Genomic DNA, 57,671 nt, shown 5'->3' on the forward strand with positions numbered 1-57,671 from the left:
CGCGAAAGCGGTGTGTCAGTTAACATCAATGTCGCCTGACACACCGCTTTCGCGAGCAAGCCCGCTCCCACATTTGTTATGCGGTGTTATTGAAAGCCGTTCTGCCGCCACGCCTCATAAACCGCCACCGCCACGGTATTGGACAGGTTCAGGCTGCGGCAGCCTTCGCGCATCGGCAGGCGCAGGCGCTGCTCGGCGGGCAGGGCGTCCAACACGTCAGCCGGCAGGCCACGGCTTTCCGGGCCGAACAGGAACGCATCACCGGCAACGAAGCTGGCGTCATGGAACGGCCGCGAACCCTTGGTGGTAAAGGCGAACAGACGCGGATGCCCGAGGCTCTCCAGGCAACTGGCGAGGTCGGCGTGACGCTGCAAGGTGGCATACTCGTGGTAGTCGAGGCCGGCCCGGCGCAAGCGCTTGTCGTCCATGTCGAAGCCCAGCGGTTCGATCAAATGCAGGTGGCAGCCGCTGTTGGCGCACAGCCTGATGACGTTGCCGGTATTGGGCGGTATTTCCGGTTGAAAAAGGATGACGTGAAACATGCACGGCTCCGCAGATAAAGATGAGCGGCATTCTACGCCGCAAACCGACCGACGTTCGAAGCTAATGCCTCGGGTGATGGGTTCGTTGGCGATCGTCGGCATGATGGTGGGGCTGATGATCGGGCGCCTGACCACGCCCGACCCGAGCGCGTTGCAACAGGTCGAAGTGACAGACGGGGTGCTGGTGGCCTGGTTCAACAATGAACCCAAGCTCCATGGGGAAATCGTCGACGGCTCGGTGGCGCTGCTGTTCCAGGCAGAAGGCCGGCCGCAGAAGGGCCAGTTGAAAGTCAACGGCAAGGACGTGAACTGGCGGGTGCGTTTGAGTGACAAGGGGTTGTTGCTGACGCTGGTGGCGGCGCGTCCGTTGCGAGGGGAGTGGACCGGCAGCGAAGTCGATGATCGCTGGCGGCTGGAGGTCCGTCTCCAGGAGCAATAAAAGAGGGAATCCCCGGCCTGCCTGTACCAAGGTCCCCGAAACTGGGTAGTGATCTAGCTATTGCAGGGGGCGTGCCAGTTTTAAATGGTTTGTCACAAAAAGACCGCTGGTGATGCGAAAAGCCCCGTATTCCGGGGCTTTTGTTTTTATTTGTGCGGTTTTTTTCGAACGGGGTCGATGGGGTTTGGCTCGTTGTGTATGCGCAATTGCGGTTCGCAGTGCATTGATGCGGTGCACAAAGATCCAATGTGGGAGCGGGCTTGCTCGCGAAAGCGGTGTTTCAGGCGACATTGATGTCAACTGACACACCGCTTTCGCGAGCAAGCCCGCTCCCACAGGGTTAAAGGCCGATCAGCCCTCATCCCCATCATCATCATCCCCTCCATCGACCTTCATCCCCAATTCCTTGATCTTGCGGGTCAAGGTATTGCGGCCCCAGCCCAGTAGCACGGCGGCGTCGCGGCGGCGGCCGGCGGTGTGCTTGAGGGCGGTTTCGATCATGATCCGCTCGAAGCTGGGCACGGCACTGTCCAACAGGCTCGACTGGCCACGGGCGAGGGCCTGGTCGGCCCACTGGCGCAGGGCTTGTTCCCAGTTGGTCACCGGGGCCGAATCCTGCGGCAGGCTCAACAGCTCCGGCGGCAGGTCGCTGATGTGCACTTCGCGACCCGAAGCCATCACCGTGATCCAGCGGCAGGTGTTCTCCAACTGGCGCACGTTGCCCGGCCACGGCAGGTTCTTGAGGTATTCCTCGGTTTCGCTCTTGAGCAGCTTGGGCTCGACCGCCAGTTCCTGGGCCGCGCGGCTGAGGAAGTGCCGGGCCAGGGTCGGGATGTCTTCACGACGGTCCGCCAGGCGCGGGATATGGATGCGGATCACGTTCAGGCGATGGAACAAGTCCTCACGGAATTTGCCGGCGTGTACCAGGGTTTCCAGGTTCTGGTGGGTCGCGGCTATGATGCGCACATCGACTTTGACCGGCGTATGGCCGCCGACCCGATAGAACTCGCCATCGGCCAATACGCGCAGCAGGCGGGTCTGGGTGTCAGCCGGCATGTCGCCGATTTCATCGAGGAACAGCGTGCCGCCGTCGGCTTGCTCGAAGCGCCCGCGGCGCAGGTTGGCCGCGCCGGTGAACGCGCCTTTCTCATGGCCGAACAGTTCGGACTCCATCAGGTCCTTGGGAATCGCCGCCATGTTCAACGCGATGAACGGCGACGCCGCCCGTGGGCTGTGGCGGTGCAGGGCGTGGGCCACCAGTTCTTTACCAGTGCCCGACTCGCCGTTGATCAGCACGGTGATGTTGGAGTGGCTCAAGCGCCCGATGGCGCGAAACACTTCCTGCATCGCCGGCGCTTCGCCGATGATTTCCGGGGTGCGGGCCAAGGCCGGCACTTCTTCCAGGCCCTGTTGCTCCTGGGCGTGCTGGTTGGCGCGCTTGACCAGCGACACCGCTTCGTCGACGTCGAATGGCTTGGGCAGGTATTCAAAAGCGCCGCCCTGGTAGGACGCCACGGCGCTGTCCAGGTCGGAATGGGCGGTCATGATGATCACCGGCAGGCGCGGATGCTGTTCGCGAATCCGCGCCAACAGATCGAGGCCGCTGGCGCCCGGCATGCGGATGTCGGAAATGATGACGTCCGGTTGCTGACGCGCCAGGCGACTCATCACCCCATCGGCGCTGTCGAAGCTCTGGGTGGTCATGCCTTCCTGTTGCAAGGCTTTCTCCAGGACCCAACGGATAGAACGGTCGTCATCGACGATCCACACGGTTTCACTACGGCTCATGTCGATGTGGCTCCTTGTTCCAGTGGCAGGAAGATCGAGAAGGTGGTGTGGCCGGGGTGGCTCTCACATTCGATCAAGCCCTGATGCTGACTGATGATGTTCTGGGTAATGGCCAGGCCCAGCCCGGTACCGTCCGGACGGCCGCTGACCATGGGGAAAAAGATGGTTTCCTGCAGCTCGGCTGGGATGCCCGGGCCGTTGTCGATGATTTCGATCTTGGTCACCAGGCGATGGCGCACATGGCCGATGGTGAACTGGCGCATGGCGCGGGTCCGCAGGCTGATGCGGCCCAGGCGCAGTTCGTTCTGGCTGCTGATGGCCTGCATCGCGTTACGCACGATGTTCAGTACGGCCTGGATCATTTGTTCGCGGTCGATCAAGACATCGGGAATGCTCGGGTCATAGTCGCGCACCAAGGTGATGCAGCCCTGGCTTTCGGCTTCCACCAGGCTGCCGACGCGCTCCAGCACTTCATGGACGTTGCACAGCGCCAGGGATGGCAGCTTGTTCGAACCCAGCATGCGGTCCACCAGGTTCCGCAGGCGGTCGGCTTCCTCGATGATGACGTTGGTGTAGTCCTTGAGGCTTTCTTCCGGCAGTTCGCGGGCGAGCAACTGCGCCGCGCCACGTATCCCGCCGAGGGGGTTCTTGATTTCATGGGCGAGACCGCGCACCAGCATCTTGCTGGTTTCCTGCTTGGACAATTGCGCCTCTTCCTTGGTGATGCGCAGCAGTCGATCACGGGGATGGACTTCCAGCAGCAGCAAAGTGGCACCGTTGTTCAGGATCGGCGTGACGGCGTAATCCACGGTCAGGGTCTGGCCGGTCAGGGCGGTGAGCATTGCTTCACGCTTGGTGAACGGGTGGGCCTGCTCCACCGCTTGGCGCAGGGAGTTGAGCGCTTCGGCGGATTCGGTGAATAACTCGCTGATGAACTGCCCGTGACTGCGCTGGCCGCTGACGGCCAGGAGCATCTCCGCCGCCGGGTTCATATACTCGAGGCGCAATTCGGCGTCGAGCAGGATGGTCGCGGTGGTGAGGTTGTCGAGCAGCAAGCGGTGTAGTGCGTCGCTAATGGTCATCAGGACCTCTTTTGGAGCGTAGCAACTGGGGACCGATCCCAAATTGCGCGCGCGATTAATGCGCTGTTGCGAGGAAAATGCAAAAACCAAACCAAGGCTCCGAAAAGAAGCGTTTAGAGCCTCAAAAGGGTGTTTTTCGGTCGGTTGCGTGGCGTTCTGCCAGCTTTTTCGGGTACTTTCGAACCAAAATGGGTTTTGGAACTGGGTATCGTGCAAGCTGTTGCACCAATATAGTGCGTCGGTGTGGGCGGTGTTAGAAGAACGGCAAGATGCTGCTTTTTTCTTCTTCAGGTTTTTCGGCGAGAGGGCACTCGGGCCGTTGACCGTAGTCGGCCGTGGCGCAGGGCTTGATGCGGCGCTTTTGCGCCAGGGACATGCGCTGCATGTGGAAGGGCTGGTTGGCGGTGCGCTCGACGATGCGGTCCTGCTCGTCGAGGATTTCGACCGCCAGGTGATGAGTGCCTCGATCGATATTACTCAAGGCGAATACCGGGCTCGGCCCCGGCGCGCCCGTCGGCTGGCCGTCGAGCAACAGCCGGTAGCGGTGGCCTTTTTTCAGGCCGGGCTCGCTGGTGACGCTGACGATCAGTTCGCCTGCGGTGCTGCGTATCGTCGCGTCCGGCTCGGGTATCAACAGCCGGAGCATTTCGTAATGGAACAGCGGCTCGGGCCGGGCTTCGGCCGCAGGCGCCGAGGGTGTGCTCGCGGGCGGCGTCGGCATCCGGTTGCCGGGTGACACTTGGACTTTCTTTGCGTTGCCAGGGCGCGGCTGATCGGTGAACACGCGATTACCCTGGGCATCGATGTAGGTGTAGACCTGCGCCACCCCGGGCAGCGCCGCCAATGCCAGGCCAAGGGCGAGCCACCAGCGGATCATGGTCGGTGCACCCGTTGCACGGTGAACGTGACGGTTTCGCTTTGCTGCACAAGGTTCTCTCCGTCGATGACCTGAACCGCCAGGCTGTGTTCGCCCCGATCGATATTCATCAATTGCAGGCGCGGCACGTTGCTCGGCTGGCCGTAGGGCTGCCCGTCCAGCAGCAAACGGAACAGATGGGGGCTGCGCAGGCGCGGTTGGGTACGCACGCCCACGGTGAAGGTGCCGTTGTTGGCTCGCAGGGCCTCCTCGGTGGGGATGTCGATCAGTTCCAGGATCTCATAGGCATTGCGCGGCTCGTCGCTGTTCGCGGGGGCTGGTGGCGTGTCCGGGCTGGTCGGGGATTGACGTTCGATGCTGTTGAGCGGCGGCAACTCCACCGTCTGCGCCGGTACGCCTTGGGGTGGCTGGTTGCTGTAGGCGGTGTTGCCCTCGGCGTCGGTGTACTTGTAGATCTGCGCGGCGGCGGGCAGTGCCAGCAGCAACAGGATGATTGAAAAACCGCGACCCATGGGAAATCGACCGAAAACCAAAGTGATGGATGCAGCATAGGCCAGGGCGGATGGTTGGCCCAGTGTTGTGTTCACAGCAAATCCCCTGTGGGAGCGGGCTTGCTCGCGAAGGCGGTGTGTCAGTCGCTGAGATATTGAATGTGCCGTCCCCTTCGCGAGCAAGCCCGCTCCCACAGGAATCAGTTGTGAGCACACCTCTTGTACTCAATGCAAAACCCCTGTGGGAGCTCGCTCCCATAGGGGAAGGGAGGTGGCTCAGGATTTCGGGGAGATACACAGTCCGCCGGTTGCCCGGATCAAGGCGAGCCTGTGTATGGGGTGCTGTTTGTTGTGGTGGGTGGCTTGGGCCAGCCATTGCGGGCAGTGCGGGTCGGTGCGGTAGGGGGCGAAATCGGCCAGTTGTTGCAGCAGGCGTTTTTGCAGTCGATCAAGTTGTGGGCGGATCTCGCCTACCAAGTCCGGGCGTGGCAGGTCCGGGGCCTTGCCGTCCAGGGCCCAGTCGGACAAGTTGATGTATTGCACCATCTTGTTGGCTTCTATCTGGGCGGCGAAAAACGCTTCCACGGTTTCACCACTCAGCTTGTAGGCCGGCGCCTGGGCAACGGCGGCGGCAATGACTTCACGCTCGCGCTGACGGTCCTCTACAGGTTTGCCACTGTCCCATTTGCTCAACGCTACCTGGTCGGCGATGGCCAGGCGTTCGCCAATGGCGTTGAGCAGCGGGGTGAGGTCGTCAGGGGCGGGGGTCGAGGCGGCTTCGGCGGTGGTAGCCAGCAGCGCGGCAGACAGGGCAAGGCAGAGCTTGAAGCGCAACGTCATGGTCAGTCTCGTCTTCTGTGGGGAGCGACGAGGCATCATGCACTTAACCTGCACCCATAAAAAAGGCCTCCCGAAGGAGGCCTCTCTTTAGTTCACGCCGTGCGTGGCGGCGCTTACTGGATCAGCAGCTGTAGTACAGCTCATATTCCAGTGGGTGTACGAAGGTGCGAACCTTGATTTCTTCTTCGCTTTTCAGCGCGATGTAAGCGTCGATGAAGTCATCGCTGAATACGCCGCCCTTGGTCAGGAATGCACGGCCCTTGTCCAGCTCTTCCAGGGCTTCTTTCAGGCTGCCACAGACCTGTGGGATTTCCTTGGCCTCTTCAGGCGGCAGGTCATACAGGTTTTTGTCAGCGGCATCGCCAGGGTGGATCTTGTTCTGGATACCATCCAGGCCGGCCATCATCAGTGCAGCGAAGGCCAGGTACGGGTTGGCAGCCGGATCCGGGAAGCGTGCTTCGATACGGCGGGCTTTAGGGCTGTTCACGTAAGGAATACGGATCGAGGCGGAACGGTTGCGAGCCGAGTAGGCCAGCATGACCGGAGCTTCGAAGCCTGGGACCAGACGCTTGTAGGAGTTGGTCGACGGGTTGGTGAAGCCGTTCAGGGCCTTACCGTGCTTGATGATACCGCCGATGAAGTACAGGGCAGTGTCCGACAGGCCGGCATAGCCTTCGCCTGCGAAGGTGTTCTTGCCGTCCTTGGAGATCGACATGTGGACGTGCATGCCCGAACCGTTGTCGCCGTACAGAGGCTTCGGCATGAAGGTCGCGGTGCGGCCGTAGGCGTCAGCCACGTTGTGCACGCAGTACTTGAGGGTCTGAACTTCGTCAGCCTTCTTGACCAGCGTGTTGAATTTCACGCCGATTTCGTTCTGGCCGGCAGTCGCCACTTCGTGGTGGTGAACTTCGACGGTCTGGCCCATTTCTTCCAGTGCGTTGCACATGGAGGTACGGATCTCGTGGTCGAAGTCGAACGGTGGAACCGGGAAGTAACCGCCCTTGATACCTGGGCGGTGGCCTTTGTTGCCGCCTTCCACGTCCTGGTCGGACATCCACGAACCTTGTTCGGAGAAGATCTTGAACATCGAGCCGGAGATGTCGGACTTGAACTTGACCGAGTCGAAGATGAAGAACTCAGGCTCAGGACCGAAGAAAGCGGTGTCGCCGATACCGGTGGACTTCAGGTATTCCTCGGCACGGTGGGCGATGGCGCGTGGGTCGCGGTCATAGCCTTGCATGGTCGAAGGTTCGATGATGTCGCAGACCAGGATCAGGGTCGGCTCTTCGGTGAACGGGTCCAGGACGGCGGTTTCGTCGTCCGGCATCAGGATCATGTCGGAGGCTTCGATGCCTTTCCAGCCAGAGATGGAGGAACCGTCGAACATCTTGCCGATTTCGAAGAATTCGTCGTCCAGCGCATCACGGGCCGGCATGGTCACGTGATGTTGAGTGCCTTTGGTGTCAGTGAAGCGCAGATCAATCCACTTGACGTCATGATCTTTGATGAGTTGAACCGACTTCGACATATGTCCTCCGGGTGGCTTCGGGCGGGTAGTGGAGTGCCCTTAGATATGGGTGATGCCGGCGCGAATACTCTGCCAAGGCAACCTGCCTCACAAGGGAGCAAATTGCATGCCAGTGCCCCACCATGGGTTTTTTGCACCAAATCCACGCTTTTAAAGGCGTAAATCACAGATTGTCAGACAATAACGCACTGCAATGTGGCGCCGTCAATCGATAACGACCTGTTTTGGTGCATGCAAAACCATCTGCACAGAAACTGGTTAAACCTTGAGCAATTTCCGCTATAATCCGCGCCCCCCTTTTTCGGCTGGCCGTTCGCGCGCTGTTTTCATGAAACTAATCGTAAAAGTCTTCCCCGAGATCACCATCAAGAGCCGCCCGGTACGGATGCGTTTCATCCGCCAGTTGGCCAAGAACATCCGTGCCGTGCTCCGAGACCTGGACCCGGCTGTGGTGGTGAATGGCGTGTGGGACAACCTCGAGCTGGAAACCCGTGTCAGCGAACCCAAGGTCCTCAAGGAAATGACCGAGCGCCTGAGCTGCATGCCGGGCATCGCGCATTTCCTGCAAGTCGATGAATACCCGTTGGGTGATTTCGACGACATCCTTGCCAAGTGCATGCTTCATTATGGTGACGCACTGACCGGCAAGATCTTTTCGGTGCGTTGCAAGCGTGCGGGCAAGCATGCGTTCAGCTCGATGGATGTGGAGAAGTACGTCGGCAGCCAGTTGCGCCGGCAGTGCGGCGCGGCCGGTATTTCGTTGAAAGACCCGGAAATCGAAGTCCGCATCGAAATTCGCGACCAGCGGCTGTTCGTGATCCACAGCCAGCACAACAGCATCGGCGGTTATCCGCTGGGTTCGCTGGAGCAGACCCTGGTGCTGATGTCCGGTGGCTTCGACTCCACGGTAGCCGCCTACCAGATCATGCGTCGCGGATTGATGAGCCATTTCTGCTTCTTCAACCTGGGCGGGCGCGCCCATGAATTGGGCGTAATGGAAGTGGCGCACTTCATCTGGAAGAAGTACGGCAGCTCCCAACGCGTGTTATTTGTGAGTGTGCCGTTCGAGGAAGTCCTGGGCGAGATTCTCGGCAAAGTCGATAACAGTCATATGGGCGTCATTTTGAAGCGTATGATGTTGCGTGCCGCGTCGAGCATTGCCGACCGCCTGCAAATCGATGCACTGGTGACCGGCGAGGCGATTTCCCAGGTGTCGAGCCAGACGTTGCCGAACCTGTCGGTGATCGACTGCGTGACCGAGAAGCTGGTCTTGCGGCCGCTGATCGCCAGCCACAAGCAGGACATCATCGACCAGGCCAACGAAATCGGCACCGCCGAGTTTGCCCGGCATATGCCTGAGTACTGCGGCGTCATCTCGGTCAATCCGAAGACGGCGGCCAAGCGCGGGCGGGTAGAGCACGAAGAGAAAGAATTCGACATGGCGGTGCTCGAGCGAGCGCTCGAAAACGCCAGGCTGGTGCCGATCGATCGAGTCATCGATGAGTTGGGCCAGGATGTTCAAATTGAAGAAGTCGGCGAAGCACTGGCCGGTCAGATCATCATCGACATCCGCCACCCGGATGACGCTGAAGACGACCCGCTGAGTGTCGCCGGCATCGAGGTAAAAACGATGCCGTTCTATGCAGTGAACGCGCGTTTCAAGGAACTGGACCCTACTCGCCAGTACCTGCTCTATTGCGACAAAGGCGTGATGAGTCGCCTGCATGCCCACCATTTGCTCAGTGAGGGGCATGCCAATGTGCGCGTTTATCGACCGAGCTAAGTGCCCGGGGCTGTTTGCCTGTGGCCTGCGTCACCGGCCCCCCGACGCCGCCGACACGCTGTAACTGTCGGACTCTACTGTAAATCGCTGCCACGACCTGTCAGCACACCGAATCCTCTGATCGAGATACACAAGTGATCGAAAATCTACGCAACATCGCCATCATTGCTCACGTTGACCATGGTAAGACCACCCTGGTAGACAAACTCTTGCGTCAATCCGGCACCCTGGAGCGCAACGAGCTCAACGACGAGCGCGTGATGGACTCCAACGACCAGGAAAAAGAGCGCGGTATTACCATCCTGGCAAAAAACACCGCCATCAACTGGAACGGCTACCACATCAACATCGTGGACACCCCGGGCCACGCCGACTTCGGTGGTGAAGTAGAGCGCGTGATGTCGATGGTTGACTCCGTACTGCTGCTGGTTGACGCTCAAGACGGCCCTATGCCGCAAACCCGTTTCGTGACCAAGAAGGCGTTCGAAGCCGGCCTGCGTCCGATCGTGTGCATCAACAAGGTTGACCGTCCAGGCGCGCGTCCAGACTGGGTTCTGGACCAGATCTTCGACCTGTTCGACAACCTGGGTGCCACCGAAGAACAGCTGGACTTCAAAGTCGTCTACGCCTCGGCCCTGAACGGCATTGCCGGTCTGGACCACACCGAAATGGCCGAAGACATGACCCCGCTGTACCAGTCGATCGTCGACAACGTACCTGCGCCGAAAGTCGACCGTGACGGTCCGTTCCAGATGCAAATCTCGGCACTGGACTACAACAGCTTCCTGGGTGTTATCGGTGTTGGCCGTATCGCTCGTGGTCGCGTCAAGCCGAACACTCCGGTCGTGGCTGTCGGCGCCGACGGCAAGCGCCGCAACGGTCGTATCCTGAAGCTGATGGGTCACCACGGCCTGCACCGTGTAGACGTTGAAGAAGCAGCCGCCGGTGACATCGTCTGCATCAGCGGCATGGACTCGCTGTTCATCTCCGACACCCTGTGCCACCCGGACACCGTTGAAGCGATGAAGCCGTTGACCGTCGACGAGCCAACCGTTTCCATGACCTTCCAGGTCAACGACTCGCCGTTCTGCGGTAAAGAAGGCAAGTTCGTGACGTCCCGTAACATCAAGGAACGTCTGGACAAAGAGCTGCTGTACAACGTTGCACTGCGCGTTGAAGAAGGCGACTCGGCTGACAAGTTCAAGGTCTCCGGCCGTGGCGAGCTGCACCTCTCGGTGCTGATCGAAACCATGCGTCGCGAAGGCTTCGAAATGGCTGTAGGCCGTCCGGAAGTGATCATCCGTCTGGTTGACGGCGTGAAGCACGAACCGTTCGAAAACGTCACCATCGACCTGCCGGAAGAATCCCAAGGCAAGGTGATGGAAGAGATGGGCCTGCGTAAGGGCGACCTGACCAACATGGTGCCGGATGGCAAAGGCCGTGTACGTCTGGAATACAACATCCCTGCTCGTGGTCTGATCGGTTTCCGTAACCAGTTCCTGACCCTGACCAACGGTGCTGGCATCCTGACCTCGATCTTCGACCGTTACGACGTGATGAAGTCGGGCGACATGTCCGGCCGTCAGAACGGCGTTCTGGTTTCGGTTGAAACCGGCAAGGCGCTGACCTACTCCCTGGAAACCCTCCAGGCGCGTGGCAAGCTGTTCGTCGAGCACGGCCAGGAAATCTACGGCGGTCAGATCGTTGGTCTGAACAGCCGTGACAACGACCTGGGCGTGAACCCTACCAAGGGCAAGAAGCTCGACAACATGCGTGCTTCGGGTAAAGACGAAACCATCGCCCTGGTTCCACCTGTTCGCTTCACTTTGGAACAGGCCCTGGAATTCATCCAGGATGACGAGCTGTGCGAAGTGACGCCTAAGTCGATCCGCCTGCGCAAGAAGATCCTGGACGAAAGCGAGCGTACCCGCGCCGCCAAGAAAGCCAAGAACTGATTGCCTTAGCCTCGGCTGAATGAAAACGCCCCCGGTTGTGAGACCGGGGGCGTTTTTTTGTGCCTGGAAATTATTGGGTGTCTGATAGGGCCCCTTCGCGAGCAAGCCCGCTCCCACAGTGGATCTTCAGTGGACACAGATTTTGTATCCGCCGTAGATCCATTGTGGGAGCGGGCTTGCTCGCGAAAGCGATCTGCAAAACGCCGCAGAAACTAGCAGTCGATCAGAATTTGTCCAACGTCCGCGGATTGCGCTCGCGCTCCACTTCCTTGGGCTTGTAGGCGCAATAGCCTGGCCGTGGCCCGACCCGAGGATGGTTGCGGCAGGTGTCCGGGCGCTTCTCGTAAATGGTGCACAGCCGGCTCTTGCGGTCCAGATAAAGGCAATCGTTGTTGCTCATGCGCTGGAGCGTGAAGATTTCCGACTTCTGGTTGTAGCGCTCGACGATCCCTTCCTTTTGCAGGCGCTTGGCGATGTTCTTCGGTGGGTCGCCCAGTTCGAACTCATCGACGATGCCAATGCGGATCAGGTCCTTGATCTTGACCTCCACCGGCAGCGTGCAGCAGCTCGACACGCAGGAACCGCACATCGGGGCGGAGTACTTGGCCCAGGTATCGAGTCGGTCGATCTCCGCGGCGGCGATCAGGTTGGGCTTCATCATCACGGTTTACCAGCATGCATCAGGGCGCGCGATCATACCGGGACTGGTGAAATTTTGAACGACCATCTGCCGGTTTTTTTTGCATCCCGGCAAAACCTGTCCGGACCGGCACGGCCCCTGCATTCATTCGGCCATCCGGCAATTCCATGGCGGCGATTCTCCGACACTCGGGGAAATCCACCGAACCAAGAGCCTGTACCGTCTGTCAGACCGTCTAGGCTCAGACAATTCCATGCTCGTTCGAGGTCTTATCAATGACTCAAGAACCACTTGTTCGCGAAGCTGAAGTTGCGGCATTTCGCGACGCCGTGTTGACCAAACTCACTTATGCCGTCGGCAAGGACCCCGATCATGCGTTTGATCACGATTGGTTCGAAGCCATTGCCCTCGCCGCCCGCGACCACATGGTCGAACACTGGATGGACCACACGCGGCAGATCTACCGCAAGGGCCAGAAGCGGGTCTATTACCTTTCCCTGGAATTTCTCATCGGTCGCTTGCTCTACGACAGCCTGAGCAACCTCGGCTTGCTGGACACCGCCCGTGAGGCCTTGACTGAGCTGGGCGTGGACCTGGAGCGCATCCGCCTGCTCGAGCCCGACGCGGCGCTGGGCAACGGTGGCCTTGGCCGCTTGGCGGCGTGCTTCATGGAAAGCATGTCCACACTGGGTATCGCCGGCCATGGCTACGGTATTCGTTACGAACACGGCTTGTTCCGCCAGGCTATCGTCGACGGCTGGCAGCAGGAGCAGACCGAGCACTGGCTGGATTTCGGCAACCCGTGGGAGTTCGAACGTCCGGAAGTGGTCTACCCGATCGGCTTTGGCGGCAGCGTCGAGACCGTCACCGATGACACCGGCAAGACCCGCCAGGTCTGGTCTCCGGCCGAAACCGTGCGGGCCATTGCCTATGACACGCCAGTGGTGGGCTGGCGCGGCGCGAGCGTCAACACCCTGCGCCTGTGGCGTGCCCGGGCCATGGAAGAGCTGCACCTGGAGCGCTTCAATGCCGGCGACCACCTCGGCGCCGTAGCCGAAGTGGCTCGCGCCGAAAGTATTTCCCGCGTGCTGTACCCGGCCGACAGCACCGAAGCCGGCCAGGAGCTGCGCCTGCGCCAGGAGTATTTCTTCGTTGCCGCCTCGTTGCAGGACTTGCTGCGCCGGCATCGCAACATGCACACCTCGGTGCTGACCCTGGGCGATCACGCGGCCATCCAGCTCAACGACACGCACCCGTCCATTGCCGTGGCCGAGTTGATGCGGCAATTGGTGGATGTCTACGACGTGGCCTGGGACGCGGCTTGGCAGGTCACCCAGGACACGCTGTCGTATACCAATCACACGCTGTTGCCCGAAGCCTTGGAAACCTGGCCGGTGGGGCTGATGGAGCGCATGTTGCCCCGGCACATGCAGATCATCTACCTGATCAACGCCCAGCACATCGATTCGCTGCGGGCCAAGGGTGTGCACGATTTCGACGTCCTGCGCGCGGTGTCGCTGATCGAGGAAGACAACGGTCGCCGGGTGCGCATGGGCAACCTGGCGTTCCTCGGTTCCCACAGCGTCAATGGCGTGTCCGGGCTGCATACCCAGTTGATGCGCAGCACGGTGTTCTCCGAACTGCACAAACTCTATCCGGAGCGGATCAACAACAAGACCAACGGCATCACCTTCCGCCGCTGGCTGTTCCAGGCCAACGCTGAATTGACGTCGATGATGGTCGACGCCCTCGGCCCGAGCGTGCTTGACAACCCAGAGGAGCGCTTGATCGAACTGGAACCGTTTGCCGACAAGCCGGCGTTTCGCAAGCAGTTCGCCGAGCAGCGCCTGCACAGCAAGAAGGCCCTGGCTTACTTGATTCATGAACGATTGGGCATCGCCGTCAACCCGGCGGCGATGTTCGACGTGCAGGTCAAGCGGATCCACGAGTACAAGCGCCAATTGCTCAACCTGATGCACACCGTGGCGTTGTACCAGGCGATTCGTGCCGAGCCGGAAGTGGACTGGGTGCCGCGGGTGAAGATCTTCGCCGGCAAGGCCGCCGCCAGTTATCACCAGGCCAAGCTGATCATCAAATTGACCAACGACATCGCCCGGGTGGTGAACAACGACCCGACCGTGCGCGGCTTGCTCAAGGTGGTGTTCCTGCCCAACTACAACGTCAGCCTGGCCGAAAGCATCATCCCGGCGGCGGACTTGTCGGAGCAGATTTCTACCGCCGGTTTCGAAGCCTCGGGCACCAGCAACATGAAGTTCGGCCTCAACGGCGCGCTGACCATCGGCACCATGGACGGCGCCAACGTGGAAATGCATGACCGCGTCGGTGGCGAGCACATGTTCATCTTCGGCCTGACCGCCGAGCAGGTGGAGGCGCGCAAGCGCAATGGCGAATTCAGCGCCGCGCCGGACATCGCCGCCTCCCATCGCCTCAACGATGTGTTGCAGGCGATTCGGGGCGGGGTGTTCTCGCCGGATGACCCGATGCGCTACGCCGGTCTCGTCGACTCGCTGGTGGACTACGACCGCTTCCTGGTGTGCGCCGATTTCGACGCCTACTGGAACGCCCAGGCCAAGGTCGAAGAGAAGTGGCACGACTCCAAGCAATGGTGGCGCTCGGCGGTGCTCAACACCGCGCGCATGGGCTGGTTCTCCTCTGACCGGACTATCCGGGAATACGCCACCGACATCTGGAAAGCCCTGGAATAGCCTTTACTGCAAGAAATGTGAGCGAAGCCCAACGGCGGTTGGGCTTCGTCGATATACTAGGCGCCAGTTTCGCCGGGCTGTGGTGTCATAGGCTCAGTCAGATAGGGCCATTGTGGGAGCGAGCCTGCTCGCGAAAGCGGTCTGTCAGCCAACATTGATGTTCGGTTTGAAGGCCCTTTCGCGAGCAGGCTCGCTCCCACAGGGTTTGGGGGTTTCCACTAGACTGATCCAGGCACCGCATCACCCCGGTTACGCCCGCAACGGGCCGCTTAGGGATATCGACCATGCAATGGATCTTGACGTTGTTGGGCCTGGCACTCGGCTGGGTGGTGGACGAGTCGTTCGCCGATGCGCTGATAGGCGCACTGGTGGGGCTTGGCATCGCCCAGTCGTTTCGACTGGGGCGCCTGGCTATCCAGGCGGCCAAGCAACAGATCTTGTTGCAAGAGGCCCAGCAGAGCGTGCTCACGTTGGAAGCCCGCCTGGCGGTTCTCGAACGCGGCAATGTGGCCGAACCGCCTGATCCGGCGCCAGCGCCCGAGGTAGTCGAGCCCCAGGCCTCGCGCCCTGCAACGCGCACCGAGCCGCAGCTCGTCTGGGAGTTGCCGCCAGACCTCGAACCCGTTTCCGCGATGGCCAGCCAGGCCAGCCAGCCGTTGCCCGATGACATTTGGACGCCCGCGCCAGAGACGTCCAGTCGACGTGCCAACCGCGACTTTGCCCCTTTGCCCCTGGAGCCGATCGCTGCGGAGCCGGCGGCCCCGCGCGGCCCGAATCTGTTCGACCGCGCCGTGACGGGCGCGCGCAACTGGCTGTTTGGCGGCAATACCGTGCTGCGAGTCGGTGTGCTGCTGTTGTTCCTCGGCCTGGCGTTCCTGCTGCGCTACGCCACCGAAGGCATGGTGGTGCCGATCGAAGTGCGTTACGCCGGTGTCGCGGCCAGTGCGTTGGGCCTGCTGGGCCTGGGCTGGTGGTTGCGCCAACGCAACAGCAGTTATGCGCTGATGCTCCAGGGGACCGGGATCGCCGTGCTGTACCTGACGGTGTTCGCCGCCATGCGCCTGCATCCGTTGCTCGATTCCAAGGCGGCCCTGGGTTTGCTGGTGGCGGTCACGGTGTTCTCGGCGATCCTCGCGGTTACGCAGAACGCCATGGGCCTGGCTGCTGCTGCGGCGCTGGGTGGGTTTGCCGCCCCGATCCTGACCTCCACCGGCAGCGGCAACCACGTTGCCCTGTTCAGCTATTTCATCCTGCTCAATGCCGGCATCCTCGCGATTGCCTGGTTCAAGGCCTGGCGCCTGCTCAACCTGATCGGTTTTGTCGGTACCTTCGGCATCGGTTTCGCCTGGGGCCTGCGTTCCTACGCACCGGAACTGCTGTGGAGCACCGAGCCGTTCCTGATCCTGTTCTTCCTCATCTACCTGGCGATTGGCTTGCTGTTCACGCGGCGCAAATTGTTGGAAATGAGCGACGCTCCCGAGGACGCTAGCCGCGAGGCGTTGCTGCGCTGGTCGGCGCGCAAGGGCGATTACGTGGACGGCAGCATGCTCTTCGGCCCGCCGCTGGTGGGCTTCGGCTTGCAGTTCGCGTTGGTGCAGCACCTTGAATTCGCCGCCGCCTTCAGCGCCCTGGCCCTGGGCATGATCTACATGGGCCTGGCTCGGCTATTGATGGGTGGGCGCGCCCTGCTGTTGGCGGAAACCTGCCTGGCCCTGGGGGTGATTTTTGCCAGCCTGGCGATTCCGTTGGGGCTCGACGCCCGTTGGACCGCGGCGGCGTGGGCCGTGGAAGGCGCGGGGATCTTCTGGCTGGGCCTGCGCCAGCAACGTCCATTGGCCCGGGCTTTTGCCTTGTTGCTGCAAGTGGGCTCGGCACTGGCGTTCCTCAGCGAGTTGCGCACTGGCGACGGCAGCCTGCTCGATGGTTCACCGCTGGGGGCATTGATGCTCGGCGGCGCCTTGCTGTTCACCTTCTACCAGTTGCTCAAGGCTGAACCCGGACACTGTTCGCATTGGGAACGCCAAGGCCGGCCTATGCTGGCGGTGCTGGGGCTGAGTTTCCTCTATCTGCTGGCACCGCTGTTCTTCCTCACCCACGGCACCGCCATTGCCTGGGCCCTCGCCGGTTTGGCGACGCTGTTTGTCGGCCTGCGCCTGCAATCGCGTAGCTTCCTGTTCACGGCGTTTGCGGTGCAATTGCTCGGCGGCGCGCTGTTCCTGTTGCGCTTGCAAGGTGCGGAGGGCGATGCGTCAGCGGTGTTCAGCGCGGGTTGGAGCGGTTTGCTCAGTGCTTCGCTGATCGGCCTGGCGTTGATCGGCGGCATGTTGCTGGCGGCGCGCGACGACATGGTGCGCAACGATGTCCGGCTGCTGCGCGGCTTGTCGGTGGTATTGCTGGCGGGGCTGGTGCTGATCAATCTCGCGGTGCTGTTCGTCCTGCCGTGGCAAACGGCGAGCGGCGTATGGGCGGCCAGCGGCCTGTTGATCATCTGGCTGAGCCTGTACCTGAAACAACGGGTGAGCTTTGTCTTCGGCCTGCTGCTGCAACTGCTGGGCGGTGCGGCGTTCCTGACGGCGGGGCCGGCGCTGTTGGGGCCGCTCAATGCCGAGGACCTGCGGCCCCTGGCCCATAGCGGCTTCTGGACGCCGTTGGTGCTGGGGCTGGCAGCGCTGGTAGGGGCATGGCGCCTGCAGCGGGCGCATGTGGCGCAGGAACTCGATGCCTTGAGCTTGCAGCGCCTGTCCGAGCTGTTGCTGATCTGGGGCGCCGGTTGGTGGGCGCTGGCGTGGGTCAGCGAAGTGCTGCGCTTCGCCCCGGCGAATCTGCAAGGCAGCTTGTTGTTGGCGGTCGCGGCGCTCAGCGTGGCGGTGTGGAGCGTATTGTCGCTGCGCTTGAAATGGCCGGCGCTGGGGCTGCTGTGCACCTTGTTGATCCCGGCGGCGGGTTGTGTGCTGGTGGCAACGGGGCACAGCCATTACCACCCGGCGGCGAACTTTGGTTGGCTGGCCTGGCTGGCGGTATTCGCCGTGCATTTCCTCTCGCTCAAGCGCTTGGCCGAGACGCTGCCGGCGCAGGCGCGCAGCACGGCCCACGTCCTCGGTTGCTGGTTGCTGATGGCGGTGTTGATGCTGGAGTTGCGTTACGGCCTGCTGTTGCTGTCCGAGCAGTACAATGCCTGGCGCTGGCTGGCCTGGGCGATCCTGCCTGGCTTGTACCTGGTGCTGATGGCCACGCCGCGTACCTTGCCATGGCCGGTCTCGGCCCAGCCGCGCGAATACCGTGTCTATGCGGCGGCGCCCATGGCGCTGTTGATGCTCGGTTGGTTCTGGCTGACCAACACCTTCAGTGATGGCAACTCAGAGCCACTGCCTTATGTGCCGTTGCTCAATCCCCTGGAGCTGGGCCTGCTGTTCGCCTTGTTCGGTATCTATGTGTGGGCCCGCAACGCCGTGGCGCAATCGACGAACCGCTGGAGTCGCGTCGGGCACATCGCCCAGTTGATCGCCGGTGTGTCGCTGTTCGCGTTCTTCACTGCCCTGGTGATGCGCACTGCCCACCAGTGGATGGGCGTGCCGTACGAGCTGGATGCGTTGCTCGAGTCAATGTTCGTGCAGGCCGGCTTGTCCATTGTCTGGACCCTGATCGCCCTGGGCCTGATGATCGGGGGGCACCTGCGCCATCGCCGGGAAGTGTGGCTGGTGGGCGCGGCGTTGATCGCCGTGGTCGTGGCGAAGCTGTTCTTTGTCGAATTGAGTAACCGTGGCGGTCTGGCGCGGATCGTGTCGTTTATCGGCGTGGGCGTGTTGTTGCTGGTGGTGGGCTACTTCGCGCCGCTGCCGCCAAAACGCCCGGAAACGGCCTCACCGGTCGAGCCGCCGATGCCTGTCAGTGAGGGAGTGTCATCTTGAGTCGCACGTTGAATCGGATCGGGCTGGGTATGGTCGGCTTGTGGGTGGTCTTGTCGGCTACGGCCCAGGAGCAACCGGCGGATTTCGCCCATCAGGTGCCGTTGGCCTTGAGCGGCGAAGGGCCGTGGTATCGCCTGCCATTGCCATTGGATGTTCAATTGCAAGCGCGGCAGACCGACCTGAGTGACCTGCGGGTCTTCAACGCCGCCGGCCAGGCCCAGGCCTACGCCTTGGTGCGCGAGTCGGCCCAGAGCCGGGAAAACCGCACCCTCACCGACGTGAAGTGGTTCCCGCTGTACAACGCCGCCGATGATAACGAGCGTGCGCCTAGTGTGCGGGTGCAATCGAACGCCAATGGCACCCTGGTGGAAGTGCAACCCGCCAGCCGGCTCGAAGCCGGGGAAGAGGCGTTGCGTGGCTGGTTGTTGGATGCCAGTGCGATCAAGGCACCGCTGCAGCAGTTGATCCTCGACTGGACCAGCGAGCGCGACGGCTTCCAGCGATTCACCATTGAGGCCAGCGACGATTTGCAGCACTGGCAGTCATGGGGCGAAGGCCAGGTGGCGCGCCTGACCTTTGCCGACGAGCAGGTCGAACAGCATGAAGTGAACCTGCCGGGGCAGCCGGCGCGCTACCTGCGGCTGCTGTGGGATTCGCCATCCTCGGCGCCGGTGCTGACCTCGGCCCAGTTGCAAAGCGCCAGCCGCGAAAACCTGCCGTTGCCACTGGCCTGGTCGCAGCCGTTGGCCGGCAGCACGACGAAGACCGGTGAATACACCTGGCAGCTGCCCATGGGGCTGAACATCGAACAGGTGGAGGTCGAACTGAGCCAGGCCAACAGCCTGGCGCCGGTGACCCTGGCCGGCCGCCGCGAAAGCAGCCATCCGTGGCAGCCGCTGGGCGCTGGTTTGCTTTATCGCCTGACCCAGAACGGCCAGGACGTGCTGCAAAACCGTTTGCAACTGTCCGGCCAGACCGTGCAGCAACTGAAATTGACCGTGGACGAGCGCGGCGGTGGCCTGGGAACCGAAGCCCCAGCATTGCGCTTTGCCGTGCGTCCGACCCAAGTGGTGTTCCTGGCGCGGGGCGAAGGCCCCTACCGCCTGGCGCTGGGCAGCGCGACAGCCAAGACGGCCAGCCTGCCATTGACCACGCTGGTGCCCGATTACAAACCGTCGCGCCTGGCGACGCTGGGGACGGCGACAGTGAACGGCTCGGCCACTTCGACGCCGACTGTAGCCCCTGCATCTGCGCCTGCGGCGGTGGGTAGTGACTGGAAGAAAATCGGCTTGTGGGCAGTGTTGCTGCTTAGTGTGCTGTTCCTCGCGGCGATGGCCTTCAGCCTGCTGCGCAAGCCGCCGGTCAAATCCTGAGTTTGGGACAACCGATAAACCGAGTCGCCTGTTTCGCGAGCAAGCCCGCTCCCACAGGAGTCCGCATTCCAATGTGGGAGCGGGCTTGCTCGCGAAAGCGGTCTTCCATCCACCCAAAATCCACGAGCAACCGCCGGCCTGTGAACTCAATCCTCCATATCCCGTCTCATAGGAGGAATTAAGTCCCGACTCGCGCTAAACTGCGCGGGTTTTCCGCCCCCTATTCTTCGGAGCCGTCCATGTCCCGCGTTACCTTGAGTCGCTATTTGATTGAGCAGACCCGCAGCAACAATACCCCTGCCGATCTGCGCTTTTTGATCGAAGTGGTGGCGCGTGCGTGCAAGGAGATCAGCCACGCCGTCTCCAAAGGCGCCTTGGGTGGTGTCCTGGGCAGCATGGGCACCGAAAACGTGCAGGGCGAAGTGCAGAAGAAGCTGGACGTGCTGTCCAACGAAATCCTGCTCGAAGCCAACGAATGGGGTGGTCACCTGGCGGGCATGGCGTCCGAGGAAATGGACAATGCCTACCAGATCCCGGGCAAATATCCCAAGGGTGCCTACCTGCTGGTGTTCGACCCACTGGACGGTTCGTCGAACATCGACATCAACGCGCCGGTCGGCACCATCTTTTCGGTACTGCGTTGCCCGAACGAGTACCTGAGCCAGAACGAAGCCCTGAATGAAAAGGCCTTCTTGCAGCCAGGCACCGAGCAGGTTGCCGCCGGTTATGCCATCTACGGCCCGCAGACCATGCTGGTGCTGACCTTGGGCGACGGCGTCAAGGGCTTCACCCTGGACCGCGAGATGGGCAGCTTCGTCCTGACCCACGAAGACATCACCATTCCTGAAACCACCCAGGAATTCGCCATCAACATGTCCAACCAGCGTCACTGGGAAGCTCCGGTTCAACGCTACGTCAGTGAGTTGCTGGCCGGTGAAGAAGGCCCGCTGAAGAAGAACTACAACATGCGCTGGGTCGCCGCGATGGTTGCCGATGTGCACCGGATCCTGACCCGTGGTGGCCTGTTCATGTACCCGCGCGACAGCCGCGAGCCCTCCAAGCCAGGCAAGCTGCGCCTGATGTACGAAGCCAACCCGATGTCGTTCCTGGTGGAGCAGGCCGGTGGCGCTTCCACCGATGGCCACCAGCGCATTCTCGATATCAAGCCTGAAGGCCTGCACCAGCGTGTGGCCGTGTTCCTCGGTTCGAAGGAAGAAGTGGCCCGCGCCACGGCTTACCACAAGGAGTAAATCATGGCCGAGCCCTGGCAGCCGTTGCTCGATTGGTGGTTTGGCACAGCCGAAAAACCAGATGAGATCGCGGCTGACAGGGGCAAGCTATGGTTTGGCAAAGGCCATGATCGCCAGGCGCAAGAGCGCTTCGGTGATCAGGTCGAGCAGGCACTGGCCGGCGGATTGACCGATTGGGCGCAACGCCCGGAAGGTTGGCTGGCCTTGGTGCTGCTATTGGATCAACTCCCGCGGATGATCTATCGCAACACCCCCGAAGGTTTTTCCGGCGACCTGCGTGCCCAAGCGCTGGTGGCTCAAGGACTGGCGGCGGGCTTCGATCAGCAACTCAAACCCATCCAGCGCGTATTCATCTACCTCGTACTCGAGCACTGCGAAAATCTCGCGGTGCAGAACGAAGCCGTGTCGCGGTTTATCGACCTGGTGCGAGAGCAGCCGGAGGCGCAGCGGGCGGTGTTTGAAGATAACCTGGACTATGCCGAGCGGCATCAGAAGATCATTGCGCGGTTTGGCCGCTTTCCCCATCGCAATGCGGTGTTGGGGCGCGAGTCCACGGCTGAGGAAGTGGAGTTCTTGAGTAGGCCTGGGTCCAGGTTCTAAATAGTGTTGTGGCCGCTATCGCCATCGCGAGCAGGCTCGCTCCCACAGTTGATCTTCCACGGACGCACCTTTTGCTGCTCAACAGAAACCCAGTGTGGGAGCGAGCCTGCTCGCGATGGGGCCAGATGCTTCAACCGCGATGCTTGCTGCTTAAGAGCGGGGCAAGTCTGTAAATTCTCCATGTACGCTCATTGAAGATCCATCTCATCCAATTCGGTGACACCGCAAGTCCATTGTGGGAGCGAGCTTGCTCGCGATAGGGGTGCCACAGTCGACGAAAATGTTGGATGTGCCGGCCTCTTCGCGAGCAAGCCCGCTCCCACAGCTGATCAGGTTTCCCTGACGGAACGCGGTCAACTGTGGGAGCGGGCTTGCTCGCGAAAGGGCCCTTGAAAGCACTAGATCCGGAAACTGCCCACCAACTGCTTAAGCCGCGCCGCCTGTTGTTCGAGGTCGGCACAGGCCCGCAAGGTGGCTTGCAGGTTTTCCACGCCTTCCTGGTTCAGCGTATTGATCTCGGTGATGTCGACGTTGATCGATTCCACCACGGCGGTCTGTTCTTCGGTGGCGGTCGCCACGGATTGATTCATGCCGTCGATTTCACCGATGCGTTGGGTCACGCTGCCCAGTCGTTCGCCAGCCTGGTTGGCGATGCTGACGCTGCCTTCGCTCTGGCGCTGGCTGTCGGTCATGGTCAGTACCGCTTCCCGTGCGCCGACTTGCAGTTCTTCGATCATCTTCTGCACTTGTTGCGCCGAGTCCTGGGTGCGGTGGGCCAGGTTGCGCACTTCATCGGCCACCACCGCGAAGCCGCGCCCGGCTTCACCGGCCCGTGCCGCTTCGATGGCGGCGTTGAGGGCGAGCAGGTTGGTTTGCTGGGAGATGCTGGTGATCACCTCGAGGATCTGGCCGATGTTCACCGTGTTGCTGTTCAAGGTTTCGATGTTGCCGCACGAATCGCTGATCTTGGCTGACAACTGCTGCATGGCCGCGATGGTTTTATCCACCACTTGCTGGCCATCTTCGGCCAGGTTGCGGGCCTCGCTGGAATGTTGCGAGGCGAGGGCGGCATTCTGGGCGATTTCCTGGGCGGCGGCGCCGAGCTGGTTGATGGCCGCGGCCACGCTGCTGGTGCGCGACGCCTGTTGGTCGGAGTTGAACATCGACGAGTTGGATGCACTGACCACGCGCAGGGCGACTTCGTTGACCTGGCCGGTGGCCGAGGCCACTTCGCGGATCGAGGTGTGAATGCGCTCGACAAAACGGTTGAACGACGTGCCCAGGGCGCCGAATTCGTCCTGGCCGTGGATCACCAGGCGCCGAGTCAGGTCGCCTTCGCCTTCGGCGATGTCATGCATGGCGCGGCCCATGGTCAGCAGCGGTTGCATCAACACGCGGATCAACATGCCCAGCAAAGCGATGATGAACACCACGGCGATGAACATGGCGATCAGTGCCGAAGTGCGGAACTCACTGAGCATCGCCAGGGCGGTGTCCTTGTCGAGCACCAGCGCCACGTACCAATCGGCGCCCGGCACACCATTGACTCGGGTGAAGGAGATGAATTGGGTCTTGCCGTCGAGGTCGACTTCTTTCACGCCCGGGCTGATTTGCGGCGCGCCGTTGGGGTAGGCCTCGGCCAGGGTCTTGAGCACGCGCTTGCTGTCGGGGTGGATCAGGATCTTGCCGTCGGCGCTGACGATGAACGCGTGGCCGTGGCCGCCGAAGTTCAGCGAGTTGATGATGGCGCTGACGCTGGACAGGTCGATGTCCGCACCGGCCACGCCGATCATCTGGTTCTGGCGTTGTACCGGGGTGGCGACGGTAATCACCAGCTTGCCCGACGAGGCGGCGATGTAGGGTTCAGTGACGATGGTTTGCTGTGCGCTGTTGGCAGCCTTGTACCAGCCACGGGCGCGAGGGTCATAGTCGGCGGCGCGATTGCCGGCCGGCACCGAGAACATCACGCCGTCGGTACCGCCGAAATAGCTGAGCTGGAAGTTGCCGGTATAGGCCGGCAGGCCCACGGCGCGCTTGAGGCTGTCGGCACCGCTGCCGTCCACGGCGATCTGTTGGGCCAGCGATTGCAGCAATTGGATACGGCCGTCGACCCATGTCTGGATGTTACGACTGGTCAGGTTGCCGAGTTCCTGCATGGAAGTCTCGGTGCTGGCGTGCAGGCTTTGGCGTTGACGATAGTCGTTGAACAGGATGAAACAGGCGAATGCAACGGCCACCACGAGGGCGGCAGCCAGCAGGATTTTATGGCTGAATTTCATGTTTCTGGTCATTAAGAACACTACCGCGGAGGGACGGGTCAGGACGGGCTGTCAATTTGCCATAACGCAGGATTTTGCGCTGTGACTTTTTATCGGCGTAGAAGCCCGGCTCATCAGGCGTCCCGGGTCCAATCCCGACGAAAGGTACGACGGCGTCACAATCCGGTTGATTCATTCCTGAAACACCTCTGTACGGCCAATAAATACTGGCGGCGCGAGGGAACCAGATAGGGGTTTTCTCTTCTAAGGATCAGGTTGGCACCCTGCCACCTCCCTTCCGCTCCAGGAGTTACACCATGTCGCTGCGTTCTATCGCTCTGCTGTTTATGTGCGTCGTGCTGACCGCATGCAGCAAGGTCAACCAGGAAAACTATTCGAAGCTGTCGGCTGGCATGCCCAAGGCCGAAGTCGAAACGTTGCTGGGGAAACCGACCGATTGCTCAGGCGCCCTCGGCATGTCCAGCTGCACCTGGGGCGACCAGAAAAGCTTTATCAGCGTGCAGTACGCCGGTGACAAAGTGTTGATGTTTTCCGGCCAAGGCCTGAAGTAAACCGAGGCCACAGGCCTGCGGGAGAAAAATAATGATGCGGTTAGTTTTTGTGCTTTTGGCCGGCCTGATATTGGCTGGCTGTGCCACTTCTGGCGAGGATCCGTTGGCACCCAAGACGGTCAACAGCGTCAATCTCAAGCGTTACCAGGGGACCTGGTATGAGTTGGCCCGCCTGCCCATGTATTTCCAGCGCAATTGCGCGCAATCGGAAGCGCACTACACCCTCAAGCCAGACGGCAACGTTGGCGTGCTCAATCGCTGCCTGACCTCGGACTGGCAGTGGGAAGAAGCCAGGGGCACCGCGACGCCGCAGGTGCCGGGCAAGACCGACAAGCTCTGGGTCGAATTCGATAACTGGTTTTCCCGGATCGTCCCGGGCGTGGCGAAGGGGCAATACTGGGTGCTCTATGTCAGCGATGACTACAAGACCGCCATAGTCGGCGACCCGAGCCGTCGCTACATGTGGCTGCTGTCCCGCACACCGACCGTCAACAGCGTCGTGCGCGAGGAATTGCTGAGCAAGGCGCGCCAGCAGGGTTACGACACGACACGCCTGGTCTGGCGCGCGTCGGACCGGCAGATGGCCAAGACTTCGGACTAAGCGACGCCTGGGATCATAGTGTGGGAGCGGGCTTGCTCGCGAATGCGGTGTATCAGTCGACATCTAGGTGTCTGGTACACCGCATTCGCGAGCAAGTCGGATCGCCGCACCGCCGCTCCCACATTTGGTATCTGTCACATTGATTCTTGGGGTCAGCCCAGCAATTCGCGCAATACCTGGGTAAACGCCCGGGCGCTTTCTTCTTCGCCGGCATGACGCCCCTCACGCACCACCCACTGTCCGCCGACCATCACATCGCGCACCTGGCGATCGCCGCCGGCGAACAGCCAGCGATTGAGGATCCCGTCGCCCTGGGCCGTGGCCAGGTATGGGTCGTGGCCATCGAGCACCAGCCAGTCGGCGCGCTTGCCGATTTCGAGAGCGCCGATCGGCTGCCCCAGGGCCTGGGCGCCGCCTTCCAATGCGGCGTCAAACAAGGTGCGGCCAACCATCGGCTGATCTGCCTGATACAAGCGATTGCGCCGTTGATCCCGCAGGCGCTGGCCATATTCCAGCCAGCGCAATTCTTCGACCACGCTCAATGACACATGGCTGTCGGAGCCAATACCGAGGCGTCCGCCCTGGGCGAGGAAATCCACGGCCGGGAAAATCCCGTCCCCCAGGTTGGCTTCGGTGGTCAGGCACAGACCGGCAATCGCCCGGCTCTTGGCCATGAGGCTGACTTCCTGTGCGTTGGCGTGGGTGGCGTGGACCAGGCACCAGCGCTGATCGACCTCGGTGTTGTCATACAGCCATTGCAGCGGACGCGCGCCGCTCCAGCCCAGGCAGTCGTCGACTTCCTTTTGCTGCTCGGCGATGTGGATGTGCACCGGGCAATCACGGTCGCTGGCAGCCAGCACGTCCTGGATCTGCCCGGGTGTCACGGCGCGCAGCGAGTGGAAGCACAGGCCCAGCGCCTGGGACGCTTGCCCGGCCAGGATCGGCTGCAAGCGCGACTGAAGTTTCAAGTAGTTTTCGGTGTTGTTGATGAAGCGGCGCTGCCCGTCGTTGGGGGCCTGGCCGCCAAAGCCGGAATGGCTGTAGAGCACCGGCAGCAGCGTCAGGCCAATGCCGGCGGCGCTGGCGGCGTGGCTGATACGCAGGGCCAGCTCCGCCGGGTCGGCGTAGGGCGCGCCGTCGGTGTCATGGTGGACATAGTGGAATTCGGCGACCGAGGTGTAGCCGGCCTTGAGCATTTCGATGTACAGCTGGCGGGCGATGACGCCGAGTTGGTCGGGGCTGATTTTTCCGACGAGGCGGTACATCAAGTCGCGCCAGGTCCAGAAACTGTCGTTGGGATTGCCCGCCACTTCCGCCAGCCCGGCCATCGCCCGTTGGAAGGCGTGGGAGTGCAGGTTCGGCATGCCCGGCAATAGCGGACCGCCCAGCCGTTCGGCGCCATCTGCGTGGGAGCCGGCCTGGATATGGGTCAGGACGCCTGCGGCATCCACCTCAAGACGTACATCATTGGCCCATCCACTAGGCAGCAGCGCGCGTTCGGCAAAGAAGGCGGACATGGTTCAACCTCATCGTGCGTAATTTGTATATACATATACAGACGTTTGCCTGGCCGGTAAACTCCGGCAAGCTAGCAACCTTATTCGCAGAACAGGGAACCGCCGTGCCGACTCCGCCTGCCAAACCGCCGCTGGCCGCAAACATGGGTGACAGTCCGGCGCCCTTGTACGCCCGCGTTAAACAAATGATTACCCAGCAGATCGACAGTGGAAACTGGCCGCCGCATTACCGTGTGCCGTCGGAAAGCGAACTGGTCAGCCAGCTGGGTTTCAGCCGCATGACCATCAACCGTGCCCTGCGAGAAATGACCGCCGACGGCCTGTTGGTGCGCATGCAGGGCGTCGGCACCTTCGTGGCCGAGCCCAAGAGCCAGTCCGCGTTGTTCGAAGTGCATAACATCGCGGATGAAATCGCCTCCCGTGGTCATCGTCACAGCTGCAAGGTCATCACCCTGGAAGAAGAGGCGGCCGGTTCCGAGCGGGCCCTGGCCCTGGACATGCGTGAAGGCCAGAAGGTGTTCCATTCACTGATCGTGCATTTCGAGAACGACATCCCCGTGCAAATCGAGGACCGTTTCGTCAACGCACTGGTGGCACCTGAGTACCTCAAGCAGGACTTCACCGTGCAAACCCCCTACGCCTACCTGAACCAGGTTGCACCGCTGACCGAAGGCGAGCACGTAGTGGAGGCGATCCTGGCCGAGCCGAGTGAGTGCAAGCTGTTGCAGATCGAAAGGGGTGAGCCGTGCTTGTTGATTCGCCGCCGCACTTGGTCTGGACGCCAGCCGGTCACCGCCGCACGCCTGATCCATCCGGGCTCCCGTCACAGTCTGGAAGGGCGTTTTCATAAATGAGCCAGTTGAAAGTGCTACGTGCCGCGGATTACCCGCGCATGCCTTGGAAGAACGGTGGCGGCAGCACCGAGGAAATCACTCGCGATGCCGGTACCGGCCTGGAGGGTTTCGGCTGGAGACTGTCGATTGCCGATATCGGTGAGTCGGGTGGTTTTTCCACCTTCGCCGGCTACGAGCGGGTCATCAGTGTCCTGCAGGGGGACGGCATGACGTTGAACGTCGACGGCCAGGCCACGCGTCCTCTGCATCCGCTGGACCCTTTTGCGTTCAGCGGCGAGAGCCATGTGCATTGCATGCTGCTGGGCGGACCGATTCGTGACTTCAACCTGATCTACGCACCGAAGCGTTACCGCGCGCGATTGCAATGGTTGGGCGGGCAGCAGCGGTTTTTCAGCGAGGCGGCAACAGTGCTGGTGTTTAGTGCCGCGCCGACGCTGAGGGTCAAGATGGATGAGGCTGTCGAGGCGCTGGGGCTTTATGACTGCCTGCAACTGAGCGGCAATACCGGGCTGCTGGAAATCACCACCCACGGCCAATGCTGCGTGATCGAGCTGACCGCCCACTAAGAAGTCCTGCGACAGAGCTTTTGTGGCGAGGGAGCTTGCTCCCGCTGGGGCGCGCAGCGGCCCTGTTTTTTGGGTCTGCTTCGCAGCCCAGCGGGAGCAAGCTCCCTCGCCACAAAAGCTCACATCATTGTTCCCTCCATGCGCACCAACTTGTTACCGAACGCCCCAGCGTGGCGCGATACCACGCTTCTATGCCCTTCCGACTTCCCCCTCAGATACCCTCCTGAATAATTTCATGCAGCTCGGCAGCCCTTCAATCACAGGGCTTTCAACCCTATCCCCACTCTTTCTTGAACACCCCGCCAACAAGTTGGCCGCTTGATTGCATATGCTTGTACATACAAGTAAAGACGTATGCGTATGAGTCACCGATATTCAACGCAACGTTCGTAGAAATCGCTGCCCACTGCCCGGGCTGGTCTGGATTGATCGCTGAGGAGTTTTTGCTGTGACCGACGCTACCCGCAAACCCGAAAAATACCGTGACGTTGAAATTCGCGCCCCTCGCGGTAACACGCTGACCGCCAAGAGCTGGCTGACCGAAGCGCCGCTGCGCATGCTGATGAACAACCTCGACCCGGAAGTGGCGGAAAACCCCAAGGAGTTGGTGGTCTACGGTGGCATCGGCCGCGCGGCGCGCAATTGGGAGTGCTACGACAAGATCGTCGAAAGCCTCACCCACCTGAACGACGACGAAACCCTGCTGGTGCAATCCGGCAAGCCGGTGGGTGTGTTCAAGACCCACAGCAACGCGCCTCGCGTCCTGATTGCCAACTCCAACCTGGTGCCGCACTGGGCCAGTTGGGAGCACTTCAACGAACTCGACGCCAAGGGCCTGGCCATGTACGGCCAGATGACCGCCGGCAGCTGGATCTACATCGGCAGCCAGGGCATCGTCCAAGGCACGTATGAAACCTTCGTCGAGGCTGGTCGCCAGCACTACGATTCCAACCTCAAGGGCCGTTGGGTGCTGACCGCCGGCCTGGGCGGCATGGGCGGCGCGCAACCACTGGCCGCGACCCTGGCCGGTGCGTGCTCGCTGAACATCGAGTGCCAGCAGGTGAGTATCGATTTCCGCCTGAAAACCCGCTACGTCGACGAGCAGGCCAAAGACCTCGACGACGCCCTGGCGCGCATCGAGAAATACACCGCCGAAGGCAAGGCGATTTCCATTGCGCTGTGTGGGAACGCGGCTGAAATCCTGCCGGAAATGGTCCGTCGGGGTGTGCGCCCGGACATGGTCACCGACCAGACCAGCGCCCACGACCCCCTCAACGGCTATCTGCCGGCCGGCTGGACTTGGGACGAATACCGTGCCCGCGCCAAGACCGAGCCCGCCGCCGTGGTGAAGGCCGCCAAACAATCGATGGCCGTCCACGTCAAAGCCATGTTGGCCTTTCAGAAAATGGGTGTGCCGACTTTCGACTACGGCAACAACATCCGCCAGATGGCCCAGGAAGAGGGCGTCGAAAATGCCTTCGACTTCCCTGGTTTCGTCCCGGCCTACATCCGTCCGCTGTTCTGCCGTGGCATCGGCCCGTTCCGCTGGGCGGCGCTATCGGGTGACCCGCAGGACATCTACAAGACCGACGCCAAGGTCAAGGAACTGATCCCCGACGACGCCCACCTGCACAACTGGCTGGACATGGCCCGCGAGCGCATCAGCTTCCAGGGCTTGCCGGCACGTATCTGCTGGGTTGGCCTGGGCCAGCGCGCCAAGTTGGGCCTGGCGTTCAACGAGATGGTGCGCAGCGGTGAGTTGTCGGCGCCGATCGTCATCGGCCGCGACCACCTCGACTCTGGCTCCGTGGCCAGCCCGAACCGTGAAACCGAATCCATGCAGGACGGCTCCGACGCCGTTTCCGACTGGCCGCTGCTCAATGCCCTGCTCAACACCGCCAGCGGCGCGACGTGGGTATCGCTGCACCACGGTGGCGGCGTCGGCATGGGCTTCTCCCAGCATTCGGGCATGGTGATCGTCTGCGACGGCACCGACGAAGCGGCCGAGCGGATTGCCCGCGTGCTGCACAACGACCCGGGTACCGGGGTGATGCGCCATGCCGATGCCGGTTACCAGATCGCCATTGATTGCGCGAAGGAGCAGGGGCTGAACCTGCCGATGATTACTGGCAAATAACGCAGCCCCCATGTGGGAGCGGGCTTGCTCGCGAAGGCGGTTTTTCATCCGAGGCATGTGTTGAATGACACACCGCTTTCGCGAGCAAGCCCGCTCCCACAAATAAAAGCATTGCCCGAACCAGAACAATCCACAGAGGTTGAACCATGGCTGTCACCAGCTCACGCGCAAGCAGCAAGCCGTTGATCGAGAAACGTTCGATCGACTACATCCCGGAAGCGGAGCGACACGGTCGGCTGTTGAGCCAGTTCACCCTCTGGATGGGGGCCAACCTGCAAATCACTGCAATCGTCACCGGTGCATTGGCGGTGGTGCTGGGCGGTGATGTGTTCTGGTCGTTGATCGGTTTGCTGATCGGCCAAGTGCTCGGCGGTAGCGTCATGGCGTTGCATGCCGCCCAGGGGCCAAAGCTGGGCCTGCCGCAGATGATCTCCAGCCGGGTGCAGTTTGGTGTGTATGGCGCGGCCATCCCGATCGTGCTGGTGTGCCTGATGTACCTGGGTTTCACCGCAACGGGCACGGTGCTTTCCGGCCAGGCGCTGGGCCAGTTGTTCGGCGTCAGCGACAGTGTCGGCATCCTCATTTTCGCCAGTGTCATCGTGTTGGTCACGGTGCTCGGGTATCGGGTGATTCACTTCATTGGCCGTGTCGCCAGCGTGATTGGTGTGATTGCCTTTGTTTACCTGTTCGCTCGCCTGATCAGCCAGACCGACGTGGGCGCACTCCTGCAAATCCGCCATTTCAGCTGGAGCAGTTTCCTGCTGGCGGTGTCGCTCGCGGCCTCCTGGCAGATCGCCTTCGGCCCCTACGTGGCGGACTATTCGCGTTACCTGCCGAGCAAGACCTCTTCGGTGAAAACCTTTTTTGCCGCAGGTGCCGGTTCAGTCATCGGCGCACAAGTGGCGATGATCCTCGGCGTGTTTGCCGCCGCCTCGGCCAACGGGCAGTTCGCCGGTCACGAAGTGGCCTACATCGTTGGCCTGGGCGGTACCGGTGCCACGGCTGCGTTGCTGTACTTCAGCATCGCGTTCGGCAAGGTCACCATCTCCACGCTGAACTCCTACGGCAGCTTCATGTGCATCGCGACCATCATCAGCGGGTTCCGGGGACACCTGAACGTAACGCGTGTGCAGCGTCTGGTGTTCGTGCTGTTCATTGTCGGCGCCGCGACCTTGATCGCGCTGCTCGGCCAGCACTCGTTCCTCGGTGCGTTCAAGTCTTTCATCTTGTTCTTGCTGGCGTTCTTCACACCGTGGAGCGCGATCAACCTGGTGGACTACTACTGCATCACGCGCGAGCGTTATGACGTGCCGGCATTGAACGATCCGAAGGGTCGCTACGGTCGCTGGAACGCTCTTGGCATCAGCGTCTACGTCTTTGGTGTATTGGTTCAGTTGCCGTTCATTGCCACCAAGTTCTATACCGGTCCGTTGGTGAAAGCCATGGGCGGTGTGGACATCTCCTGGATCATCGGCCTGGTGGTCCCGGCGGCGCTGTATTACGTCGTCGCCAGGAAGTGGCACAGCGCAGTACCCGATCAATTGATCCTGCCGGTCGAGCAGGACGCGGTTGACGCACAACCGAGCAGGGCGGGCCGCATCCAAGCGGTCTGATGGGACGTTGACAGGGCTGGATGCCTCTTGACTGCCGTAAGCCAATCCAACTGATTAGGAGCGTCACATAATGAAGTCGAACAAGACCCTGCTGACCACATTGCTTTCCATGGGCCTGCTGGCCAGCGCCGGCGCCACGCAAGCGGCCGGTTGGTGCGAGTCGGGTAAACCGGTGAAATTCGCCGGCCTGAACTGGGAAAGCGGCATGCTGCTGACCGACGTCCTGCAAGTGGTGCTGGAAAAAGGCTACGACTGCAAGACCGACAGCCTGCCCGGCAACTCCATCACCATGGAAAACGCCCTGAGCAGCAACGACATCCAGGTATTTGCCGAAGAGTGGGTCGGCCGCAGTGAAGTCTGGAACAAGGCCGAGAAGGCCGGCAAGGTGGTCGGCGTCGGTGCCCCGGTGGTGGGCGCCATCGAAGGCTGGTATGTGCCGCGCTACGTGATCGAAGGCGATGCCAAGCGCAAGCTCGAAGCCAAGGCCCCGGGCCTGAAAAACATCGCCGACCTGGGCCAGTACGCCGCCGTGTTCAAGGACCAGGAAGAACCGTCCAAGGGCCGCTTCTACAACTGCCCGGCCGGCTGGACCTGCGAGCTGGACAACAGCGAAATGCTGAAGAGCTACGGCCTGGAAAAAACCTACACCAACTTCCGTCCAGGCACCGGCCCGGCCCTGGATGCGGCGGTGCTGTCGAGCTACAAGCGTGGCGAGCCGATCCTGTTCTACTACTGGTCGCCAACGCCGCTGATGGGCCAGGTGGACTTGGTCAAACTCGAAGAAAAACCCGGCGTGGATAAAAGCGTGAGCATCAAGGTCGGCCTGTCCAAGACCTTCCACGACGAAGCCCCGGAATTGGTGGCGGTGCTGGAAAAGGTCAACCTTCCGATCGATATCCTGAACCAGAACCTCGGGCGCATGGCCAAAGAGCGGATCGAGTCGCCGAAACTGGCGAAGATCTTCCTGAAGGAACATCCTGAAGTCTGGCACGCCTGGGTCAGTGAAGACGCTGCCAAGAAAATCGACGCGGCTCTGTAGGTCGAATCTTTCCCGGCCAACCGTGGGGCTGGCCGGGACATTCACCGCATCCACCTGATCGAGAGTCTCTTATGTTTCCCGAAAGCTTTACCTTCTCCATCGCCGACTGGGTCAACGGTTGGGTCGATTCCCTGGTGACCAATTATGGCGATGTGTTCCGGCACATCTCCGACACCCTGCTGTGGGCCATCGTCAACCTCGAAGGCCTGCTGCGCATGGCGCCGTGGTGGTTGATGCTGGCCATCGTCGGCGGCGTTGCCTGGCACGCCACCCGCAAGGTCGTCGCTACGGCGGTGATCGTCGGCCTATTGTTCCTGGTGGGTGCGGTGGGCCTGTGGGACAAATTGATGCAGACCCTCGCCCTGATGCTGGTGGCGACGCTGATCTCGGTGATGATCGGCATTCCCCTGGGCATTCTCTCGGCGCGCAGCAATCGCCTGCGTTCGGTGCTGATGCCGTTGCTGGACATCATGCAGACCATGCCGAGCTTCGTGTACCTGATTCCGGTATTGATGCTGTTCGGCCTGGGCAAGGTCCCGGCGATCTTCGCCACGGTAATCTACGCCGCGCCGCCGTTGATTCGCCTGACCGACCTGGGCATCCGCCAGGTGGACGGCGAAGTGATGGAGGCGATCAACGCCTTCGGCGCCAACCGCTGGCAGCAGCTGTTCGGCGTGCAACTGCCCTTGGCCCTGCCGAGCATCATGGCCGGGATCAACCAGACCACCATGATGGCCCTGTCGATGGTCGTCATCGCCTCGATGATCGGCGCCCGTGGCTTGGGTGAAGACGTGTTGGTGGGCATCCAGACCCTCAACGTCGGGCGTGGCCTGGAAGCGGGCCTGGCCATTGTGATTCTCGCCGTGGTCATCGACCGCATTACCCAGGCCTATGGTCGTCCTCGGCATGAGGTGAGCAAATGAGCAACGCAGCCATCAGCAAGATCGAAGTCAAGAACGTCTTCAAGATTTTCGGCAACCGCTCCAAGGAAGCCCTGGAGCTGATCCGCCAGAACAAGACCAAGGACCAGGTGCTGGCCGAAACCGGCTGCGTGGTCGGCGTGAATGACCTGTCGCTGAGCATCGGCACCGGTGAGATCTTCGTGATCATGGGCCTGTCCGGCTCCGGCAAATCCACGTTGGTGCGCCATTTCAACCGGCTGATCGATCCCACTAGCGGCGCGATCCTGGTGGACGGCGAAGACATCCTGCAACTGGACATGGACGCCTTGCGCGAATTTCGCCGGCACAAGATCAGCATGGTGTTCCAGAGCTTCGGCCTGTTGCCCCACAAGAGCGTGCTGGACAACGTCGCCTATGGCTTGAAAGTGCGCGGCGAGAGCAAGCAGGTGTGCGCCGAGCGGGCGCTGCACTGGATCAACACCGTGGGCCTGAAAGGCTACGAGAACAAATACCCGCACCAGCTCTCCGGCGGCATGCGCCAGCGCGTCGGTTTGGCCCGGGCCTTGGCGGCGGACACGGACATCATCCTGATGGACGAAGCCTTCAGTGCCCTCGACCCGCTGATCCGCGCGGAAATGCAGGACCAGTTGCTGGAACTGCAAAAGACCCTGCACAAGACCATCGTCTTCATCACCCACGACCTCGACGAGGCCGTGCGCATCGGCAATCGCATTGCGATTCTCAAGGACGGCAAGCTGATCCAGGTCGGCACGCCCCGGGAGATCCTGCACTCGCCGGCGGATGAGTATGTCGATCGATTCGTGCAGCGCAGGGCTGCGGTGGTTTGAGGGATTTGTGGTGGCTGGCGCGCTTTTGTGGCGAGGGAGCTTGCTCCCGCTCGGGCGCGTAGCGGCCGCTTCTTTTGGGCCTGCTGCGCAGTCCAGCGGGAGCAAGCTCCCTCGCCACAGAGGCTGTGCCTTTAGCCAGATGTGCTGCTGAAAAGAATTTTCCATGAGGTTTGAGATGTCCCAGGCTGAAAAAATCATCATCACCGGCGCCCCGTTGCGCTGGCAGGACGTGGTCGCCGTCGCCCGCTTCGGCGCTGTGCTCGAGCTGTCGACCCAGACCTGGGCACGGATCGACAATGCCCAGGCCATCGTCCAGCGCATCGTCGCCAGCGGCGAGCGTGCCTATGGCGTCAACACCGGCCTGGGCGCCTTGTGCAATGTCTCGCTCAAGGATGAACAACTCAGCCAACTGTCGCGCAACACCCTGCTCAGCCATGCCTGTGGCGTCGGCCCGGCGCTCTGCGACGAGCAGACCCGGGCGATTCTCTGCGCGGCCATCCACAACTACAGCCAGGGCAAGTCCGGCCTCCATCGCCGCGTGGTCGAGGCGCTGCTGGCCCTGCTCAATCGCGGCATCACCCCGCAAGTGCCGTCCCAGGGTTCGGTGGGTTACCTGACCCACATGGCCCACATCGGCATTGCGTTGCTGGGCGTTGGCCAGGTCAGCTATCGCGGGCAAATCGTCCCGGCGCAACAGGCCCTGGCCGCCGAAGGTTTGCAACCGGTGCAACTGGGGGCCAAGGACGGTTTGTGCCTGGTCAACGGCACGCCGTGCATGACCGGTCTCAGTTGCCTGGCCCTGGCCGATGCCACGCGGCTGGTGCAATGGGCCGACGTGATCGGCGCCATGAGTTTCGAGGCCCAGCGCGGCCAGATCGCCGCGTTCGACGCCGACGTCATCGCCCTCAAGCCACACCCGGGCATGCAGAAGGTCGGCGTCAACTTGCGGGCACTGCTCGACGGCAGCGAAGTCATCGCCGGTAGCCTGGGTATTCGCACCCAGGACGCCTTGAGTATCCGTTCGATTCCCCAGGTACACGGCGCGGCTCGCGACCAATTGGCCCATGCCCGGCAACAGATCGAAACCGAACTCAACTCGGTGACCGATAACCCGCTGTTGCTGGGGAGACCGGAGAACTTCCGGGTCATGTCCCAGGCCAATCCCCACGGCCAATCGGTGGCGTTGGCGGCAGACCTGCTGGCGATTGCCATGGCAGAGATCGGCTCCATCGCCGAGCGCCGCCTCGACCGTCTGATCAACCCGCACGTCAGCGGGCTGCCAGCCTTCCTGGTGGCCAACCCCGGCGTGAACTCGGGGATGATGATCGTGCAATACGTCGCCGCATCGCTGTGCGCGGAAAACAAGCAATTGGCGCAACCGGCGGTGCTGGACAATTTCGTCACCTCCGGGTTGCAGGAAGACCATTTGAGCATGGGCACCAACGCGGCCCTGAAACTGCACCGGGCGCTGGAAAACTGCACGCAGATCCTCGCCATCGAATACCTGCTGGCGGCCCAGGCCTTTGAGTTTCTCAAGGCCCAGCGCTTCGGCACCGGCACCGATATCGCCTGGAAGCTGCTGCGCGAGCGCGTCCCGGCTTACGACCAGGACCGCTGGCTGGCGCCGGACATCGCCAGCGCCGCCGGACTGCTCAAAGACCCGAATCTGCTGCACAACGTATTACCGAATTTGAACTGATCAAAAAAGCGCCAGCGTGCCAAGGCACCTCTTGCCCACAAGGCATCGCCCAAAAAGCGAAGGTGACGGATAACGGAACATTCCGGAGCGACTGGCGGGTGAAAAACAAAACTCTCAAAAGGAGCAATACATGACTGCCTTAAACCTGATTCCCGGCCAATTGAGCCTGGCTCAATTGCGTGACATCTATCAGCACCCGGTCACCCTGAGCCTGGACGCCAGCGCGTCGGCGCAGATCGAGGCCAGTGTTGCGTGCGTGGAACAGATCCTCGCCGAGAACCGTACCGCCTACGGCATCAACACCGGTTTTGGCCTGTTGGCCTCGACCCGCATTGCCAGCGAAGACCTGGAGAACCTGCAGCGCTCCCTGGTGCTGTCCCATGCCGCTGGCGTGGGCGAGCCGATCAGCGATGCGCTGGTGCGCTTAGTCATGGTGCTCAAGGTCAACAGCCTGAGCCGGGGTTTTTCCGGCATCCGTCGGCAGGTGATCGATGCGCTGATTGCGCTGATCAATGCCGAGGTCTACCCGCACATCCCGCTCAAGGGTTCGGTCGGTGCGTCCGGTGACTTGGCGCCGCTGGCCCATATGTCCTTGGTGCTGCTGGGCGAAGGCAAGGCCCGCTACAAGGGCGAATGGCTGCCGGCCGTCGACGCCCTGAAAGTGGCGGGCCTCGCGCCGCTGACCCTGGCCGCCAAGGAAGGCCTGGCGCTGCTCAACGGCACCCAGGTCTCCACCGCGTTTGCCCTGCGTGGCCTGTTCGAAGGCGAAGACCTGTTCGCCGGTGCCCTGGCCTTGGGCAGCCTCACGGTGGAAGCGGTGCTCGGTTCGCGTTCGCCATTCGATGCACGCATCCATGCCGCCCGCGGCCAGAAAGGCCAGATCGATGCCGCCGCGGCCTACCGCGACCTGCTGGGCGAGCGCAGCGAAGTCTCCGATTCGCACCAGAACTGCGACAAGGTCCAGGACCCGTACTCCCTGCGCTGCCAGCCGCAAGTGATGGGCGCCTGCCTGACCCAGTTCCGCCAGGCTGCCGAAGTGCTGGTGATCGAGGCCAACGCGGTGTCGGACAACCCGCTGGTGTTCGCCGCCGAGGGTGACGTGATTTCCGGTGGCAACTTCCACGCCGAACCGGTGGCGATGGCCGCCGACAACATGGCCCTGGCGATTGCCGAAATCGGCTCCCTGAGCGAGCGGCGCATTTCGCTGATGATGGACAAGCACATGTCGCAACTGCCGCCGTTCCTGGTGGCCAATGGCGGGGTGAACTCCGGCTTCATGATTGCCCAAGTGACTGCGGCCGCCCTGGCCAGTGAAAACAAGGCGCTGTCCCATCCCCATTCGGTGGACAGCCTGCCGACCTCGGCCAACCAGGAAGACCACGTCTCCATGGCCCCGGCTGCGGGCAAGCGCTTGTGGGAGATGGCCGAGAACACCCGTGGGATTTTGGCGGTGGAATGGCTGGCGGCGTGCCAGGGGCTGGACCTGCGCGGTGGTTTGAAGACCTCCGCCAAGCTGGAACAGGCCCGGGGTCTGTTGCGTGCAGAAGTGCCGTTCTATGAGAAGGACCGGTTCTTTGCGCCGGACATCAATGCAGCCAGCGAGCTGTTGGCGAGTCGGTGCCTGAACGAATTGGTTACGGCGCAGTTGTTGCCGAGCCTGTAAGGGCCTCATCGCGAGCAGGCACACATGATGTTGATCCGACTCGATACCTGTGGGAGCGGGCTTGCTCGCGAAAGCGCAGGGTCAGCTTGCATCAATGTCGAATGTACCGCCGTCTTCGCGAGCAAGCCCGCTCCCACAGGTTCTGTGCAGTCCTTGTGGGAGCGAGCCTGCTCGCGATTGATTTTGATAATTCGAGGAAACCGGGATGAAAACCCTCTGGCAAAACTGCCACGCCGCCACAATGGCCCAGGGCGTCTACTCGATCATCGAAGACGCCGCCATCGTCACCCAGGGCGAGCACATTCAATGGATCGGCCCGCGCGCCGAGTTGCCAGCAGGCGACTACCCGGCGGTCTACGACCTCAAGGGCGCCTGGGTCACGCCGGGGCTGATCGACTGCCACACCCACACGGTGTTTGGCGGCAACCGCAGCGGTGAGTTCGAACAGCGCCTGCAAGGTGTCAGCTACGCCGAAATCGCCGCGGCCGGCGGTGGCATCGCCAGCACCGTGCGCGCCACCCGCGCCGCCAGTGAAGACGAGCTGTTCGCCAGCGCGGCCAAACGCCTGAAAAGCCTGATGCGTGACGGCGTGACCACGGTGGAAATCAAGTCCGGCTATGGTCTGGACCTGGCCAGCGAACGCAAGATCTTGCGGGTCATTCGCCGCCTCGCTGCCGAACTTCCGGTCAGCGTACGCAGCACCTGCCTGGCGGCCCACGCCTTGCCGCCGGAATACAAGGACCGCGCCGATGATTACATCGAGCACATCTGCACCGAGATGCTGCCGGCCCTGGCGGCAGAGGGGCTGGTGGATGCGGTGGACGCCTTTTGCGAATACCTGGCCTTTTCCCCGGCGCAGGTCGAACGGGTGTTTATCACCGCGCAACAACTGGGGCTGCCGGTGAAGCTGCACGCCGAACAGTTGTCATCGCTGCATGGTTCCAGCCTTGCGGCACGCTACCAGGCGCTGTCGGCCGATCACTTGGAGTTCATGACCGAAGACGACGCCATGGCCATGGCCGCGTCCGGCACCGTGGCGGTGTTGCTGCCGGGGGCGTTTTATTTCCTGCGCGAAACCCAGCTGCCGCCCATGGACGCCCTGCGCAAGCACGGCGTGAAAATCGCCGTGGCCAGCGACCTCAACCCCGGCACTTCGCCGGCGTTGTCGTTGCGCTTGATGTTGAACATGGCCTGCACCTGTTTGCGCATGACCCCGGAAGAAGCCTTGGCGGGGGCGACGATTCATGCGGCCCAGGCCTTGGGCATGGCGCAGACCCACGGTTCGCTGGAAGCCGGCAAGGTCGCGGATTTTGTCGCCTGGCACATCGACCGCCCCGCTGACCTGGCGTACTGGCTCGGTGGCGATCTGGAAAAACGCGTCGTGCGTCACGGCGTGGAAATCGATTGAGGAGAACGGTTGTGGAGAAGGTCCTGAATTTAAAGCAAGGGCGCGTGCCGCTGTTGATCAGCATGCCCCACGCCGGCCTGCGCCTGACCCCGGCGGTACAGGCCGGGTTGATCCCCGAGGCCCAGAGCCTGCCGGACACTGACTGGCACATTCCCAAGCTCTATGAGTTCGCCAATGAGTTGGGCGCCAGCACCCTGGCCGCGGAATACTCGCGGTTCGTCGTCGACCTGAATCGTCCCGCCGATGACAAACCGATGTACGTCGGCGCCACCACCGGTCTGTACCCGGCGACGCTGTTCGATGGAGTGCCGTTGTTTCGCGAAGGACTGGAACCGTCGCCCGAGGAGCGGGCGACGTATCTGCAACAAGTCTGGATGCCGTACCACCAGGCGCTGGCGCAGGAGCTGGCGCGGCTCAAGGCTGAGTTCGGCTACGCCTTGCTGTTCGATGCCCACTCGATCCGCTCGGTGATCCCGCACCTGTTCGACGGCAAGCTGCCGGATTTCAACCTGGGCACGTTCAACGGCGCCAGCTGCGACCCGACCCTGGCCAGCCAGCTCGAAGCCATCTGCGCTCGCCATGGCCAGTTCACCCATGTGCTCAACGGGCGTTTCAAGGGCGGACACATCACCCGGTATTACGGCAACCCGGCCGAGGACATTCACGCGGTGCAACTGGAACTGTGCCAAAGCACCTACATGGAAGAGTTCGAACCGTTCAACTATCGCTCCGATCTGGCGGCGCCGACCCAGGTGGTGCTCAGGGAATTGTTGGAAGGCTTCCTGGCGTGGGGGCAAAAGGCCTACAAACATTAACCTGTGACCAAGCAGTCTTTGTGAAGGACTTCTTGTGAACGGGGGCTTCTGTGGCGAGGGAGCTTGCTCCCGCTTGAGTGCGCAGCGCTCAGAAGATTCTTGGGGTGGCTTCGCCACCCAGCGGGAGCAAGCTCCCTCGCCACAAAAGCATTTCAAGCCGCTCTCCCTGTCGCCACCGTGCAAAACCAAGTCGCCACAGTTCACCTTTACCTCCTCGACGCTGCGTAATGTTCCAGGCACGGTGCACCTAGACACCGACCTACAACAATCCACTGCCGCACGAGACCCCTCGCGATGAAAAGACTGTCCAAGCGCTGTCTGTCGTTCCTCTGCGGTACCGTTCTACTAAGCTCCGGCGCGATGGCCGCCGAGCCTGCATCCTGCCAGACCGTACGCATGGGCGTGGTCAACTGGACCGACGTGATTGCCACCAGCGGCATGGCCGACGTGTTGCTCTCCGGGCTGGGCTACGAAAGCAAGCAGACCAGCGCCGTGCAGCAGATCATCTTCGCCGGCATCCGCGACAAGCGGCTCGACATCTTCCTGGGCTATTGGAAACCGGCGATGGACAAGAACATCGCCCCGTTCCTGGCGGCCAACCAGGTGAAGGTCCTGGATAAACCCAGCCTGGCCGATGCCCAGGCCACCTTGGCCGTCCCGGACTACGTGGCCGCGGCGGGGCTCAAGACCTTTGCCGACATCGCCCGGTTCAAGGATCAGCTCGGAGGCAAGATCTATGGCATCGAGCCGGGCAGTGGCGCCAACACCACCATCAAGACCATGATCGAAACCAATCACTTCGGCCTCAAGGATTTCAAGCTGATCGAATCCGGTGAGGCCGGGATGCTGGCAGCGGTGCAGCGGGCCGTGAATCGCAAGGAGTTCGTGGTGTTCGTTGGCTGGACCCCGCACCCGATGAACATCAACATGAACATCGCCTACCTGACGGGCAGCGAAGACGTCTATGGTCCGAACGAAGGCGCCGCGACCGTGTCCACGGTGACCGCGCCGGACTATGCCCAGCGCTGTCCCAACGTTCAGCGGCTGCTGGAAAATCTCACGTTCACCGCCGCCCAGGAAAGCCAGCTGATGGTGCCGATCATGGAACGCAAGACACCCCAGGACGTCGCTCGGCAATGGCTGCGCGAGCATCCCGAGGATTTGCAGCGCTGGCTCGCCGGCGTGACCAGCTTCGATGGCAAGGATGGCGTAGCGGCGGTTCAGGCCAGCCTCAAGCGCTGACACAACCTTATGGACACTGATACCCCTGTGGCGAGGGAGCTTGCTCCCGCTGGGTTGCGAAGCAGCCCTAAAAAAAAGCGGGCGCTGCGCACCCGAGCGGGAGCAAGCTCCCTCGCCACAGAAGCCACAGAAGCCACAGAAGCCACAGAAGCCACAAAAACGGCTGAGCCACATCCTCTTTCGACGCATGGCAATCCAAGATGGCCTACCCACTTTCCCAGGCAATGTCCGCCTTCATCGACAAAACCCTGAGCTTCACCGCCCCGGACGACAGCCTCGACGGTTCGCGCCAGGCCTACAGCCAGATGTGCCGGGCGTTTACCCCGCCGCGTCCGCCAACGCTCGCGGTGGAGGATTTGCAGTTGGCCGGCGTGGCCATCCGGGCCTATCACCCGCGCATTGCGCCGCCGCTCGCCGGCTGGCCGTGCATTCTCTACCTGCACGGTGGCGGTTGGGTGGTGGGGGACCTGGATTCTCATGACTTCATCTGCATGGAACTGGCGGCTGAGCTTGGCGCGTTGGTAGTGGCGGTGGATTACCGGCTGGCCCCGGAGCATCCGTTTCCGGCCGCGTTCGAAGATTGCCTCGCGGTGTGGCACCACTTGGCGGACACCCCGTTTGCCATCGACCCGCGTCGCCGGGCGGTGGCCGGTGACAGTGCCGGCGGCAACCTCGCCGCTGCGTTGTGCTTGGCCTTGCGCGACGCCGGGCAGCCGTTGCCCCGGGCCCAGGTGTTGATCTACCCGGCGCTTGGTGGCCCGGCGGATTTGCCCTCACGTCAAGCGTGCGAAGATGCCCCGCTCTTGAGTGGCCGCGACCTGGAGCGCTATGAGGCGCTGTACCTGTGTGGCGTCCGGCCCACGCCTTATGCCATGCCGCTACTCGCCGACGACCTGGGCGGCGTGCCGCCAGCGCTGGTTGCCGTCGCGCAATGGGACCCGCTGCGCGACGATGGTGTCCGTTACAGCGAGCGGCTGAAAGCCGCAGGGGTGGACTCCGTGCTGTATATCGGCGAAGGGCTGGTCCACGGTTGCCTGCGTGGCCGGGGCCAGGTGCCAGAGGTCGATCAGTTGTATCGCACGCTGCTGGCGTTCCTGGCTGACATGCTTTGACTGCGCAGGGGGCATGCTCATTAAGGTGATTCGGGTTTATGATGCCGGACGGCAGATTAAATAGACGTCCCCACAGGGATGACTCGACCCCTTACGGAGCGCGCAATGCAGACTTTGTACCCGCAGATCAAACCCCATGCCCGGCACGATCTGGCTGTCGATGACACCCACACGCTCTATGTCGATGAAAGCGGTTCCCCGGAAGGTCTGCCAGTGGTTTTCATTCACGGTGGCCCGGGTGCTGGCTGCGATGCGCAGAGCCGGCGCTACTTCGATCCTAACCTTTACCGTATCGTCACCTTCGACCAGCGCGGTTGCGGTCGCTCCACTCCCCACGCCAGCCTGGAAAACAACACCACCTGGGATCTGGTCGAAGACCTGGAGCGCATCCGCAAGCACCTGGGCATCGAAAAATGGGTGCTGTTCGGCGGTTCCTGGGGCTCGACCCTGGCCCTGGCCTACGCCCAGACCCATCCGGAGCGGGTGCATGGCCTGATCCTGCGTGGGATCTTTCTCTGCCGTCCGCAGGAAATCGAGTGGTTCTATCAGGCTGGCGCCAGTCGCCTGTTCCCCGACTATTGGCAAGACTACATTGCGCCGATTCCGCTGGATGAGCGCGACGACTTGCTCAGCGCTTTCCACAAACGCCTGACCGGTAACGACCAGATTGCCCAGATGCATGCGGCCAAGGCCTGGTCCACCTGGGAAGGTCGTACCGCGACCCTGCGTCCTAACCCGCTGGTGGTCGATCGTTTCTCCGAGCCGCAGCGGGCGCTGTCGATTGCCCGGATCGAATGCCACTACTTCACCAACAACGCGTTCCTCGAACCCAACCAGTTGATTCGCGACATGGGCAAGATCGCCCATTTGCCGGGCGTCATCGTGCACGGTCGCTACGACGTCATCTGCCCGTTGGACAACGCCTGGGAGCTGCATCAGAACTGGCCCAACAGCGAACTGCAGGTGATCCGCGACGCCGGTCACGCCGCTTCGGAACCGGGAATTACCGACGCGCTGGTGCGCGCCGCTGCGCAAATGGCCCGGCGCCTGCTCGACCTGCCGCCCGAGGAAGCATGAAGGGGCTGCTGCAACGTGTGCGCTGCGCACGGGTCGAGGTAGCCGGTGAGATCGTCGGGGCCGTAGACCAAGGCTTGCTGGTGCTGGTGGCCGTCGAGCCCGGGGATACCCGGGCCAGCGCCGACAAACTTCTGCATAAGCTGCTTAACTATCGCGTGTTCAGCGACGCCGAGAGCAAGATGAACCTGTCCCTGGTGGATGTCGGTGGTGGGCTGCTGCTGGTGTCGCAGTTCACCTTGGCGGCGGACACCAAAAGCGGCCTGCGTCCAAGTTTTTCCACGGCCGCGCCTCCGGCCTTGGGCGAAGAGTTGTTCAACTATTTGCTGGCCCAGGCGAAACAGGTGCATGGCACAGTGGCATCAGGTAGATTCGGCGCCGACATGCAGGTGCATCTGGTCAATGATGGCCCGGTAACCTTCCTGTTACAGTCCTGAAAGCGTTTGAAACATCTTTTCCGTTCTGTTTCGAGGCTAAACAGGGAGTTTTCTCGATAAATACTTTGCTACCCCTGATGCGTTGTCACGCGGGCTACTAGATAATCGCGCGCTACGGGGGATCAGCGTTCGCTGGTCCATTTGACTTAGGTAGAGACTTGTCCTGAACCGTTTGGGGAATCATTTTGCCCCGTCGGAGTCGGAACAATGCTCGCCAACTTGGCAAGAGTGGTCCGCAGGAACGGTTTTTCAGCGCCGTTACCGTGTAGATACTTTATCTGGCCGTTGGTTTTTTGATCAGTTTTCGGCGAGGGTTGCTCGTGATTGTTAGTCCCTGTAATGCACCAAAAATGACTGCCAAACGGTTTAGAAGCGCCTTGGTAGCGGGCTCGGCCCTGCTGTGCCTGTTCGGCGCGGGCCAACTGTGGGCATTCAGCCTGGATGATGTATCGGCGAAGGCACAAGAACTGGCCGGGCAGAAATTCGAAGCCCCGCGCAGCAATTTGCCGAACGAATTCCGCGAAATGAAGTTCGCCGATTATCAGAAAATCCGTTTCCGCACCGAAAAAGCGGAATGGGCCGACCAGAAGACCCCGTTCCGGCTGTCTTTCTATCACCAGGGCATGCATTTCGACACGCCGGTGAAAATCAACGAAATCACCGCGACCACCGTCGACGAGATCAAGTACGACCCGACACGGTTCGATTTCGGCGACGTGAAGTTCGATCCCAAGGCCACCGAACAGTTGGGCTACGCCGGTTTCCGCGTGTTGTACCCGATCAACAAGGCCGACAAGCAAGACGAAATCATGACCATGCTGGGCGCGAGTTATTTCCGCGTCATCGGCAAGGGCCAGGTCTACGGCTTGTCCGCGCGTGGCATGGCCATCGACACCGCGTTGCCATCCGGTGAAGAGTTCCCACGCTTTCGCGAGTTCTGGATCCAGCGTCCGAAACCAACCGACAAGCACCTGGTGATCTTCGCCCTGCTGGATTCGCCACGGGCCACTGGCGCTTATCGCCTGACCGTGCGTCCGGGCACCGACACCGTTGTCGACGTGAAATCCCGGGTGTTCCTGCGCGATCGCGTCAACAAACTGGGCATCGCCCCGTTGACCAGCATGTTCCTGTTCGGCGCCAACCAGCCGTCCAAGGTGCTCAACTACCGTCGTGAACTCCACGATTCCAGCGGCCTGTCCATCCATGCCGGCAACGGCGAGTGGATCTGGCGTCCGCTGAACAACCCGAAACACTTGGCCGTGAGCAACTTCTCGGTAGAAAACCCGCGTGGTTTCGGCCTGCTGCAACGGGGTCGTGACTTCAGCCACTATGAAGACCTGGATGACCGTTACGAAAAACGCCCAAGCGCCTGGATCGAACCGAAAGGCGATTGGGGCAAGGGCACCGTCGATCTGGTCGAGATCCCGACCGCCGACGAAACCAACGACAACATCGTTGCGTTCTGGAGCCCGGAAAAACTGCCTGAGCCAGGCCAGCCACTGGACTTCGCCTACCGTCTGCACTGGACCCTCGACGAAGCCAACCTGCACTCGCCAGACAGTGCCTGGGTCAAGCAGACCCTGCGCTCCACCGGTGATGTGAAGCAGTCCAACCTGATCCGTCAGCCGGACGGCAGCGTGGCCTACCTGGTGGACTTCGAAGGGCCGTCCCTGCAAGCGTTGCCTGAAGACGCCGAAGTGCGTAGCCAGGTGAGCGTTGGCGATAACGGCGAGATCGTCGAGAACAGCGTGCGCTACAACCCTGAAACCAAGGGCTGGCGCCTGACGCTGCGACTGAAGATCAAGGACCCGAAACAGGCCACCGAGATGCGTGCGGCACTGGTTCGTCCGCTGACGCCTGTCGAAGCCCCGGCCGCCTCGCATTCCGCGACCACGACCCTGGCCAAGGCTGACAAGATCGCCCGCCAGCAGACTGAAAAAGAGCTCGCGAAAGAAAAAGCGCAAGACGAAGCCAAGGCTGTCCAGGCGGACACCGCCGCGGTCGAACCGACCCCAACCCAGCAGGAACCGGAACCGACTGAGCAAGTCCTGACCGAGACCTGGAGCTATCAGTTGCCAGCCGATGAGTAATACTCCAGTACAGCCAGAGACGCTCAGTGAGTACCTGGCCCACTTGCCCATGACCGACGAGCAGCGCGCCGAACTGGCGGGCTGCAAGTCCTTCAGCGAATTGCACGAACGCCTGTCGTCGCCGACGTTCGACGCGCCCACCGAGGCTGTGCAAGCCTCGGTGGGCCGCCGGCTGACCCTGAGCACCGCCGAAGAGCTTGAAGAAGCGGAAATGCTGGGGCTCGACGCCAGTGGCCGGGTGTGCCTGAAAGCGACGCCGCCGATCCGTCGGACCAAGGTCGTGCCGGAGCCGTGGCGCACCAATATCCTGGTGCGCGCCTGGCGGCGCCTGACCGGTCGCACCAACCCGCCGAAGCCGCCCAAGGATGAGCGCGTGCTGCCCCATGCACGCTGGCGTACCGTGGGTTCGATCCGCCGCTACATTCTGTTGATCCTGATGCTCGGCCAGACCATCGTCGCCGGTTGGTACATGAAGGGCATCATGCCGTACCAGGGCTGGTCGTTCGTCGACCTGGAAGAAGTCCTGCACCAACCGCTGTTGCAGACGGCCACGCAAGTGCTGCCGTATGCGTTGCAGACCAGCATCCTGATTCTGTTCGGGATCCTGTTCTGCTGGGTGTCGGCGGGTTTCTGGACAGCGTTGATGGGCTTTCTCGAATTGCTCACCGGCCACGACAAATACCGCATCTCCGGCGCCAGCGCCGGCAACGAGCCGATTCCCAAGGATGCCCGCACCGCGCTGGTGATGCCGATCTGCAACGAAGACGTGCCGCGGGTATTCGCCGGTTTGCGCGCCACCTTCGAGTCGGTGGCCGCCACCGGTGACCTGGATCGCTTCGATTTCTTCGTGCTCAGCGACAGTAACGAGACCGATATCTGCGTGGCCGAACAGCAAGCCTGGCTGGACGTCTGCCGTGAAGCCGGGGGCTTCGGCAAGATCTTCTACCGTCGTCGTCGCCGTCGCGTGAAACGCAAGAGCGGCAACCTCGACGACTTCTGCCGTCGTTGGGGCAGCGACTACAAGTATATGGTCGTGCTCGATGCGGACTCGGTGATGAGCGGCGAATGCCTGACCAGCCTGGTGCGCCTGATGGAAGCCACGCCGGACGCCGGCATCATCCAGACCGCGCCGCGGGCTTCGGGCATGGACACGCTGTATGCGCGCATGCAGCAATTCGCCACGCGAGTGTACGGTCCGCTGTTCACCGCCGGTCTGCACTTCTGGCAGTTGGGTGAATCCCATTACTGGGGTCACAACGCGATCATCCGGATGAAGCCGTTCATCGATCACTGCGCCTTGGCGCCGTTGCCGGGTAAAGGCGCGTTCTCGGGCGCGATCCTGTCCCACGACTTTGTCGAAGCCGCGCTGATGCGCCGTGCCGGCTGGGGCGTGTGGATTGCCTATGACCTGCCGGGCAGCTACGAAGAGCTGCCACCGAACCTGCTGGACGAACTCAAGCGTGACCGTCGCTGGTGCCACGGCAACCTGATGAACTTCCGGCTGTTCCTGGTCAAGGGCATGCACCCGGTGCACCGTGCGGTGTTCCTGACCGGCGTGATGTCTTATCTGTCGGCGCCGCTGTGGTTCTTCTTCCTGGTGCTGTCCACCGCGCTGCTGGCGGTGAACACGCTGATGGAGCCGCAGTACTTCCTTGAGCCACGCCAGCTGTATCCGCTGTGGCCGCAATGGCATCCGGAAAAGGCCATCGCCCTGTTCTCGACCACCATCGTGTTGCTGTTCCTGCCCAAGCTGCTGAGCATCGTGCTGATCTGGGCCAAGGGCGCGAAGGAATTCGGTGGCAAGTTCAAGGTGACCATGTCGATGCTGCTGGAGATGCTGTTCTCCATGCTGCTGGCGCCGGTGCGGATGATCTTCCACACCCGTTTCGTGCTCGCCGCGTTCCTGGGCTGGGCCGCGACCTGGAACTCGCCGAAACGTGACGACGACTCAACGCCATGGAGCGAAGCGGTCAAGCGTCACGGTCCGCAAACCTTGCTGGGCTTCTTCTGGGCCTTGCTGGTGATCTGGCTGAACCCAAGCTTCCTCTGGTGGCTGGTGCCGATCGTTGGGTCGCTGATCCTGTCGATCCCGGTGTCGGTGATCTCCAGTCGCGTGGGCCTGGGCTTGAAATCCCGTGATGAGAGCTTGTTCCTGATTCCCGAGGAATACGCACCGCCCCAGGAGCTGCTGTCGACGGACCAGTACACCCATGAGAACCGTTGGCACGCGCTGAACGACGGTTTCATTCGGGCGGTGGTCGATCCACAACAGAACGCCTTGGCGTATGCGCTGGCCACCTCGCGTCACGGCCAGGCCGAGCCGATTGAATGGCTGCGGGTCGAACGCGTTCGCCACGCTTTGAAGGTCGGCCCTGCCGGTCTCAATAACGCTGAGCGGCTGGCCTTGCTGAGCGACCCGGTGGCCTTGTCCCGCTTGCATGAGCAGGTCTGGAGCGAGGCGCATCCCGAGTGGCTGGCGGCGTGGCGTGAGTCGGTGAAGGCCGATCCCCATGCACCGTTGCTGCCGCTACAGCCGGTGAGCGTACAGCCTCAAGTGGCCTGATACACAAAAAGCCTCGCTTCTGGAAAGAAGCGGGGCTTTTTGTTGGCCTAAGGATTTGTACCAAGGACTTCCGAAGTTCGAGCGACTAGCGTTATTAAACAACCGGCGTGACATTGACGTCTGGACTGAGGAAATCAATGTGAAAGCCGCTGGAGCCATCTCCGATAGCTAAATGGACACCGCTGATACCCTCATTCATTTGAGAGTTCACCTTGTAATCTATGAAGGCTGTTATTTCTTCGTTGACGCCGATGGCGAATTCGGTCAAGCCGAGCCCTCGAACCCCGGCAGCCGATTTCAATGTTTCGATATGTTCCTCGTTGTCGACTTGTAAAGACGTGACTTTGTTTTCCACGACTGTCAGCCATCCTCCCGCCTTGGCTATCGACTCTGATAACAGCTTAAGCCTGGCTCGAATGTCCTCAGGTAGTTGTGGGTTGGCTTTTCTTAATACCGTTAAGATCCCAGAAATCTTAAGTTTGCCGTTCAAGCAAAACGGACAGCGTTCATGGGTATTCATGTGGGCATAGTGGACTTCGAAAAACTCGGCCGCTGAGTGTATGAAACTCTCTGAGATGTCTTCCTCTATCAACGCATAGGGTTCTGCTTGGCGGTTGAGTGTGACTTTTCCAGAGGTGTCTTCGCCTGAGAGGAGAAAAGAGTCATAGGAGTTAAGCATGTTTAAAAAGAAGCGCTGTCTTTCTAATGCTCTTCTGAAATCGCTGTTGAGAAGTAAGTGCAAACTGTAGTTCGCGCTACTGAAAGACGGGTCGAAAACCTGTGCTGCGCAGAAAACGCTCTTCTTGACTGGGGTGGCCTTGGCTATCTCCAACGTGAGCTTGGCCGCGTTGTTGCTGAACGAGAAAATTATGCTATGTCGAGGAAGAGCACTAAGCTCGTGGATGTGTGCTGTGTTTAATCCTTGATGACTGCATTCATCAAGGAATTCCTGTGAGTCTGCAACGACCCAGAATTCTTCCTCTCCAAAAAGTGTGTGGATACGGGGCATGGATGACATGGGTTGCTCCTGAATAGGCGGACGGCATGTACATGCCGCCCGCTGGTTAGCGGAAGTCAGTCCTCCGTGTAGGCCCAAGCCAATGGAGCCCATCCAAAGTTTTCCGGCCCCGAGGTCAAGCGACTCAGTTTCTCTGATGTATCTATTTTCTGTTCCATATTCACCCTCCTTTTTTGTTGGGAATCCCTTTGTCGAACAAGGGAGGCTCTATTAATTCAAGTCTTTCTGGAATTTGGAATAGGTTTGCCTGAGTGTTTTTAGAATGAATTGTGCTGTTTTTGATTTGCTGGCTGTGAAGAAGTTATTTGTGTAGGAAGTGTCTGTAGCGGATTTCTGAAATTTAAGGAAATGGCAGTCTGACGTTGTTTGGGTGGTCTAGTGTTGATAGGTTTTATTACTGTTCGTTTGAGATTTGGAATTAAGGGGGTCGGAAATGGCAGGTACAAAAAAATATTTGTCTGATGCAGCTCTCCAGCAGGCATTGACCGTAACAGACTTGACGGAAACACATACACCCGTCCACGCGGTTCGGCTGATGGTTAATGAGATTGTCGAGGGATTGGTCCGTAGCGGCTGGCCTCGGGCATGTATTCAGACTGGCCCGCGTATCGTGTCCGCTGAAGAAAACTATGGGCTACTAGGCTATGACCCGGCAGAGATCACCTTGGGCAGCGAACACACTCGCTGGGTGAGCGAGCATTCGCTATTGCGCACACAAACCACTAGCCAGATTCCCGCCGCCCTTCAACGGGCTGCTCAAGAGCGCAAGACGGGGGAGATGATCCTGCTCGCCGCTCCGGGCATTACCTTTCGCCGCGACAGTCGGGATAGATGGCATTGCGCCGAACCGCATCAAATGGATATTTGGGTTCTGGGCGATCCGGAACTTTCGGATCGCGACCATCTGTTGCGTCTGGTCGGCGATATTCTCGGCGCTGCGGTACCTGAGAAGCCTTGGGTCTACAGCGACAGCCCGCATCACTACACCGAGGGCGGAATCGAAGTGAATGTATTGAACGACGGTGCCAATGTTGAAGTACTCGAATGTGGCCTCATCGCCACTTCATTGCTGCGGCGATTGGAAATTGATCCTCGGCGCCATGGTGGACTGGCGTTGGGAATGGGCCTGGATCGGCTGACGATGCTACGCAAGGGCATTCCAGATATCCGTTTGTTGCGTGACTCTAACGAGCGGGTGCAGGCCCAAATGCTGGATCTGCGGCCATGGAACGCCGTTTCGCGATTGCCTTCGATTTCTCGGGATATTTCGGTGGCGGTGTCTCCTGGATTGAGTGAGGAGGTGCTGACTGAGAGGATGCTGCAGGCGGCCGGGGACTGTTCTGGCTGGATCGAGGAAATGCAGATCAAAGGACGTTGGGTCTCGTCTGAATTGCCCCCCCAGGCTATTGAGCGGCTCGGCCTTCTGGCCGATCAGGAGAATGTTCTACTGCGCGTCGTACTGCGTGATTGTTCTCGGTCAATCACGACTGCGGAGGCCAATGCTTTGTATGAAAGGATTCAGTCGGCGTTGCACGAGGGCGCTCCGGGAGCAGGGTACCGAATGGACTTGACGGTACGTTGATGCACTCGCCAATTGTTCTGGTTGCGTCTCCCAGATAAATCAAAATAGCCCCGCTTCTGGAAGAGTGCGGGGCTACTTATTGTGGCGATGTCGGTCAGTGCTGCGGGTTGATGCTATCCAACATCTGGTTTGCCAATAACCTGCTTAGTTCGATCAGTTGCTGAATGCCGAAGGCAACGTGGCGTCGAGAGCCTTTCAGGTCAAACGCAAGGTCGCTGACCATGGCATCGGCTGAGGCCAGGTTTTCGCTGAGGTTGGCCAGCAGGCTTTCGGTGTCGATGCCGTCGACGACGGTGAAAAGCTGGCCTGGCGAGGATTTGCTCTCGGATTTGGCCTGTTTGGGGTTCAGGTAGTAATCGAGCGCGCGATCAGAGGCTTTCTGGAGTTTCTTGGGGTCGGTTTCTGGCTCTGGGGGATTGGGTGTGGCTTTGTACATGTTGACGCTCCTAGGGTAATGGAGCCGCCAGACATCGCTGCTAAACGATAATGGGTGGCGACTGTACGCGGGTTAGCAGACCGGGACCCTAGAACCCGGCAGACCCGAAGGTCTCCCACGCACAACCGCCATGACATAGATGCGCAGGCGCTGAAGCCTGCTCACGCATGTGGAGAGCGTACGTCTAGGATTGTCCAGGCTGCTAAACCCGATCGCTGAACTGACAGCGACCCGCAAACGTTAAAGCCCGGGCCCAAGGCGTACAAGCCGGCGGATTCTGGCGTAGTTGTAGGCAATGGCGCAAGGCTCCGTAGCCTTGGGATGACGGACTGTGGGAGTGGGGGATTTTTGTGTGTATATCCGTTATTTAGGTAACGGATATTCACACAACCCTAACACCACACCAGGTCAAACCCGAAACCGCCCCACCAACGTCTGCAAATGAACCCCCAACCGCGCCAGCTCAGCACTGGAGGCAGCCGTCTCCTCACTGGACGCCGCCGTCTGCTCCGACACATCACGCACATTCAGCACACTACGATTAATCTCCTCAGCCACCGCACTCTGCTGCTCGGCCGCCGCTGCGATCTGCTGGTTCATCGACTGGATCGCCGAAACCGTACGGGTGATGTTCTCCAACGAGCCCCCCGCGCGGCGGGTCAGTTCGACGCTGTTGTCGGTCAGGTTGCGGCTGTTGTCCATGATGGTCGCGACCTGCTGGGTGCCCGATTGCAGGCCGACGATCAGCTCTTCGATTTCTTCGGTGGACTTCTGGGTGCGCTGCGCCAGGCTGCGAACCTCATCGGCCACCACCGCAAAACCACGCCCGGCTTCCCCGGCACGGGCCGCTTCGATGGCGGCGTTGAGGGCCAGCAGGTTGGTTTGCTGGGCCACGGATTTAATCACGTCGAGCACGCTGCCGATCTTGTCGCTTTCACGCTTCAGGTCGCCCATCGCCGCGGTGGAGTTACCTACTTCGAGGGCCAGGCGTTCGATTTGGGCGATGGCTTCGCCGACCACTTTTTCGCCTTCACGCGCCTGCTGGTCGGCGGCGACGGCGGCTTCGGAAGCTTCCTCGGCGTTGCGCGCCACTTCCTGCACCGTGGCGGTCATTTCGTGCATGGCGGTGGCGACCTGATCGGTTTCCACTTTTTGGCTGTTGACCCCGGCGCTGGTCTGTTCGGTCACGCTTGAGAGTTGTTCAGCGGCGCTGGCGATCTGGGTAACCCCTTCACCAATGCCACCGATCAATTGCCGTAGGCCGACGGTCATGCTTTGCATGGCACGTTGCAGTTGGCCGAGTTCGTCGCGGCGGTCGGAGGTAAGGTTGTGGGTCAGGTCGCCAGCGGCGACGCGCTCTGCCACCTTCAGGGTCTGATCCAGCGGGCCGACGATCTGTCGGGTAATGAGCAGGGCGGCGATCACGCCAAACAGCAGCGCCAGTGCGGCGGCTGCGATCAGGACGCTCTTGGCCTGGGCGGTGTCGTGGTCGCGCACGGCGGTCTGGGACACGGTGAGCTTCTGGCTGGAATCGATCAGTACCTGGCCCTGCTGACTCATGCTCTGCAATGCGGCGCCGTTATCAAGTTGGGAATCGCGGAACTGGCTGACTGCCGCTCGATAGATGTTCATCGAGTCGCTGGCCTGTTGGAGCTTGTCGGCGTGCTCTTCGGGCAACTGCGCCGGCAAGCGTGCCAAGAGTTTCAAGACATCGGTGATTGCATCGATGGCCGGTTGTTGGGCCTCGCTTTTACCGCTGTAGGTGTAGCCGCGAACCTGATAGCGCGCCTGTTGGATGGCCTTGCTCAAGGTCACGATGCTGTTGAACTGGGTGATGTCGCCACCTTGCAGCAGCGCTTTTTCCACTTCGGCGACGCGGGCCACGGTGTTATCGGCGCTGGCGCCCAGCTTGCTGCGGGCATCTTCGCGGCTGACGGTGGCGCTGGTCATTTGGGCGAAGGCGCTTTTGTATTCGGCGACGGCGGCCAGTTGCTGGTCGATCAATGCAACATCGGCTGGCTGTTCGATCAACTCGCGAGCGGTTTTCAGGCCGGCTTCGAGTTTGCCAAGCAGGTCGTTGACCTGTTGTGGCCCTTTCTCGCCCCGCGTGGTGTTGTAGTCGATGCTGGCCAGGTTCAAGTCCTTGCTCAAGTCATTGAGACTGGCAATGAACCCCAGCTTGTCGCCCCGGCTGATGACATTGCCCAGGCCGGACCAGCCGGTGAACGCAATCATCAAGGTGAGGAGCAGCACCAGGCCGAAGCCTGCGCCGAGTTTGCGGTTAACGCTTACATTTCCCAGACCCTGGGCAAGCCACCCGAACATGCTGATACTCCCTTGGAGCGCTGATTTGGTTTTATGGGGACTGTATCGGCGGCTTGGGTGGGATCTGTAGGCGTTTGTCGATATTTCGTGGCGAGGGAGCTTGCGCCCGCTTGGTCGCGGAGCGGCCACCTCAGCTTCAGGATTTGCGACTGCTTCGCAGCCGAGCGGGCGCAAGCTCCCTCGCCACAGGGAAACAGTCGGGCCGTTAGAACAACCGGGCTAGTAGGGCCGTAACGGCAGTCTCGACCCGCAGGATCCGCTCTCCCAGCTGCACCGGTTGCAAGCCAGCCTTGCCCAGCAGCTCGATCTCGTAGGGGATCCAGCCGCCTTCGGGGCCAATTGCCAGGGTGACGGGTTCCGTCAGGGCCCGGGGGCAGGGCGGGTGGTTGCCTGGGTGGCCGACCAGCCCGAGGGTCCCGTCCACAAGGGCCGGCAGGCGGTCTTCAACGAAGGGCTTGAAGCGCTTTTCAATGACGATTTCAGGCAGCACGCTGTCCCGAGCCTGCTCCAGGCCCAGGATCAATTGCTCACGAATCGCCTCGGGCTCCAGGAACGGCGTCTGCCAAAAGCTCTTTTCCACGCGATAGCTGTTGACCAGCACCACCCGCGGCACGCCCATGGTGGCGACGGTCTGGAACACTCGCCGGAGCATTTTCGGACGCGGCAGGGCGAGCACCAGGGTCAGCGGCAACTTGGCCGGTGGCGCCTGGTCGAGGATCACTTGCAGTTCGGCTTCCCGAGCTTCCAGGCGCAGCACCTGGGCTGTGCCCATCAACCCGCCAATGCGCCCGACACGCAGGTTGTCGCCGACCGCGCTGCGGTGGACTTCCTGCATGTGGGTCAACCGCCGATCGCTCAGGATGACGCGGTCAGGCCCGATGAAATCGGCCTCTTCGAGCAGCAGCAGGTTCACGCTTGGGTCGCTGGCGGCTGATCGTTGTGGTCATCGACCGGTTGGTCCTCGGGGTCTTCCTGCCGACGTTTGCGCACCAGGCCACCGAACAGGATGCCGATCTCGAACAGTAGCCACATCGGCACGGCCAACAGGGTCTGGGAGAAGATATCCGGCGGGGTCAGGATCATGCCGACCACGAAGCAGCCGATGATCACGTAGGGGCGGATCTTCTTCAGGTAGGCGACGTCGACCACGCCGATCCACACCAGCAGCACCACCGCCACCGGGATTTCGAACGCCACACCGAAGGCGAAGAACAGCGTCATGACGAAATCCAGGTAGCTGCTGATGTCCGTCATCATCTCAACGCCCGCCGGGGTGGCGGCGGCGAAGAACTTGAAGATCAGCGGGAACACCAGGTAATAGGCGAAGGCCATGCCGGTGTAGAAGAGCAGGATGCTGGACACCAGTAGCGGCACGGCGATGCGTTTTTCATGCTTGTACAGGCCCGGTGCGATGAAGCCCCAGATCTGGTGCAGGATCACCGGGATCGCCAGGAACAGGGAGACCATCATCGTCAGCTTCAGTGGCGTCAGGAACGGCGACGACACATCGGTGGCGATCATCGTCGCCCCTACCGGCAAGTACTGGCGCAGCGGCGTGGAGACGAAGGTGTAGATCTGCTGGGTGAAGGAAAACAGCCCGGCGAAGATGATGAAAACCGCCGCGACGCAACGCAGCAGGCGGGTGCGCAACTCGGTGAGGTGCGATACCAGCGGCATCGGCTGGTCGTTTTCAGGGATATCGCTCATGGGGCTCGCGGCGGCAAAGTAGGGTCGTTAGGCGCAGGCGCAGCGGTGGAGGCTGTGTCCGCTACCGTCGGTGTCGCTGGCGCCGGTTCTGCCACCGGCACGCCGCTTTCTGGCGTCTGGGAAGCCATCGTCGGCTCGACCACGGGCTGGACCGGCGTCGGTTCCTGTTGGGTCGGCGTGAAGATTTTCCGCGCTTCCTGCTCCAGGGACAGAATATGTTCGTTGTGCAGTTGCCGACGGATATCGTCGGCACCGATTTCACGTTCAACTTCCTGTTTGATCGCATTGAAGCTGCGCTTCAGGCGCCCGATCCACAGACCGGCAGTGCGCGCAGCACCCGGCAGGCGCTCGGGGCCCAATACCAACAGGGCGACGAGACCGACGAGCAGCAGTTCAGTGAAGCTGATCCCAAACATTAGTCAGTGCTCACGAGTCTTTGCGGATGGGCTCTTCGACTTTCTGGGCCTGCACATCGATGGTATTCGGTGCATTCACAGGCTGAGTGGCCTGCGGGTGTACCGGTTGGGCCGGTTGTCCGGGCTGGGCTTGGGTGGTCGTCGGATCGGCCGGTTTTTCATCATCGTTCATGGCTTTGCGAAAGCCCTTGATCGACTCGCCGACATCGGTGCCGAGGTTTTTCAGTTTCTTGGTACCGAACACCAGCACCACGACGACCAGGATGACGACCCAGTGTTTCCAGTCAAAGATACCCATGTGGCTACTCCTCTCAAAAATTGATCAGGCGGACGGGCGCGAGGCTTTCTCGACGTGCCCGGACAGACCGAAACGACGGTCCAGTTCATCCAGTACGGCCTGCGGATGCTGCCCCAGTTGGGCCAGCATGACCAGGCTGTGGAACCACAGGTCGGCGGTCTCGTAGATCACGTCGCTGCAATCGCCGCTGACAGCGGCGTCCTTGGCGGCGAGGATGGTCTCGATCGACTCTTCGCCGACTTTCTCCAGAATCTTGTTCAAGCCCTTGTGGTACAGGCTGGCGACATAGGAACTGTCGGCGGCGGCGCCCTTGCGCTCTTCCAGCACCTGGGCCAGGCGGGTCAGGGTGTCACTCATGGGTATGTCCTGAATAAATGGCATGCGGGTCCTTGAGCACCGGGTCGACGGTTTTCCAATCGCCGTTCTCGAAGACGCGATAAAAGCAGCTTTGACGGCCGGTGTGGCAGGCAATCTCGCCGACCTGCTCGACCATCAGGATGATGACGTCGCCGTCGCAGTCCAGGCGCATCTCATGCAGGTGCTGCACGTGGCCGGACTCTTCACCCTTGCGCCACAGCTTGCCACGGGAACGTGACCAATAGATGGCGCGGTTCTCGGCAGCGGTCAGGGCCAGTGCTTCGCGGTTCATCCAGGCCATCATCAATACGCGCCCGGTCTTGTGGTCCTGGGCGATGGCCGGCACCAGGCCGTCAGCGTCCCACTTGATCTCGTCCTGCCAGTTTTTCATCGTTGGTCCTGACGGCAGCGGCAAGCTTTAAGCTTCAAGCTGCAAGTAAAAGCGATTCTGTGTTGGGTTGAGCGATGGGTTCACCGTTTTAGCTTGAGGCTTGCAGCTTATCGCTTGCAACTGATCCGTGCTATCGACGAACGACCAGATACAGACCGACCACCACCATGATACCGGCCGGCCAGTGGCCCAGTTGGCTCAGCGGCCCGCCGGTCGCCAGCACCGCGCCGCCCCCCAGGTGAGCCGCGCCAAGCAGGCGCAACAGCCAGTCGTCCTTGCGTCGATGCCACGGGGGCGCCGGGTCGTGGG

At 61.3% G+C, this 57,671-nt stretch carries 48 protein-coding genes (1 of these 48 running past the window's edge); 28 read left to right on the forward strand and 20 right to left on the reverse strand.

All coding sequences use genetic code 11. From position 1 onward, the window contains the following. Positions 1-86: 86 nt before the first annotated feature. Positions 87-542, reverse strand: coding sequence for a tRNA (uridine(34)/cytosine(34)/5-carboxymethylaminomethyluridine(34)-2'-O)-methyltransferase TrmL (gene trmL / locus HU767_RS17475; protein ID WP_092173386.1), 456 nt, complete (start codon positions 540-542; stop codon positions 87-89). On the opposite strand from trmL, the gene HU767_RS17480 reads away from it, so the two are divergent. After that, positions 541-981, forward strand: coding sequence for a hypothetical protein (locus HU767_RS17480; protein ID WP_186706134.1), 441 nt, complete (start codon positions 541-543; stop codon positions 979-981). The two genes, trmL and HU767_RS17480, sit on opposite strands and share 2 nt — an antisense overlap. 351 nt (positions 982-1,332) lie before the next feature. Here the strand turns inward: HU767_RS17480 and ntrC are convergent, their stop codons facing one another. From ntrC to glnA, 6 genes are all read right to left on the reverse strand, one after another. Next, positions 1,333-2,769, reverse strand: coding sequence for a nitrogen regulation protein NR(I) (ntrC, locus tag HU767_RS17485; RefSeq protein ID WP_186706133.1), 1,437 nt, complete (start codon positions 2,767-2,769; stop codon positions 1,333-1,335). Next, positions 2,766-3,851, reverse strand: coding sequence for a nitrogen regulation protein NR(II) (gene glnL / locus HU767_RS17490; RefSeq protein WP_186730097.1), 1,086 nt, complete (start codon positions 3,849-3,851; stop codon positions 2,766-2,768). Before glnL ends, ntrC begins: the two co-directional genes overlap by 4 nt. 253 nt (positions 3,852-4,104) lie before the next feature. Beyond that, positions 4,105-4,728, reverse strand: a complete 624-nt coding sequence (locus HU767_RS17495) for a DUF4124 domain-containing protein (protein WP_186706132.1) — start codon at positions 4,726-4,728, stop codon at positions 4,105-4,107. Then, complete coding sequence (locus tag HU767_RS17500) at positions 4,725-5,240, reverse strand: DUF4124 domain-containing protein (RefSeq protein WP_186706139.1); 516 nt, start codon at positions 5,238-5,240, stop codon at positions 4,725-4,727. Before HU767_RS17500 ends, HU767_RS17495 begins: the two co-directional genes overlap by 4 nt. Positions 5,241-5,495: 255 nt before the next feature. Then, positions 5,496-6,059 (reverse strand): chorismate mutase, encoded by a 564-nt coding sequence (locus HU767_RS17505; RefSeq protein ID WP_186730098.1) that lies wholly within the window; start codon positions 6,057-6,059, stop codon positions 5,496-5,498. 121 nt (positions 6,060-6,180) lie between these two features. Beyond that, on the reverse strand, positions 6,181-7,587 hold the full coding sequence (gene glnA, locus HU767_RS17510) for a type I glutamate--ammonia ligase (RefSeq protein ID WP_014336114.1): 1,407 nt from the start codon (positions 7,585-7,587) through the stop codon (positions 6,181-6,183). Positions 7,588-7,915: 328 nt separating this feature from the next. On the opposite strand from glnA, the gene thiI reads away from it, so the two are divergent. Continuing rightward, on the forward strand, positions 7,916-9,370 hold the full coding sequence (thiI, locus tag HU767_RS17515; RefSeq protein ID WP_186706130.1) for a tRNA uracil 4-sulfurtransferase ThiI: 1,455 nt from the start codon (positions 7,916-7,918) through the stop codon (positions 9,368-9,370). Between the two features lie 134 nt (positions 9,371-9,504). Then, positions 9,505-11,325, forward strand: coding sequence for a translational GTPase TypA (gene typA / locus HU767_RS17520; RefSeq protein WP_186706129.1), 1,821 nt, complete (start codon positions 9,505-9,507; stop codon positions 11,323-11,325). Between the two features lie 223 nt (positions 11,326-11,548). Here the strand turns inward: typA and HU767_RS17525 are convergent, their stop codons facing one another. Continuing rightward, positions 11,549-11,986, reverse strand: coding sequence for a YkgJ family cysteine cluster protein (locus tag HU767_RS17525; protein WP_003196865.1), 438 nt, complete (start codon positions 11,984-11,986; stop codon positions 11,549-11,551). A gap of 254 nt (positions 11,987-12,240) precedes the next feature. On the opposite strand from HU767_RS17525, the gene HU767_RS17530 reads away from it, so the two are divergent. From HU767_RS17530 to HU767_RS17550, 5 genes are all read left to right on the forward strand, one after another. After that, positions 12,241-14,691, forward strand: a complete 2,451-nt coding sequence (locus tag HU767_RS17530) for a glycogen/starch/alpha-glucan phosphorylase (RefSeq protein WP_186706128.1) — start codon at positions 12,241-12,243, stop codon at positions 14,689-14,691. A gap of 284 nt (positions 14,692-14,975) precedes the next feature. Then, positions 14,976-18,599 carry a DUF2339 domain-containing protein gene (locus tag HU767_RS17535; RefSeq protein ID WP_186730099.1) on the forward strand — a complete coding sequence of 1,208 codons (3,624 nt, stop codon included), beginning with the start codon at positions 14,976-14,978 and terminating at the stop codon, positions 18,597-18,599. Continuing rightward, positions 18,596-19,972, forward strand: a complete 1,377-nt coding sequence (locus HU767_RS17540; protein ID WP_186706126.1) for a DUF3999 domain-containing protein — start codon at positions 18,596-18,598, stop codon at positions 19,970-19,972. The genes HU767_RS17535 and HU767_RS17540 overlap by 4 nt, the downstream gene beginning before the upstream one ends. A gap of 239 nt (positions 19,973-20,211) precedes the next feature. Beyond that, positions 20,212-21,222 carry a class 1 fructose-bisphosphatase gene (locus HU767_RS17545; RefSeq protein WP_030141457.1) on the forward strand — a complete coding sequence of 337 codons (1,011 nt, stop codon included), beginning with the start codon at positions 20,212-20,214 and terminating at the stop codon, positions 21,220-21,222. Positions 21,223-21,225: 3 nt separating this feature from the next. Continuing rightward, positions 21,226-21,822: a DUF924 family protein gene (locus HU767_RS17550; protein WP_186730100.1), complete on the forward strand. Its 597-nt coding sequence runs from the start codon at positions 21,226-21,228 to the stop codon at positions 21,820-21,822. 398 nt (positions 21,823-22,220) lie between these two features. Here HU767_RS17550 and HU767_RS17555 read toward each other — a convergent pair whose 3' ends face one another. Beyond that, entirely contained in the window at positions 22,221-24,113 is a 1,893-nt protein-coding gene (locus HU767_RS17555) for a methyl-accepting chemotaxis protein (protein WP_202894661.1), read from the reverse strand. 284 nt (positions 24,114-24,397) lie between these two features. Between HU767_RS17555 and HU767_RS17560 the strand changes: the two genes are divergently transcribed. Both HU767_RS17560 and HU767_RS17565 read left to right on the forward strand, forming a co-directional pair. After that, complete coding sequence (locus HU767_RS17560; RefSeq protein ID WP_003186715.1) at positions 24,398-24,652, forward strand: hypothetical protein; 255 nt, start codon at positions 24,398-24,400, stop codon at positions 24,650-24,652. 31 nt (positions 24,653-24,683) lie between these two features. Next, a complete protein-coding gene (locus HU767_RS17565) occupies positions 24,684-25,253 on the forward strand; it encodes a lipocalin family protein (protein ID WP_186706123.1) in 570 nt (189 codons plus the stop codon). A 152-nt stretch (positions 25,254-25,405) separates the two neighbouring features. On the opposite strand, the gene HU767_RS17570 is transcribed toward HU767_RS17565, so the two are convergent. Then, positions 25,406-26,770 (reverse strand): formimidoylglutamate deiminase, encoded by a 1,365-nt coding sequence (locus tag HU767_RS17570; protein WP_186730102.1) that lies wholly within the window; start codon positions 26,768-26,770, stop codon positions 25,406-25,408. Positions 26,771-26,913: 143 nt separating this feature from the next. Here HU767_RS17570 and hutC point away from each other — a divergent pair, with 143 nt between their 5' ends. From hutC to mdoH, 17 genes are all read left to right on the forward strand, one after another. Further along, positions 26,914-27,624, forward strand: coding sequence for a histidine utilization repressor (gene hutC / locus HU767_RS17575; RefSeq protein ID WP_014336125.1), 711 nt, complete (start codon positions 26,914-26,916; stop codon positions 27,622-27,624). Then, positions 27,621-28,190: a HutD family protein gene (locus HU767_RS17580; protein ID WP_186706121.1), complete on the forward strand. Its 570-nt coding sequence runs from the start codon at positions 27,621-27,623 to the stop codon at positions 28,188-28,190. Before hutC ends, HU767_RS17580 begins: the two co-directional genes overlap by 4 nt. Positions 28,191-28,638: 448 nt before the next feature. Next, entirely contained in the window at positions 28,639-30,327 is a 1,689-nt protein-coding gene (gene hutU / locus HU767_RS17585; protein WP_186706120.1) for a urocanate hydratase, read from the forward strand. Positions 30,328-30,473: 146 nt separating this feature from the next. Beyond that, entirely contained in the window at positions 30,474-31,940 is a 1,467-nt protein-coding gene (locus HU767_RS17590; protein WP_186730103.1) for a cytosine permease, read from the forward strand. A 70-nt stretch (positions 31,941-32,010) separates the two neighbouring features. Next, entirely contained in the window at positions 32,011-32,979 is a 969-nt protein-coding gene (locus HU767_RS17595) for an ABC transporter substrate-binding protein (RefSeq protein ID WP_186706118.1), read from the forward strand. Positions 32,980-33,050: 71 nt separating this feature from the next. Then, positions 33,051-33,902, forward strand: coding sequence for a proline/glycine betaine ABC transporter permease (locus HU767_RS17600; protein WP_181290757.1), 852 nt, complete (start codon positions 33,051-33,053; stop codon positions 33,900-33,902). Next, positions 33,899-34,729: a glycine betaine/L-proline ABC transporter ATP-binding protein gene (locus HU767_RS17605; RefSeq protein ID WP_050586211.1), complete on the forward strand. Its 831-nt coding sequence runs from the start codon at positions 33,899-33,901 to the stop codon at positions 34,727-34,729. Before HU767_RS17600 ends, HU767_RS17605 begins: the two co-directional genes overlap by 4 nt. Before the next feature lie 175 nt (positions 34,730-34,904). After that, positions 34,905-36,428: a histidine ammonia-lyase gene (hutH, locus tag HU767_RS17610; protein WP_186730117.1), complete on the forward strand. Its 1,524-nt coding sequence runs from the start codon at positions 34,905-34,907 to the stop codon at positions 36,426-36,428. 130 nt (positions 36,429-36,558) lie between these two features. Then, positions 36,559-38,091 (forward strand): histidine ammonia-lyase, encoded by a 1,533-nt coding sequence (hutH, locus tag HU767_RS17615; RefSeq protein ID WP_186706117.1) that lies wholly within the window; start codon positions 36,559-36,561, stop codon positions 38,089-38,091. A gap of 205 nt (positions 38,092-38,296) precedes the next feature. Continuing rightward, positions 38,297-39,499 carry an imidazolonepropionase gene (gene hutI, locus HU767_RS17620; protein ID WP_186730104.1) on the forward strand — a complete coding sequence of 401 codons (1,203 nt, stop codon included), beginning with the start codon at positions 38,297-38,299 and terminating at the stop codon, positions 39,497-39,499. A gap of 11 nt (positions 39,500-39,510) precedes the next feature. Then, on the forward strand, positions 39,511-40,314 hold the full coding sequence (gene hutG, locus HU767_RS17625) for an N-formylglutamate deformylase (protein ID WP_186730105.1): 804 nt from the start codon (positions 39,511-39,513) through the stop codon (positions 40,312-40,314). A 294-nt stretch (positions 40,315-40,608) separates the two neighbouring features. Continuing rightward, positions 40,609-41,556, forward strand: a complete 948-nt coding sequence (locus HU767_RS17630; protein WP_186706114.1) for a choline ABC transporter substrate-binding protein — start codon at positions 40,609-40,611, stop codon at positions 41,554-41,556. Positions 41,557-41,756: 200 nt separating this feature from the next. Then, the gene (locus HU767_RS17635) at positions 41,757-42,668 is read left to right on the forward strand and encodes an alpha/beta hydrolase (RefSeq protein ID WP_186730106.1); all 912 of its coding nucleotides are present in this window, start codon (positions 41,757-41,759) and stop codon (positions 42,666-42,668) included. Positions 42,669-42,773: 105 nt separating this feature from the next. After that, positions 42,774-43,745, forward strand: a complete 972-nt coding sequence (pip, locus tag HU767_RS17640; RefSeq protein WP_003196909.1) for a prolyl aminopeptidase — start codon at positions 42,774-42,776, stop codon at positions 43,743-43,745. Then, positions 43,742-44,179, forward strand: a complete 438-nt coding sequence (gene dtd, locus HU767_RS17645) for a D-aminoacyl-tRNA deacylase (protein ID WP_186730107.1) — start codon at positions 43,742-43,744, stop codon at positions 44,177-44,179. Before pip ends, dtd begins: the two co-directional genes overlap by 4 nt. 350 nt (positions 44,180-44,529) lie before the next feature. Continuing rightward, positions 44,530-46,269, forward strand: a complete 1,740-nt coding sequence (locus HU767_RS17650; protein WP_189656173.1) for a glucan biosynthesis protein G — start codon at positions 44,530-44,532, stop codon at positions 46,267-46,269. Continuing rightward, a complete protein-coding gene (gene mdoH / locus HU767_RS17655) occupies positions 46,262-48,832 on the forward strand; it encodes a glucans biosynthesis glucosyltransferase MdoH (protein ID WP_186706110.1) in 2,571 nt (856 codons plus the stop codon). Before HU767_RS17650 ends, mdoH begins: the two co-directional genes overlap by 8 nt. Before the next feature lie 94 nt (positions 48,833-48,926). Here the strand turns inward: mdoH and HU767_RS17660 are convergent, their stop codons facing one another. Continuing rightward, positions 48,927-49,850 (reverse strand): hypothetical protein, encoded by a 924-nt coding sequence (locus HU767_RS17660; protein ID WP_186730108.1) that lies wholly within the window; start codon positions 49,848-49,850, stop codon positions 48,927-48,929. Positions 49,851-50,283: 433 nt separating this feature from the next. On the opposite strand from HU767_RS17660, the gene HU767_RS17665 reads away from it, so the two are divergent. Continuing rightward, positions 50,284-51,432 carry a hypothetical protein gene (locus HU767_RS17665; RefSeq protein WP_186706108.1) on the forward strand — a complete coding sequence of 383 codons (1,149 nt, stop codon included), beginning with the start codon at positions 50,284-50,286 and terminating at the stop codon, positions 51,430-51,432. 94 nt (positions 51,433-51,526) lie between these two features. Here the strand turns inward: HU767_RS17665 and HU767_RS17670 are convergent, their stop codons facing one another. The 9 genes from HU767_RS17670 to ubiB form a co-directional block, all read right to left on the reverse strand. Continuing rightward, complete coding sequence (locus HU767_RS17670) at positions 51,527-51,868, reverse strand: DUF6124 family protein (protein WP_186730109.1); 342 nt, start codon at positions 51,866-51,868, stop codon at positions 51,527-51,529. A 408-nt stretch (positions 51,869-52,276) separates the two neighbouring features. Further along, a complete protein-coding gene (locus HU767_RS17675) occupies positions 52,277-54,193 on the reverse strand; it encodes a methyl-accepting chemotaxis protein (protein ID WP_186730110.1) in 1,917 nt (638 codons plus the stop codon). A 205-nt stretch (positions 54,194-54,398) separates the two neighbouring features. Beyond that, a complete protein-coding gene (locus tag HU767_RS17680; protein WP_186706105.1) occupies positions 54,399-55,106 on the reverse strand; it encodes a 16S rRNA (uracil(1498)-N(3))-methyltransferase in 708 nt (235 codons plus the stop codon). Continuing rightward, entirely contained in the window at positions 55,103-55,900 is a 798-nt protein-coding gene (gene tatC / locus HU767_RS17685; protein ID WP_186706104.1) for a twin-arginine translocase subunit TatC, read from the reverse strand. Before tatC ends, HU767_RS17680 begins: the two co-directional genes overlap by 4 nt. After that, positions 55,897-56,316: a Sec-independent protein translocase protein TatB gene (gene tatB, locus HU767_RS17690; protein WP_186706103.1), complete on the reverse strand. Its 420-nt coding sequence runs from the start codon at positions 56,314-56,316 to the stop codon at positions 55,897-55,899. The genes tatC and tatB overlap by 4 nt, the downstream gene beginning before the upstream one ends. A 10-nt stretch (positions 56,317-56,326) precedes the next feature. Beyond that, positions 56,327-56,614 carry a twin-arginine translocase TatA/TatE family subunit gene (locus HU767_RS17695; RefSeq protein ID WP_186706102.1) on the reverse strand — a complete coding sequence of 96 codons (288 nt, stop codon included), beginning with the start codon at positions 56,612-56,614 and terminating at the stop codon, positions 56,327-56,329. A gap of 24 nt (positions 56,615-56,638) precedes the next feature. Continuing rightward, a complete protein-coding gene (locus tag HU767_RS17700) occupies positions 56,639-56,971 on the reverse strand; it encodes a phosphoribosyl-ATP diphosphatase (protein ID WP_186706101.1) in 333 nt (110 codons plus the stop codon). After that, complete coding sequence (gene hisI, locus HU767_RS17705; RefSeq protein ID WP_003196931.1) at positions 56,964-57,362, reverse strand: phosphoribosyl-AMP cyclohydrolase; 399 nt, start codon at positions 57,360-57,362, stop codon at positions 56,964-56,966. The genes HU767_RS17700 and hisI overlap by 8 nt, the downstream gene beginning before the upstream one ends. Positions 57,363-57,492: 130 nt before the next feature. Beyond that, positions 57,493-57,671, reverse strand: partial view of a ubiquinone biosynthesis regulatory protein kinase UbiB gene (gene ubiB / locus HU767_RS17710; RefSeq protein ID WP_186706100.1) — the final stretch only. 1,426 nt of this gene lie beyond the right edge of the window; the window shows 179 of its 1,605 coding nt (coding positions 1,427-1,605); the start codon falls outside the window, past its right edge — the gene reads right to left on this strand; the stop codon is at positions 57,493-57,495.

This window comes from Pseudomonas sp. SWRI179 (genome assembly GCF_014268705.1).
GTDB lineage: Bacteria > Pseudomonadota > Gammaproteobacteria > Pseudomonadales > Pseudomonadaceae > Aquipseudomonas > Aquipseudomonas zanjanensis.

Excerpts from the sequence above, each read along its gene's own strand:
- HU767_RS17480 (WP_186706134.1), top strand. The coding sequence starts at position 541 with ATGCACGGCTCCGCAGATAAAGATGAGCGGCATTCTACGCCGCAAACC.
- trmL (WP_092173386.1), bottom strand. The coding sequence starts at position 542 with ATGTTTCACGTCATCCTTTTTCAACCGGAAATACCGCCCAATACCGGC.
- ntrC (WP_186706133.1), bottom strand. The coding sequence starts at position 2,769 with ATGAGCCGTAGTGAAACCGTGTGGATCGTCGATGACGACCGTTCTATC.
- glnL (WP_186730097.1), bottom strand. The coding sequence starts at position 3,851 with ATGACCATTAGCGACGCACTACACCGCTTGCTGCTCGACAACCTCACC.
- HU767_RS17495 (WP_186706132.1), bottom strand. The coding sequence starts at position 4,728 with ATGATCCGCTGGTGGCTCGCCCTTGGCCTGGCATTGGCGGCGCTGCCC.
- HU767_RS17500 (WP_186706139.1), bottom strand. The coding sequence starts at position 5,240 with ATGGGTCGCGGTTTTTCAATCATCCTGTTGCTGCTGGCACTGCCCGCC.
- HU767_RS17505 (WP_186730098.1), bottom strand. The coding sequence starts at position 6,059 with ATGACGTTGCGCTTCAAGCTCTGCCTTGCCCTGTCTGCCGCGCTGCTG.
- glnA (WP_014336114.1), bottom strand. The coding sequence starts at position 7,587 with ATGTCGAAGTCGGTTCAACTCATCAAAGATCATGACGTCAAGTGGATT.
- thiI (WP_186706130.1), top strand. The coding sequence starts at position 7,916 with ATGAAACTAATCGTAAAAGTCTTCCCCGAGATCACCATCAAGAGCCGC.
- HU767_RS17525 (WP_003196865.1), bottom strand. The coding sequence starts at position 11,986 with ATGATGAAGCCCAACCTGATCGCCGCCGCGGAGATCGACCGACTCGAT.
- HU767_RS17530 (WP_186706128.1), top strand. The coding sequence starts at position 12,241 with ATGACTCAAGAACCACTTGTTCGCGAAGCTGAAGTTGCGGCATTTCGC.
- HU767_RS17535 (WP_186730099.1), top strand. The coding sequence starts at position 14,976 with ATGCAATGGATCTTGACGTTGTTGGGCCTGGCACTCGGCTGGGTGGTG.
- HU767_RS17545 (WP_030141457.1), top strand. The coding sequence starts at position 20,212 with ATGTCCCGCGTTACCTTGAGTCGCTATTTGATTGAGCAGACCCGCAGC.
- HU767_RS17550 (WP_186730100.1), top strand. The coding sequence starts at position 21,226 with ATGGCCGAGCCCTGGCAGCCGTTGCTCGATTGGTGGTTTGGCACAGCC.
- HU767_RS17555 (WP_202894661.1), bottom strand. The coding sequence starts at position 24,113 with ATGACCAGAAACATGAAATTCAGCCATAAAATCCTGCTGGCTGCCGCC.
- HU767_RS17560 (WP_003186715.1), top strand. The coding sequence starts at position 24,398 with ATGTCGCTGCGTTCTATCGCTCTGCTGTTTATGTGCGTCGTGCTGACC.
- HU767_RS17565 (WP_186706123.1), top strand. The coding sequence starts at position 24,684 with ATGATGCGGTTAGTTTTTGTGCTTTTGGCCGGCCTGATATTGGCTGGC.
- HU767_RS17570 (WP_186730102.1), bottom strand. The coding sequence starts at position 26,770 with ATGTCCGCCTTCTTTGCCGAACGCGCGCTGCTGCCTAGTGGATGGGCC.
- hutC (WP_014336125.1), top strand. The coding sequence starts at position 26,914 with ATGGGTGACAGTCCGGCGCCCTTGTACGCCCGCGTTAAACAAATGATT.
- HU767_RS17580 (WP_186706121.1), top strand. The coding sequence starts at position 27,621 with ATGAGCCAGTTGAAAGTGCTACGTGCCGCGGATTACCCGCGCATGCCT.
- HU767_RS17590 (WP_186730103.1), top strand. The coding sequence starts at position 30,474 with ATGGCTGTCACCAGCTCACGCGCAAGCAGCAAGCCGTTGATCGAGAAA.
- HU767_RS17595 (WP_186706118.1), top strand. The coding sequence starts at position 32,011 with ATGAAGTCGAACAAGACCCTGCTGACCACATTGCTTTCCATGGGCCTG.
- HU767_RS17600 (WP_181290757.1), top strand. The coding sequence starts at position 33,051 with ATGTTTCCCGAAAGCTTTACCTTCTCCATCGCCGACTGGGTCAACGGT.
- HU767_RS17605 (WP_050586211.1), top strand. The coding sequence starts at position 33,899 with ATGAGCAACGCAGCCATCAGCAAGATCGAAGTCAAGAACGTCTTCAAG.
- hutH (WP_186730117.1), top strand. The coding sequence starts at position 34,905 with ATGTCCCAGGCTGAAAAAATCATCATCACCGGCGCCCCGTTGCGCTGG.
- hutH (WP_186706117.1), top strand. The coding sequence starts at position 36,559 with ATGACTGCCTTAAACCTGATTCCCGGCCAATTGAGCCTGGCTCAATTG.
- hutI (WP_186730104.1), top strand. The coding sequence starts at position 38,297 with ATGAAAACCCTCTGGCAAAACTGCCACGCCGCCACAATGGCCCAGGGC.
- HU767_RS17630 (WP_186706114.1), top strand. The coding sequence starts at position 40,609 with ATGAAAAGACTGTCCAAGCGCTGTCTGTCGTTCCTCTGCGGTACCGTT.
- HU767_RS17635 (WP_186730106.1), top strand. The coding sequence starts at position 41,757 with ATGGCCTACCCACTTTCCCAGGCAATGTCCGCCTTCATCGACAAAACC.
- pip (WP_003196909.1), top strand. The coding sequence starts at position 42,774 with ATGCAGACTTTGTACCCGCAGATCAAACCCCATGCCCGGCACGATCTG.
- dtd (WP_186730107.1), top strand. The coding sequence starts at position 43,742 with ATGAAGGGGCTGCTGCAACGTGTGCGCTGCGCACGGGTCGAGGTAGCC.
- HU767_RS17650 (WP_189656173.1), top strand. The coding sequence starts at position 44,530 with ATGACTGCCAAACGGTTTAGAAGCGCCTTGGTAGCGGGCTCGGCCCTG.
- mdoH (WP_186706110.1), top strand. The coding sequence starts at position 46,262 with ATGAGTAATACTCCAGTACAGCCAGAGACGCTCAGTGAGTACCTGGCC.
- HU767_RS17660 (WP_186730108.1), bottom strand. The coding sequence starts at position 49,850 with ATGTCATCCATGCCCCGTATCCACACACTTTTTGGAGAGGAAGAATTC.
- HU767_RS17665 (WP_186706108.1), top strand. The coding sequence starts at position 50,284 with ATGGCAGGTACAAAAAAATATTTGTCTGATGCAGCTCTCCAGCAGGCA.
- HU767_RS17670 (WP_186730109.1), bottom strand. The coding sequence starts at position 51,868 with ATGTACAAAGCCACACCCAATCCCCCAGAGCCAGAAACCGACCCCAAG.
- HU767_RS17675 (WP_186730110.1), bottom strand. The coding sequence starts at position 54,193 with ATGTTCGGGTGGCTTGCCCAGGGTCTGGGAAATGTAAGCGTTAACCGC.
- tatC (WP_186706104.1), bottom strand. The coding sequence starts at position 55,900 with ATGAGCGATATCCCTGAAAACGACCAGCCGATGCCGCTGGTATCGCAC.
- tatB (WP_186706103.1), bottom strand. The coding sequence starts at position 56,316 with ATGTTTGGGATCAGCTTCACTGAACTGCTGCTCGTCGGTCTCGTCGCC.
- HU767_RS17695 (WP_186706102.1), bottom strand. The coding sequence starts at position 56,614 with ATGGGTATCTTTGACTGGAAACACTGGGTCGTCATCCTGGTCGTCGTG.
- HU767_RS17700 (WP_186706101.1), bottom strand. The coding sequence starts at position 56,971 with ATGAGTGACACCCTGACCCGCCTGGCCCAGGTGCTGGAAGAGCGCAAG.
- hisI (WP_003196931.1), bottom strand. The coding sequence starts at position 57,362 with ATGAAAAACTGGCAGGACGAGATCAAGTGGGACGCTGACGGCCTGGTG.